Annotated in this window: 48 protein-coding genes and 1 pseudogene (2 of these 49 running past the window's edge); 28 read left to right on the top strand and 21 right to left on the bottom strand. The window is 60.7% G+C overall.

The window, feature by feature from the left end; all coding sequences use genetic code 11:
* Together O3675_RS05485 and O3675_RS05480 are read right to left on the bottom strand one after the other, a co-directional pair.
* A protein-coding gene (locus tag O3675_RS05485; protein WP_371571440.1) for a metallophosphoesterase crosses the window boundary here: on the bottom strand, nt 1–373 show its beginning. Its footprint begins 641 nt before the window's first position; the window shows 373 of its 1,014 coding nt (coding positions 1–373); the start codon lies at nt 371–373; the stop codon falls past the left edge of the window.
* A gap of 40 nt (nt 374–413) precedes the next feature.
* Nucleotides 414–2,558, bottom strand: a complete 2,145-nt coding sequence (locus tag O3675_RS05480; RefSeq protein ID WP_371571439.1) for a transglycosylase domain-containing protein — start codon at nt 2,556–2,558, stop codon at nt 414–416.
* Nucleotides 2,559–2,724: 166 nt separating this feature from the next.
* On the opposite strand from O3675_RS05480, the gene O3675_RS05475 reads away from it, so the two are divergent.
* The 3 genes from O3675_RS05475 to O3675_RS05465 all read left to right on the top strand — a co-directional run bounded on the left by O3675_RS05475 (nt 2,725) and on the right by O3675_RS05465 (nt 4,765).
* Entirely contained in the window at nt 2,725–2,928 is a 204-nt protein-coding gene (locus O3675_RS05475; RefSeq protein ID WP_005504647.1) for a hypothetical protein, read from the top strand.
* A gap of 186 nt (nt 2,929–3,114) precedes the next feature.
* A complete protein-coding gene (locus O3675_RS05470; RefSeq protein ID WP_005504649.1) occupies nt 3,115–3,597 on the top strand; it encodes a RidA family protein in 483 nt (160 codons plus the stop codon).
* Nucleotides 3,590–4,765, top strand: a complete 1,176-nt coding sequence (locus tag O3675_RS05465) for an NUDIX hydrolase (protein ID WP_371571437.1) — start codon at nt 3,590–3,592, stop codon at nt 4,763–4,765. The genes O3675_RS05470 and O3675_RS05465 overlap by 8 nt, the downstream gene beginning before the upstream one ends.
* A 146-nt stretch (nt 4,766–4,911) precedes the next feature.
* Here the strand turns inward: O3675_RS05465 and O3675_RS05460 are convergent, their stop codons facing one another.
* Nucleotides 4,912–5,589, bottom strand: a complete 678-nt coding sequence (locus O3675_RS05460) for a Crp/Fnr family transcriptional regulator (protein ID WP_005504653.1) — start codon at nt 5,587–5,589, stop codon at nt 4,912–4,914.
* Nucleotides 5,590–6,070: 481 nt separating this feature from the next.
* Here O3675_RS05460 and O3675_RS05455 point away from each other — a divergent pair, with 481 nt between their 5' ends.
* Nucleotides 6,071–7,249 carry a MarP family serine protease gene (locus O3675_RS05455; protein ID WP_297605533.1) on the top strand — a complete coding sequence of 393 codons (1,179 nt, stop codon included), beginning with the start codon at nt 6,071–6,073 and terminating at the stop codon, nt 7,247–7,249.
* A gap of 138 nt (nt 7,250–7,387) precedes the next feature.
* Here O3675_RS05455 and aroQ read toward each other — a convergent pair whose 3' ends face one another.
* The gene (gene aroQ / locus O3675_RS05450; protein ID WP_044150130.1) at nt 7,388–7,828 is read right to left on the bottom strand and encodes a type II 3-dehydroquinate dehydratase; all 441 of its coding nucleotides are present in this window, start codon (nt 7,826–7,828) and stop codon (nt 7,388–7,390) included.
* Between the two features lie 158 nt (nt 7,829–7,986).
* On the opposite strand from aroQ, the gene nth reads away from it, so the two are divergent.
* Nucleotides 7,987–8,892, top strand: coding sequence for an endonuclease III (gene nth / locus O3675_RS05445; RefSeq protein ID WP_371571435.1), 906 nt, complete (start codon nt 7,987–7,989; stop codon nt 8,890–8,892).
* A gap of 46 nt (nt 8,893–8,938) precedes the next feature.
* Nucleotides 8,939–9,754, top strand: coding sequence for a CoA pyrophosphatase (locus tag O3675_RS05440; RefSeq protein ID WP_371571433.1), 816 nt, complete (start codon nt 8,939–8,941; stop codon nt 9,752–9,754).
* A gap of 151 nt (nt 9,755–9,905) precedes the next feature.
* Here O3675_RS05440 and O3675_RS05435 read toward each other — a convergent pair whose 3' ends face one another.
* A complete protein-coding gene (locus O3675_RS05435) occupies nt 9,906–11,912 on the bottom strand; it encodes a bifunctional 3'-5' exonuclease/DNA polymerase (RefSeq protein WP_371571431.1) in 2,007 nt (668 codons plus the stop codon).
* 260 nt (nt 11,913–12,172) lie between these two features.
* On the opposite strand from O3675_RS05435, the gene O3675_RS05430 reads away from it, so the two are divergent.
* The 5 genes from O3675_RS05430 (at nt 12,173) to O3675_RS05410 (ending at nt 16,964) form a co-directional block, all read left to right on the top strand.
* Nucleotides 12,173–13,723, top strand: coding sequence for a CpaF family protein (locus O3675_RS05430; protein WP_371571428.1), 1,551 nt, complete (start codon nt 12,173–12,175; stop codon nt 13,721–13,723).
* Between the two features lie 43 nt (nt 13,724–13,766).
* Nucleotides 13,767–15,020 (top strand): type II secretion system F family protein, encoded by a 1,254-nt coding sequence (locus tag O3675_RS05425; RefSeq protein WP_371571426.1) that lies wholly within the window; start codon nt 13,767–13,769, stop codon nt 15,018–15,020.
* A gap of 129 nt (nt 15,021–15,149) precedes the next feature.
* Nucleotides 15,150–15,821: a DUF4244 domain-containing protein gene (locus O3675_RS05420; RefSeq protein WP_053087940.1), complete on the top strand. Its 672-nt coding sequence runs from the start codon at nt 15,150–15,152 to the stop codon at nt 15,819–15,821.
* A 188-nt stretch (nt 15,822–16,009) separates the two neighbouring features.
* Nucleotides 16,010–16,405, top strand: a complete 396-nt coding sequence (locus O3675_RS05415) for a TadE family type IV pilus minor pilin (RefSeq protein ID WP_371539939.1) — start codon at nt 16,010–16,012, stop codon at nt 16,403–16,405.
* A gap of 7 nt (nt 16,406–16,412) precedes the next feature.
* Entirely contained in the window at nt 16,413–16,964 is a 552-nt protein-coding gene (locus O3675_RS05410) for an Rv3654c family TadE-like protein (RefSeq protein ID WP_371571423.1), read from the top strand.
* 56 nt (nt 16,965–17,020) lie between these two features.
* On the opposite strand, the gene O3675_RS05405 is transcribed toward O3675_RS05410, so the two are convergent.
* Nucleotides 17,021–19,876, bottom strand: a complete 2,856-nt coding sequence (locus O3675_RS05405; protein WP_371571420.1) for a DEAD/DEAH box helicase — start codon at nt 19,874–19,876, stop codon at nt 17,021–17,023.
* Nucleotides 19,877–20,110: 234 nt separating this feature from the next.
* Between O3675_RS05405 and O3675_RS05400 the strand changes: the two genes are divergently transcribed.
* The 6 genes and pseudogenes from O3675_RS05400 to O3675_RS05375 all read left to right on the top strand — a co-directional run.
* Nucleotides 20,111–21,022, top strand: coding sequence for a rhodanese-related sulfurtransferase (locus tag O3675_RS05400; RefSeq protein ID WP_371571418.1), 912 nt, complete (start codon nt 20,111–20,113; stop codon nt 21,020–21,022).
* Nucleotides 21,022–21,519: a GyrI-like domain-containing protein gene (locus O3675_RS05395; protein WP_005508270.1), complete on the top strand. Its 498-nt coding sequence runs from the start codon at nt 21,022–21,024 to the stop codon at nt 21,517–21,519. Before O3675_RS05400 ends, O3675_RS05395 begins: the two co-directional genes overlap by 1 nt.
* A 298-nt stretch (nt 21,520–21,817) precedes the next feature.
* Complete coding sequence (locus O3675_RS05390) at nt 21,818–22,909, top strand: LLM class flavin-dependent oxidoreductase (protein ID WP_371571416.1); 1,092 nt, start codon at nt 21,818–21,820, stop codon at nt 22,907–22,909.
* A gap of 195 nt (nt 22,910–23,104) precedes the next feature.
* Complete coding sequence (locus O3675_RS05385) at nt 23,105–23,464, top strand: helix-turn-helix transcriptional regulator (protein ID WP_049327487.1); 360 nt, start codon at nt 23,105–23,107, stop codon at nt 23,462–23,464.
* Nucleotides 23,461–24,111 (top strand): cation diffusion facilitator family transporter, encoded by a 651-nt coding sequence (locus tag O3675_RS05380; protein WP_005508275.1) that lies wholly within the window; start codon nt 23,461–23,463, stop codon nt 24,109–24,111. Before O3675_RS05385 ends, O3675_RS05380 begins: the two co-directional genes overlap by 4 nt.
* A 38-nt stretch (nt 24,112–24,149) precedes the next feature.
* Nucleotides 24,150–24,236 (top strand): annotated as a pseudogene (locus O3675_RS05375) (luciferase); the annotation flags it as partial.
* Nucleotides 24,237–24,497: 261 nt separating this feature from the next.
* On the opposite strand, the gene O3675_RS05370 reads toward O3675_RS05375, so the two are convergent.
* Together O3675_RS05370 and O3675_RS05365 are read right to left on the bottom strand one after the other, a co-directional pair.
* Nucleotides 24,498–25,046 carry a pyrimidine dimer DNA glycosylase/endonuclease V gene (locus tag O3675_RS05370; protein ID WP_371571414.1) on the bottom strand — a complete coding sequence of 183 codons (549 nt, stop codon included), beginning with the start codon at nt 25,044–25,046 and terminating at the stop codon, nt 24,498–24,500.
* Nucleotides 25,047–25,048: 2 nt separating this feature from the next.
* A complete protein-coding gene (locus O3675_RS05365) occupies nt 25,049–26,815 on the bottom strand; it encodes a methyltransferase (protein WP_371571413.1) in 1,767 nt (588 codons plus the stop codon).
* 144 nt (nt 26,816–26,959) lie between these two features.
* Between O3675_RS05365 and O3675_RS05360 the strand changes: the two genes are divergently transcribed.
* The 5 genes from O3675_RS05360 to O3675_RS05340 all read left to right on the top strand — a co-directional run bounded on the left by O3675_RS05360 (nt 26,960) and on the right by O3675_RS05340 (nt 34,238).
* Complete coding sequence (locus O3675_RS05360; RefSeq protein WP_044145909.1) at nt 26,960–27,418, top strand: pyridoxamine 5'-phosphate oxidase family protein; 459 nt, start codon at nt 26,960–26,962, stop codon at nt 27,416–27,418.
* 339 nt (nt 27,419–27,757) lie between these two features.
* Entirely contained in the window at nt 27,758–30,574 is a 2,817-nt protein-coding gene (topA, locus tag O3675_RS05355) for a type I DNA topoisomerase (protein ID WP_371571410.1), read from the top strand.
* A 292-nt stretch (nt 30,575–30,866) separates the two neighbouring features.
* Nucleotides 30,867–31,838, top strand: coding sequence for an exopolyphosphatase (locus O3675_RS05350; RefSeq protein WP_005508285.1), 972 nt, complete (start codon nt 30,867–30,869; stop codon nt 31,836–31,838).
* Between the two features lie 111 nt (nt 31,839–31,949).
* Nucleotides 31,950–32,990, top strand: a complete 1,041-nt coding sequence (locus O3675_RS05345; RefSeq protein ID WP_371571408.1) for a hypothetical protein — start codon at nt 31,950–31,952, stop codon at nt 32,988–32,990.
* 15 nt (nt 32,991–33,005) lie between these two features.
* Complete coding sequence (locus O3675_RS05340) at nt 33,006–34,238, top strand: hypothetical protein (RefSeq protein WP_371571406.1); 1,233 nt, start codon at nt 33,006–33,008, stop codon at nt 34,236–34,238.
* A gap of 296 nt (nt 34,239–34,534) precedes the next feature.
* Here the strand turns inward: O3675_RS05340 and O3675_RS05335 are convergent, their stop codons facing one another.
* The 3 genes from O3675_RS05335 to O3675_RS05325 form a co-directional block, all read right to left on the bottom strand.
* The gene (locus O3675_RS05335; RefSeq protein ID WP_371571404.1) at nt 34,535–35,440 is read right to left on the bottom strand and encodes a hypothetical protein; all 906 of its coding nucleotides are present in this window, start codon (nt 35,438–35,440) and stop codon (nt 34,535–34,537) included.
* A gap of 298 nt (nt 35,441–35,738) precedes the next feature.
* A complete protein-coding gene (locus O3675_RS05330) occupies nt 35,739–36,449 on the bottom strand; it encodes a DUF6318 family protein (protein ID WP_371571402.1) in 711 nt (236 codons plus the stop codon).
* Between the two features lie 468 nt (nt 36,450–36,917).
* Nucleotides 36,918–38,327 (bottom strand): chloride channel protein, encoded by a 1,410-nt coding sequence (locus O3675_RS05325; RefSeq protein WP_371571400.1) that lies wholly within the window; start codon nt 38,325–38,327, stop codon nt 36,918–36,920.
* A gap of 354 nt (nt 38,328–38,681) precedes the next feature.
* Between O3675_RS05325 and proC the strand changes: the two genes are divergently transcribed.
* Nucleotides 38,682–39,527 carry a pyrroline-5-carboxylate reductase gene (gene proC / locus O3675_RS05320; protein WP_371571399.1) on the top strand — a complete coding sequence of 282 codons (846 nt, stop codon included), beginning with the start codon at nt 38,682–38,684 and terminating at the stop codon, nt 39,525–39,527.
* Between the two features lie 216 nt (nt 39,528–39,743).
* Here proC and O3675_RS05315 read toward each other — a convergent pair whose 3' ends face one another.
* On the bottom strand, nt 39,744–40,406 hold the full coding sequence (locus O3675_RS05315) for a TrkA family potassium uptake protein (RefSeq protein WP_005504725.1): 663 nt from the start codon (nt 40,404–40,406) through the stop codon (nt 39,744–39,746).
* Nucleotides 40,399–42,024 carry a TrkH family potassium uptake protein gene (locus tag O3675_RS05310; RefSeq protein ID WP_371571397.1) on the bottom strand — a complete coding sequence of 542 codons (1,626 nt, stop codon included), beginning with the start codon at nt 42,022–42,024 and terminating at the stop codon, nt 40,399–40,401. The genes O3675_RS05315 and O3675_RS05310 overlap by 8 nt, the downstream gene beginning before the upstream one ends.
* A 412-nt stretch (nt 42,025–42,436) precedes the next feature.
* Between O3675_RS05310 and O3675_RS05305 the strand changes: the two genes are divergently transcribed.
* The 4 genes from O3675_RS05305 to O3675_RS05290 all read left to right on the top strand — a co-directional run bounded on the left by O3675_RS05305 (nt 42,437) and on the right by O3675_RS05290 (nt 47,198).
* Nucleotides 42,437–43,765 carry a metalloregulator ArsR/SmtB family transcription factor gene (locus tag O3675_RS05305; RefSeq protein ID WP_371571396.1) on the top strand — a complete coding sequence of 443 codons (1,329 nt, stop codon included), beginning with the start codon at nt 42,437–42,439 and terminating at the stop codon, nt 43,763–43,765.
* A gap of 95 nt (nt 43,766–43,860) precedes the next feature.
* On the top strand, nt 43,861–45,975 hold the full coding sequence (locus tag O3675_RS05300; RefSeq protein WP_371571394.1) for a FadR/GntR family transcriptional regulator: 2,115 nt from the start codon (nt 43,861–43,863) through the stop codon (nt 45,973–45,975).
* Between the two features lie 262 nt (nt 45,976–46,237).
* The gene (locus O3675_RS05295; RefSeq protein WP_005504750.1) at nt 46,238–46,336 is read left to right on the top strand and encodes a 30S ribosomal protein bS22; all 99 of its coding nucleotides are present in this window, start codon (nt 46,238–46,240) and stop codon (nt 46,334–46,336) included.
* Between the two features lie 172 nt (nt 46,337–46,508).
* On the top strand, nt 46,509–47,198 hold the full coding sequence (locus tag O3675_RS05290) for a histidine phosphatase family protein (protein WP_371571392.1): 690 nt from the start codon (nt 46,509–46,511) through the stop codon (nt 47,196–47,198).
* A 134-nt stretch (nt 47,199–47,332) separates the two neighbouring features.
* Here O3675_RS05290 and O3675_RS05285 read toward each other — a convergent pair whose 3' ends face one another.
* The 6 genes from O3675_RS05285 to gluQRS all read right to left on the bottom strand — a co-directional run bounded on the left by O3675_RS05285 (nt 47,333) and on the right by gluQRS (nt 54,441).
* Nucleotides 47,333–47,761, bottom strand: a complete 429-nt coding sequence (locus O3675_RS05285; protein ID WP_005508294.1) for a PLD nuclease N-terminal domain-containing protein — start codon at nt 47,759–47,761, stop codon at nt 47,333–47,335.
* Nucleotides 47,762–47,863: 102 nt separating this feature from the next.
* Nucleotides 47,864–48,778 carry a 1,4-dihydroxy-2-naphthoate polyprenyltransferase gene (locus tag O3675_RS05280; protein WP_005504756.1) on the bottom strand — a complete coding sequence of 305 codons (915 nt, stop codon included), beginning with the start codon at nt 48,776–48,778 and terminating at the stop codon, nt 47,864–47,866.
* A 122-nt stretch (nt 48,779–48,900) separates the two neighbouring features.
* A complete protein-coding gene (locus tag O3675_RS05275; RefSeq protein ID WP_371571391.1) occupies nt 48,901–50,244 on the bottom strand; it encodes an AMP-binding protein in 1,344 nt (447 codons plus the stop codon).
* 184 nt (nt 50,245–50,428) lie between these two features.
* The gene (locus O3675_RS05270) at nt 50,429–51,382 is read right to left on the bottom strand and encodes a 1,4-dihydroxy-2-naphthoyl-CoA synthase (RefSeq protein ID WP_371571389.1); all 954 of its coding nucleotides are present in this window, start codon (nt 51,380–51,382) and stop codon (nt 50,429–50,431) included.
* A gap of 164 nt (nt 51,383–51,546) precedes the next feature.
* On the bottom strand, nt 51,547–53,034 hold the full coding sequence (gene putP, locus O3675_RS05265; protein WP_371571386.1) for a sodium/proline symporter PutP: 1,488 nt from the start codon (nt 53,032–53,034) through the stop codon (nt 51,547–51,549).
* A 381-nt stretch (nt 53,035–53,415) separates the two neighbouring features.
* Nucleotides 53,416–54,441, bottom strand: coding sequence for a tRNA glutamyl-Q(34) synthetase GluQRS (gene gluQRS, locus O3675_RS05260; RefSeq protein WP_371571383.1), 1,026 nt, complete (start codon nt 54,439–54,441; stop codon nt 53,416–53,418).
* A 255-nt stretch (nt 54,442–54,696) separates the two neighbouring features.
* Here gluQRS and O3675_RS05255 point away from each other — a divergent pair, with 255 nt between their 5' ends.
* Nucleotides 54,697–55,605, top strand: coding sequence for an MBL fold metallo-hydrolase (locus O3675_RS05255; protein ID WP_303937924.1), 909 nt, complete (start codon nt 54,697–54,699; stop codon nt 55,603–55,605).
* 124 nt (nt 55,606–55,729) lie between these two features.
* On the opposite strand, the gene O3675_RS05250 is transcribed toward O3675_RS05255, so the two are convergent.
* The gene (locus tag O3675_RS05250) at nt 55,730–56,749 is read right to left on the bottom strand and encodes a glycosyltransferase (protein WP_371571381.1); all 1,020 of its coding nucleotides are present in this window, start codon (nt 56,747–56,749) and stop codon (nt 55,730–55,732) included.
* 278 nt (nt 56,750–57,027) lie between these two features.
* Nucleotides 57,028–57,671: the 3' end of a 2-succinyl-5-enolpyruvyl-6-hydroxy-3-cyclohexene-1-carboxylic-acid synthase gene (gene menD, locus O3675_RS05245; protein ID WP_371571378.1), read on the bottom strand. 1,186 nt of this gene lie beyond the right edge of the window; the window shows 644 of its 1,830 coding nt (coding positions 1,187–1,830); its start codon lies off the right edge, out of view — the gene reads right to left on this strand; it ends in the stop codon at nt 57,028–57,030.

Below are 57,671 nucleotides of genomic sequence, written 5' to 3'. Positions count from 1 at the left end.
GCGGGTTGAGCGCCTCCAGTAGCGGGCCCATACCGTCCACGTGGGAAAGGTTATCGCCCGTATTCATCACCAAATCTGGCTCCAGTGCAGCCAGCGAGTGCATGAAGTCAATCTTCTTCTGCTGACCCGGAATCATGTGCATATCCGAAATATGCAGAATCCTAAAGTCAGGGCTACCGGCGGGCAACACCGGCAGGGACTCGGTGCGGAGCTGAAAATTATTCAGCTCAATAAAGTGCCCATACGCCGCCGTGGCGGCCCCCAAGGCTGCAGTGGCGGCTACCGCCCCCGCTACCTTCTTCAGGAGCGGGGAGGAGCCGCGTGCGCCGGGGACCGCCACGGGGACGCGGGCGTTGACTGCGTTTTCACACATTATCAATCGCCTTTCAGGCTTCAGCTGATGAGCTGTGATTCTAGCTGTACGACAGAATCTTATCGCTGGGGGTGGTGAAGTCCTTCGTGTTGTACTTCGGAGCTATCGTCTTCATGAACGACTGCCACTGTGCACCCGCGTAGGTTGCACCATCGACGTACTCGAGGACTCGACCGTTAATGCCCACACCGTTCAGGGAGCGGAAGCCGAGGTTGTTAGAACCAACCCAAGACGCGGTGGACAGGCCACGAGTGTAGCCAACCTGCCAGGTCTGGGAGGAGTTATCGTTCGTACCGGTCTTCGCAGCCGAACCGTTCGGCAGACCAATACCGCGCTGAGAAGCGGAACCGCCAGGCTGGATAACGCCCTTCAGAACCCAGCTGACACCGTTCGCGATGTCCGGATCCAGAACCTGCTCACACTGGTTCTGGTATTCCTTCATGGTTTCACCGTTGGTCTTGGTGATCTTCTCGATGGGGCGCGGGGTGCAGTACTTACCCTCAGAAGCGAAGATAGCGTACATGGATGCGCTGGTCAGCGGGGAGATACCGTACTTGGTACCACCAATGTTGGTACCCAGGTCGGGGATGCTGTGCAGCGGTTCGCCGGTACCGTCCAGGGCGTGCATCTTGATGGACAGGTCGTGCACATCGCACAGGTCAATCTGGGAGAGCATGCCGTACAGGTACGAGTTCAACGACTGGCGAATACCGTACGCAGCGGTACCGTAGGTCAGACCGCCGTTGACTGCGTTCTTGTAGGACCAGCCGTTCGGCTGACCGGTGTAGTAGTACTTACCGCCGTCGTAGCACTTGGCGTTCCAGCCGAAGCTGGTGGGCCAGAACAGCTGGGTACCGTTCACGGTAGCGTTAGCGCCGCGGCCGCTGATGAGCCACTGAGCCAGAATAATCGGCTTGAACGTTGAACCGGGCTGGAAGCCGCGGGTACCACCGTAGGCGCTATCAACGTTGTAGTTGTACTCGGTCTTGGAGTGGTCGTTTGCGTCAGCGGGGCTACCGAGCTCGGTGTTCTGTGCCATCGCGATGACGCGGCCGGTGCCGGGCTCAACACTGGTCAGCGCGGAGTTCACGTCGTTCCAGTTGGTTGCTGCCGGCTGGGTGGAGTCAACTGCCTGCTTTGCCGCGGTCTGAGCCTCGGGGTTCAGGGTGGTGATCACCTTCAGGCCGCCACGCTTGATGGCGGTGTTACGCAGCTCAGCGGTTGCGCCGAGGGACTCATCCTGCAGCAGGTAGTTGACCACGTAGCGGCAGAAGAACGCCTTGTCGCCTGCCAGGGAGCAACCCTGGGACTTGGTGTGGACGTTGAGCTTAATGTCGCTGGCGATAGCGTCGCTGTATTCCTTATCGGTAATCTTGCCGTCGCGGAGCATGGTGCCCAGAACGATGTCGCGGCGTTCACGGGCGAGTTCGGGGTTCACGGTCGGGTCGTACACGTTAGGTGCCTGCACCAGACCGGCAAGAAGCGCGGACTGCGCCACGTTCAGGTCCTTAGCGGAAATACCCCAGTAGTACTGTGCAGCAGCCTCAACACCGTAGTTAGAACCACCGAGGTTCACGATGTTCAGGTAGCCTTCAAGGATTTCGTCCTTGGACTTGTTCTGCTCCATAGAAATCGCAAGCTTCATCTCGCGAATCTTTGCGGCGTAGGTCTTGTTACCGTTCAGGGTTGCGGTTGCGTCCTCACCGCGAGCCACAGCGGAGTCAACAATGAGGTTGTTAACGTACTGCTGGGTCAGGGTAGATGCACCCTGACGGCGGCCGCTGTTGGAGTTAATGATGTTGTTCAGGAACGCACGACCAATACCGATAGCGGAGACAGCACCGTGGTTGTAGAAGTCACGGTCCTCCACCGAGACGATAGCGTTCTTCATGTGCTGAGAAATCTGATCCAGCTTGACCGGTTCACGGTTCTCTTCGAAGAAGGTCGCGATTTCGGTCTTGCCGTCAGCAGCGTAAATAGTAGAAGGACGGGAGGAGATGCCATCGGCAATGTCGTCAGGAAGGTCCTGGAACCATGACATCGACGCGTTCGTGACCATACCCAAGCTCACGGCAGGGGGTACGACAATGATTGCCGCGAGGAAACCGGCAATCACGCTGAACGCGAGGAACTGCAAAAAATCTCCCGGGCGGCGACGCGCACGGGTTTTCTTAGATGAAGCCATTCATTCAGTTTATCCCATGAAGCTGTGAGAGAAGGTCCGTCTCGCCACCCCATAGGGAGGTGGGCGCCTCAGCCCTGAGAATAAAGCCCCCAAAAGCGCCGGACATTGACCAAAACCATAGTGAATCCCTTTTACTTATTGAACACCGGGCGATAGGCTAGAGGGTATGAAGAAATGGGAATACGCAACTGTACCGCTGATGATCCACACGACCAAGGCAATCCTCGACAACTGGGGTGAAGACGGCTGGGAGCTCGTAACCGTTCTCCCCGGCGCATCCGCACCTGCTGGCGCAACCCCCGCGTCGAACATGGTCGCTCCGACTCAGGGCAACCCCATCGCCTACTTTAAGCGCGAGAAGGCTGACTAAGAGCAGCGTACCCGGCGGTCACCTCGCTATCCCGGCCCTCCTATTAACTAGGGGAGCGCGGGAATAGATGAGGAAGGCCGCCGGTTAGCCGTTTAACAGCTACCTGAATATCAGTAGCGTTTAGATTTACGGCATTTCCCCTATCACCGTTTGGGTGCCAGCACCCGCCATCCTTCTGGAGTAATCATGACTGAATCCCGTATTGAAGCACGTATCCGCGAACTCGGTTACGAACTGCCCGTAGCACCCGCCCCCGTTGCAGCCTACGTTCCGGCTGTTACCTCCGGCTCCTACGTGTACACCTCCGGTCAGCTGCCCTTCGTTGACGGCGCCCTGCCCGAAACCGGTAAGGTTTCCGACTCCGGCGCTGAAGGCTCCGTGACCCCCGAAAATGCGAAGAAGTACGCGGGTATCAGCCTGCTCAACGCCCTGGCAGCGGTCAAGTCCGTCATCGGCGACCTGGACCGCGTGCAGCGCGTCGTGAAGGTTGTTGGCTTCGTGGCATCCGAGGTGAACTTCACCGCTCAGCCCGCCGTCATTAACGGCGCCTCCGAACTGCTCGGCGAAATCTTCGGCGAGGCAGGCCAGCATGCCCGCTCCGCCGTGGGTGTTCCCGTTCTTCCCCTGGACTCGCCCGTAGAGGTCGAGATCATTGTTGAATATGTCTAATCTGTACACCGGCGCGCTGCCGCTGTCTGCTATTCGTGCTGCCCAGGCTCAGCGGGCAGCACAAAGTGGCACCCAAAAGACGGTGAACGGTATCGACGGTCACGGATCCGGCGAATCGCAGGATATCAAGACTCTACCCCAGCCGGTGCAGGAACGCCGCTTCGGCACCCCCACCCCGGCTGAAGGCGTGGAGCGCCCCCGCATGTTTACCGGCCGCCAGTCTGCGGCTAACCCGCGAACCTCCTGCATCCAGCGTCTCTACACTATTCCCGAGTTCATGCGCACCGCCGCCGAAAGTTGGCGTGAAGGCGGTAACGAAGGTGCGACCGGTTGCACGATGCGCCAGGCGGCATCCGTCATTTTTGTGCGCGATGGTGACAACGGCCTCGAAACGATTCTGACCTACCGCCCCGGCACCTCTCCGCTGGGTGTGGTGGCTTTCCCCGGTGGTACGGCTCTTCCCGGTGATGATGAGTCTGCATCCTGGGTCGGCCCCGGTGCCGAATACTGGGAAGAGCAGTTCCACTTCTCTGACGTAACTCAGGCACGCCGCAGCGTCATGGCTGCCGTGCGTGAGTCCTTCGAAGAGACCGGCATTCTGCTCGCTGGCGAGGACGATCAGGACGTGGTGGAACGCTCCAGCACCCCCGAGCTCATGGCGTGGCGTGAAGCGGTTGCCGAGCAGGACAAGAGCTTCTCTAACTTCTTGACCTCCAGTGGTCTGAGCGTGCGCGCCGACCTGTTGCGCCCGGTCGCGCGTTGGCAGTCGCCGGACTTCTTCCTCAAGCGCTACGATATCGCCTACTTCACCACGGCGTTGCCCGTCGGTCAGGACCCGAAGCTGCTGCTCGGTAAGGGCGTGTGGGGTGACTGGCTGAACGTGCGTGAACTGCTCGAAGCCAAGGACACCAGTGAACTGGGCGACCGCATCGGCCAGCCCAACACTGTGGGCCGTACCCTCGACCAGCTCATCACCCCCGGCGTGATGTGCCTGCTCGAATCCCTGGCAAAGGCCCAGACTTCCGTAGCCTGGCTGTCCAAGCGCCGCAATATTGAGGTGAAGAAGCCCGTGCTCGTCACTCACAACGGTGCGTGCATGCTCTCCTTCACCGAGGTGGTTCCGGCTACCACCGGTTCCATCTACACCGGCGTGATGGGTGCGCTCTAAGAGGGTAGTGCAGCCGCTCGCTCGTACGATGAAGCGTTAAAGAAATCAGGAGCCGTTTCCCCATGCAGAGGGAAACGGCTCCTGATCTATTTAAGCTGTGCGTCTTTCAGTGAGGGCATCCTAGAATGCCCTAACTCAAAGAGACCTTAGCGAGAACGCTGGCGCAGGCGGGGCAGGTCCAGAATGACAACTGCGCGTGCCTCCAAGCGAATCCAGCCGCGAGAAACGAACTCGGCAAGTGCCTTGTTCACGGTCTCGCGGGATGCGCCAACCAGCTGTGCCAGCTCTTCCTGAGTCAGCTCGTGAGCAACGAGCACACCGTCGGTTGCGGGGCGGCCGAAGCGGTCAGCCAGGTCCAGCAACGCCTTAGCGAGGCGGCCGGGAACGTCGGAGAAGACCAAATCAGCCAGTGCCTCGTTAGCGTGGCGCAGGCGGCGAGCCAGAGTCTTAATAACCTGATCGGAGATCGAAGGATCCAGCTGCTGTGCGCGCTTGAAGGACTCGTGCTTAATGGCAGCCAAGCGGGTCTCAGAAACAGCCACAGCGTTGGTCGAACGGGGCGAGGGGTCGAAGAGAGCCATCTCGCCGAAAACATCACCGGGACCCATAATCGCGACCATGTTCTCGCGGCCGTCAGCGGCGGTACGGCCCAGCTTGACCTTACCGGAGAGCACAGCGAAGAGCTGGTCGTCCTGGTCACCCTCGTAGAAAAGGACAGCGTTGCGGGAGAGGTCAATCTCCTGAATGTCATCGGTCAGCAGAGCGAAAGCTGCGTCGTCGAGGTTAGCAAAGAGAGGGGTACGACGGAGGATCTCGAGATCCATAAAGTTCTCCTAGATATGAGGTGATGAGCCGAAACTCGTAAATGTTCAGTGAGTGAGCCCGAACCGGTGCCATGCGTCTCAACATCTGAAATGTGAGAAGGCTCAAGCTAGTGTGACATATTCAACTGATATGAGCGTACCCTAAAAAAGCGCTTTATGCATTCCGATAGGGCGAGCTTTACAGCAAAAGTTATTTCTTCCGAGAAAATTCAAAGCTTACCCACAGGTTCAGCACCTAATATCAGGCATTCAGGTGTGTACTTTTTTCGGTACCAAGCACGCAGACACCCTCATGACAAGGAGGCACCCGCCTCCACACGCGGTACGATGCGACGAGGCAGAAACCCGGTCTCAACAACCCCGGAACCGCCCGTCACGCCCGCCGCAGGGTACAGCGTGCCACCACACTCATCGGGCACAGCCCGCACCAATCACATGGGCACACCGTGACCACTTCTACCCACCAAGGAGGCAATTAGTCGTGACGACCGGCATCAACCTGCTTGATATTGCTATCCCCATCATCCTGCTGCTCTACTTCCTCGCCGGAGTCCGCAGCGGATTCTTCACCACCCTCGGAACCTTCCTCGGTCTGGGCCTGGGCGTCTGCGCCGCAGCCTGGCTCGTGCCCCTCGCCGTCGCCTCCGTGGGGTCGCAGTGGAGCCTCATTACCGCCGTCGGTGTGCTCATCATCTGCCTGACCATCGGACAGTGGCTCGGCCTCATTGCCGGACGCACCATTCGCCGCGTCACCGACATCACCCCGCTCAAGGGCATTGAGCGCTTCTTCGGCGGTGTGCTGAACCTTGCCGCCTGCGCCCTGGTCATGGTCGTGCTGACCATCTCCATGCGCACCGTACCCATCCCGCAGCTCAACACCGCGCTCAGCGAATCCAAGACTCTCTCCTGGATGGTCGCCTCCACCCCCGAGGTCGTCAAGGACCGCATCAACACGGTACGCAATGACGTGCTCGCCTTCGGAACCATTCCGGAAGTCAGCCAGCTCATCGCCCCCGAAACCAGCGCCCCCACCCAGACCGTAGAATCCGCGGCACTGGACCAGGCGGCAGCCTCCGTGGTCGAGATCCTGGGCGCCGCAGAGCAGTGCGGCTACACCTCCACTGGCTCCGGATTCGTGGCGGATAACGGACTGGTCGTCACCAACGCCCACGTGGTCGCCGGCGTGACCTCCCCGGTCGTGCAGGACTCCCGCGGCCGCACCTGGCCCGGCACCGTCGTCTACATGGACACCGAACAGGACCTCGCCTTCATCAGCGTTCCCAAGCTGCCGCTCGCACCGCTGAACATCGGCTCCAACGCCACCGCAGGTAGCCTCGTAACCTTCATGGGCTACCCCAAGGGCGGCCCGTTCAAGGCACTGCCCGCGACCGTGCAGGGCATCGGCAACACCCAGACCATCGACGCCGATACCGGCCGAGCCAACGCCATGCGCCAGGTCTACCAGCTGGCAGCCGACGTGCAGCACGGCAACTCCGGCGGCCCCGTCCTCGACGAAAACGGCAACGTGATCGGCGTGATCTTCGGTAGGGCAACCACCGGCCAGACCGGCTACGCCATCACCGCAAGCACCCTCAAGCAGGCACTAGCCGAAGGCGGCGACAACACCGCCGCAGTCTCCACCGGCACCTGCCGCAAGTAACTAGCCGCTAAATAGCGATAAAAGTTCAGGCTCCCGCCCTCACACGAGGAACGGGAGCCTGAACTGTTTAACAAGGGGGGGTAGGCGGGGCTATTCCGCCAGATGGTGCACTGGGTTATTCAGCGAGGTGCTGCGCTGCTATTCCGCGAGGTGCTGCGCTAGGAAATCAACCGCCATGACGTAGCCGTACGCACCCGCGCCAGCAATCACCGCAGTAGCCTGCGGGGATACAAACGAATGATGACGGAACTCCTCGCGACGATGCACATTCGACAGGTGCACCTCAACCACCGGAAGCTCAGCCGCCTCCAGCGCATCGTGCAGCGCCACCGACGTGTGCGTGTACGCCGCCGGGTTGATAATAATCGCCGCGCCACGAGTACGAGCACGCTGAATCTCATCCACCAGCGCACCCTCATGATTCGACTGCATAAACTCAACATCAAAACCATGATCCGCTGCGCGCTCACGCACCATACGCTCAATATCGTGCAGAGTGGTGTAGCCGTACACCTCGGGGCGGCGCTGCCCAAGCAGGTTCAAATTCGGTCCATTAAGCACAAAAATCGTATCTGACATAAAACCAGTGTGGCACAGCGAACGCCCGCACAGCAGGAGCCGACGCGAACTGCCCAGAAAATGACGGGGAGGGGAAAGAAACAGGGGAGAGAAACGCCGCGCGCCAAGTACGGTGAACCTCGCTACCGCACACACCCAAAGCCCGGTAACCTCGCGCTATGACCGAGAACGCCACCCGCACCGAAGTAGAGAACACCGCGGCACAGAACAACGAATCGCTCCTGCAGATTCGCTTCGTCCCCGAATTCAAGGCAGCCGCCGCAGCCCGCCGCCTCAAGGCACGCGCACCCGAAAGCCACCTCGCCACCGTGCGCCGCGCCCGTAAGATTAACCGCATCCTCGGCGAAACCTACCCCTACGCCGTCGCAGAACTCGACTTCGACAACCCCTTCGAGCTGCTCATCGCCACCGTGCTCTCGGCGCAAACTACCGACGTGCGCGTCAACTCCGTCACCGGTGCGCTCTTCGCACGCTACCCCGACGCTGCCGCGCTCGCCTCCGCACGCCCCGAAGAAGTCGAACCCTACATTCAGTCCCTCGGCTTCTACCGCGCCAAGGCACGCTCCATCGTCACCCTCTCCCAGCAGCTCGTCGAACGCCACAACGGGCAGGTCCCCTCAACCCTCGAAGAGCTCGTAGAACTCGCCGGAGTCGGCCGCAAAACCGCGAACGTAGTCCTCGGAAACGCCTTCGACGTGCCCGGACTGACCGTAGACACCCACTTCGGCCGCCTCGCCCGCCGCATGGGATTCACCACCGCAGACGCCCCCGAGACGGTCGAAAAAGACGTCGCCAAACTCATCGAACGCAAAGACTGGACGCTCTTCTCACACCGTATGGTCTACCACGGCCGCCGCATCTGCCACGCCAAAAAGCCCGCCTGCGGCGTATGCCCCGTCGCCGACCTCTGCCCGTCCTATGGCGCCGGGGAGACGAACGAACAAGCAGCACGTAAACTCATGAAATACGAAATGGCACCCGGCCGAGAAGACCTGCACCTGCGATTCCTGCAGGGCGCAACCCGCCGCGAACTCATGGCAGAAGGCTACCCGCTCAGCGCCTAACGGTGACTGAACCGGAATGAAGCCTGCGCAGAAGAGAGGTACACAGATGAGCGCACCCGAGCAGTCGGTACAACCCGAACAGGTGCAATCCGAACAGGTGCAACCCGAACCGGCGGGGCAGGATGCACAGCACCCCGCCCAGCAGGCACTGGCGGCTCTCGCAGAGGGCGGCGTGGAATTCGACGTCCAAGCCCTACTGCGCAGCGCACCCGCCAGCCCCCTCAGCAAAGAAGCCGCCGTGCTGATCCTCTTCGGCGTGCTCGACAACTCGCCCTCCACTGGCGAATTTGACGGCTGCCCCGAAAACGTCAGCGCCGACCTGGATGTACTGCTCCTCGTACGTGCCGCAACCCTGCGCTCACACGCCGGTCAGCCCGCCTTCCCCGGCGGCAAAATCGACCCCGAAGACTACGCGCTCGCCGAAACCACCGGCGAACCCGTCGCCCACATCGCCGCCCTGCGCGAGGCGGTCGAAGAAACCGGGCTCGACCCCGCCGGCGTGCAGATCCTCGGCCAGCTGCACACCCTGCCGCTACCCATCAGCAACTTCATGGTCACCCCCGTCATCGGCTGGTGGAACAGCCCCGTGCCCGTCGAAGTCGTCGACCACAACGAGTCCGCGCTCATCGCCCGCGTGCCCGTGCGCGACCTGCTCAACCCCGCCAACCGGCACACCGCCTACGTCAAACGCGGCCGCACCTCACACCGCACCCCCGCCTTCGAGGTGCGTATGCCCGGCGGCGAAGAATTCACGGTGTGGGGATTCACCGCGATTCTGCTGGACCGGATCTTCGACTCGCTTGGCTGGACCGTGCCCTGGGATACAAAAAAGATGCGCCCGGCACCCGGCTACGAGGAGTAAAGCTTATCGCAGAATAAACGCCTGACCAGCGGATATAGGGAGCAGAATAGTGCGCAGATAGGGGCGGTAGGTAACTTGAATGAAGTTACCTGCCGCCCCTATTTTTTTATTGCACGGTGCCGCTTATGCGCAGCTGATTATTTACCGCAGATTATTTACCATCTGCGTAGTTGCGCACCCGCGCCACCGACACCGGAAAATCAACCGGCACCCGACCGAACAGCAGACGCGCCGCCTCCGCAGCGCCCTCACGCACAATACGCTCCACGCGATCCGCCTCCAGCTCGGGGCCGCACAGCAGAAGCTCATCGTGCAAAAAATACACAATGTGGGTGCGCATCGGCATACCAAAAATTCGCTCCGACAACAGGCGAGAACGCACCGCGCCCATCCAACACAGAGCCCACTCAGCTGCCGTACCCTGCACAATAAAATTGCGAGTCATACGCCCGTGTGCACGCGCAGTCGACACCGCACGCGACTCAGCCGCCGGCGAAGACCGATCAGCCACAATCTCACGGAAACGCTCATCCACCGGCGGGGACGTACGACCCAAAAAAGTCGTCACCTGCCCGCCTGCCTCACCAATGCGCGCGGCACGCTCCGTAAAGTCCATCGCCTGCGGAAAAAGCGCCGCCACATGCGGCAACAGGGCACCAATCTCACCGCTGCGGCCGCCATACATAATCGCCAGCATGCCCACCTTCGCGTGGGAACGTTCCGTCAAACCCACACCCTTCATGCGCGCCAGCTCGGCAATACCCGCATACAGGTCAGCGCCACGACCCGCCGAAGCGAGCACCTCATCACGGCTCAACGCCGCCAGAATACGCGGCTCAATCTGCGAGCCATCCGTCACCGTCAGCACCTGACCCTCCGGCGCCTGCACCGCCTGACGAATCTCCGCCGGAAGCTGCAACGCACCACCGCCGGAAGCGCCCCAACGCCCGGTCGCGGCGCCACCCACCTCAAGATGCGGGCGGAACGCACCCTCAGAAACCCACGTATCAGCCCACGTCCAGCCGTTAGCAGTCCAAATACGGTACAGCTTCTTATAGCGCAAAATCGGGTCAATCAGCGCCCAACGCTTCTCCCTTTGAGCCGGAATCGCATCCGCCCAACTCTTCAACTCCCACGAACGCGTAGACTTCACCGAAACCCCCGCAGACTGCAAAGCACGCAAAAGATCCTGCGGCGAATCCGGGTTCAACGACGGCATAAACAGCATGCGCTGAATCTGCTCCGCCAACTCCTGCATCTTCTGCGGACGCTCCCCAGGCACCGGCCGCGGACCCAACAACTCGCACAGATGCTCATGATGCGCCTGCACATTAAACGGGATGCCGTAATAACCAATCTCAGCCGCCACCAACGCACCGGCAGACTCAGCCGCCGCCAAAAGACGCAGCCGCTCCGGGTGCCTTGACGCGCTAATAGCGCGCGCCTGCGCCAACCACTCACGCATCAGCACACGCACCACCGGATGCTCCGGCAGCAGAGTCACCGGGCCCGCCGCCAACTGCGGGGCAAAAGGCTCATGAGGCGCCGCCTCCAGGAAATCCGAGGAGGAATCTGCAGAGGAATCGGCGGGTGCGGCGGAAGAGGTCGCGGGCGCACTCAAAAAATCAGTGCCGAACAGCTCCTCCTGGCCCTGAATCTGCCGCGCCACCGGCAGATACCCCTGAGGCTCCACCGCCTCACGCACATCAGACAGATCCAGCACCGGGCTATACTCCACAAAACCACTCGGATGCGTAGACGCAGTCACCAAAATCCGCTGCACCAGACGCAAATCATGGCACAGATGCACCCGCACCCCGCGGCGCAGAAGCAGCGGGTCAACGTGGCGGGTATCAGCCCAAATCCAGCGGGGAAAACGCGCCTGCGCCGAATCTGCCGCCTGCCGCTCCACCTCTCGCACATACGCCGGAAGATTCGCCGCGCTCACCCGATCCGCGCGCGTAATCCGCGGAATAAAGGTCGGGTCCTGCAACTGCTCAGCGGTCGGCGCCGAAAAATGAAAAGCACCCCACGAGGTCACCGGCTGAGCACCGCGCGGGGACGCACCCGCAGCAATAGCCGACGTGACCGGGTGCGCGGGGGTGCCGGTCTGGGCGGTAATACCCGCGCCGGTGGCAGGACTGAGCAGAACGTACATTCTTCCATTATCGGTGACCGGGTGCGAAGGCGCGTGGTTTGCGGTCGCGGGCGGGCGGTTTATGGAAGGGGTGGGGTCGGGGCGCGTGCGAAAAGTACGGCGGGGTGAACGCGTCGCGGTTTGTCATAAAAGCGCCGGATGCGTGCGTTTTGTTCGTTTGAGGTGCGTGCATCGTGGATATTTCGGGGTGCGGGCGGGGTTATCCACAGAATGCTCATTCTCTTAAAAATTCGGGGCGGGCGCAATGCTCTCCTAGAGCCATGACGAGCAACACCGCCAACCCTAACGGCTACCCGACCCGCACTGCGCAGAGTCCAACCACGTATGCGCCGGATACCCGCGCGCACTCACTGCCCGCCCTGCTCATTCCCGAAGACTATCGCGCCCGCGCCGTCGCCCTGCACGCCCGCGAGCTGATTCTGCGATCGCCGCAGATGAGCGCTATCGCCCTGGGCGGTTTTAGCGGCGGGTTCAGGGCCGGACCCAGTAACGGATTCAGCGCCGGGCTCGAGAAGACGGTCGAGAAAGCAGGGGAACGGCCGCCCGCAGGTGGCGCAACTGTTGCGGGCGGTGCAAACGCTGTGAGCGCCGCGGGCGGTGGGTTACTCCAAGAATCCCAGCCCCTCCGCGAGATTCTCGAAAACGCCGTGGATGAGGCAATCTGCGCCATCGACGGCGGACACCTGGGGAACACGAACGCAGAAGGAACGGGCGCAGAGGGAACTAGTGTGACGAAGCCCCGAAAATTCCGCACCAAAACGGTGCAACCCGCGCCCACCTCCTGGAGCTACCCCAGCGTGGAATACGTGCCCGTCAACCGGCAGACCGCGCTGCGCTACCTCGCCGCGGAACTCTACGGCCTCGGCGCCCTCGATCTGCTCCTTGACGAGGGGCAACGCGCCGGAACCATCACCGATATCTACGTGAACTCGCCCTGCGATATCTGGGTGGGCATCAACGGAACCACCCGCCCCGTGGCGCTGAGCCTCGGCAATGAGCGGCGCGTGCGTGACCTTGCCGAACGGCTCATCCGCAGGTACGGTGGGCAGCTGGATGCCGCGCATCCGGCGGCTGACATTAGCGACGAGCACGGCAGGCGCATCCACGCGATTATCCCGCCGCTGAGCGAACGCACCCGGCTCTCCGTGCGCCTACCCGCCCGCGAGCGCCCCACCCTGGGGCAGCTGCAGGCCGACGGGCTGTGTGACGAGGCGACCGCCGCCTACCTGCGCAGCATGATTGCTGAACGCCGCGGATTCCTCATTAGCGGGGGCACCGGCACCGGCAAAACCACCCTGCTCAACGCCCTGCTGGGGCTGTGTACGCCGCAGGAGCGCCTTATTTTGCTCGAAGACACCCCGGAACTCGCGCCACAGCATGAGCAGGTTATTGCCCTCAAAACCCGTGCTGCCAACTCCGAAGGCGCTGGCGAAATCGGGCTGGGTGAGCTCATTGTGCAGGCGCTGCGCATGGGCCCGGATCGGCTCGTGGTCGGTGAGTGCCGCGGCGCGGAGGTGGTGCACCTGCTGACCGCTATGAACACCGGCCACCGTGGCGCCGGAACGACCCTGCACGCCAATAGCGCGCAGGCGGTGCCCCTGCGTTTGTGTGCCCTGGGTGCGCTCGCCGGACTGGATAGTAGAACGGTTGCTCTACATACGGCGACGGCTTTTGAACGCATTATCCACCTGGAACACCGGGATGGTCGCCGCCGCATCGAGGGTATCTACAGTCTGCACCCCGCCACACAGGGGAGTGAAGAGTACCTGCAGGTCAGGCGTATTTCTACTGGCTCTGAAGTTGGGTACTAGCCACCCCGAAATGGGGAAGCAGAAAACGTGAAAGGAGGAAGTAATGCAGCAGAACGAGAAGAGCAACGGAAGCCTTCGCGAACGCTGGGCTGAGCGTCTAGCTGGGCGCATCGCCGGAGCAGCCAGCGCCGAGGAAATGCGCATGTGGCCGCTCATGCTACGCACCCTCGCCCTGAACCTACGCGCCGGTATCCCCCTGCAGGAGGCGGTGCACGCCGACCCGGGCTCCGGGCAGCTCGGTGAGTTCGGGCAGCTCGGGGAGAACGAGCTGGTGCCGAGTACGGGGAAACCGCGCGCAAAGAATAGCTCTCGGAAAAGCACACGCCACCGAGGGGCACGAGGCCTTTCGCCCCTTTCCGAAGAGTACGGACACAAGCGGTGCGCCGAAGATATCCGCCGCTTCACGCAGGCGCTCGCCACGGTCACCTCCTGGGGTGCCCCCGCGCACCTCGCCTGCGCGCAGCTACTCGAAAACAGTACCCGGATGCGCCCGCACAGCCGCGAGCGCCTGCACGACCTGCAACTGAGCCTGCGTATGAGCGAGAGCGCCGGTGCGCCGCTCGCCACGAGCCTGGAACGCGCCGCCGAACACGCCGAAGAACGCATCGACGCGCTCCTGGGCAGGCAGAGCGCCCTCGCCGCACCACGCGCCACCGGCAGGATCCTCTCCTGGCTACCGTTGCTCGGCCTCGGCTTGGGGGTGCTCATGGGAAGTGACCCCGTGGGTGTGCTGACCGGATCCGTTCTCGGAGCGCTTACCGGTTTGCTCGGACTGGGGCTCGCCTTCGCCGGGCGCCGCTGGACCGCCGCGCTCGTGCATCGGGCAGAGGTGGAGAGCGCGGCAAGTAATGGAGCTGAACAAACCTCGAATATGCCGCCCGTTGATACCGCCCTCGTGCTGGAACTACTCGCCGCGCAGTTGAGAGCCGGGCTCGCACCGCTCGCTGCACTGGGCACCCTCGCCGAGGCGCTTAACAGCCGACCGTTGCACACGGTCTGCCAGCGCCTACAGATGGGCAGCGGCTGGGGGAGTGCCTGGTCGGGGTCTGCGGCGGGAACCTTCGGTGAGCTGCGGGATGCACTCGCCCCCGCCTACACGGGCGGCGCACCCAGCACGGCGCTACTGCTCTCCCTCGCCGATGCGCACCGCCTCAGCGAACGCCGCGCGGCAGAACGCGCCGCCGGAAAGCTCTCCGTAGCGCTCGTAGTACCCCTCGGGTTGTGCTCGCTACCCGCCTTTATTTGCCTGGGCATTGTGCCCATCCTCATTTCGCTACTACCCACGCTGACCGGCTAGAGAACCAAGCCCATAAGCACTGTCGACAAGCCGAAATGCTGAAAAGTTTAGACCTTCGCCCATCTGCCAAGAACGCAGACGAGCACCCACTCCGCCCCGAATGTTCAGGGCACAACGAAAGGAAAACCAATGACGAACACCCTCTGCGAAGCAATCCGCCACGACCTGCACGCTGTCGGCGCTCCGGGCAACGCCCCGGTCGGTGCTCCGGGTGGCATTCCGAGCGAAATTCAGCCCGCCGCGCTCGGTGCCGTGCAGGGCGCTGAAACGCAGACCATTCTGGGCCCCGTGCCGCTGTCCGTTGCCATCGCAACCACCATGAAGCAGCTGCGTGAAGAATGCCCCGAGCTTTTCAGCGATACCGAGCTCTTCAGTGACGCTGAACTTTCCGCCTGCGCTGAGCAGAAGCATGCCGGCCCCAGGATTGACCCTCACGAAATGGAGATTGATATGAACACGGACCGTCTGAGCCCCGAGCAGGCGCTGACCATTGCCCGCGCGCTCGCCGAGGGCTGCACCCTGGACGAATGCGGCGCCACCTGCCGCAGCCTGGGTGAGCACGCGCCCGGCTGCACCGAATATGTACCCGCTGAGGGGCACGAAAAGGCGCTCGAAGACTACGCCCCCGCGGGTGACCCGGAGGAGGGCGCCTCCACCGCGGAGTACGGCATTGTGATGCTCGCGGCGGTCGGTTTCGCGGGCCTGCTGGTGCTGATTCTCAAGTCGGATGAGGTGCGTTCCATGCTCCTGGATATTGTGCGTAACGCCCTGTCGATTGCGGGCAATACGGGGCTGCTCTAGAACCTTTGGTGAACCCGCGTAGGGTTTGGTTCTAGGTATTGGAAGCCCTGGAAAATCAAGTCAGAAAGGAGGAATAAAGAATGAACGCTCATGTGAATTTGGGTGCTTTGCGGTGCGCTCGTCTCGCAGGAAAAGTCGGGGCGGAACCGGCACCCTCAACCCCGCGCAAGAGCCCAGCAGAAGAGGGTATGATTACCGCCGAATTTGCGGTGGCCCTACCCGCCGTGACGGTGGTGCTCGCCCTCTGCCTGGGTGCCGCCTCCACGGGGGTTGCGCAACTCAAAGTGGAGGAGTCTGCGCGAACGGCCGCACGAGCCGCCGCCCGCGGAGATTCTGAGGCGCAGATTCGCTCCGCCGTCAGCCGCATCGACCCGGCGCAGAGCGTGCAGATTTCCGTTTCTCCTGATGATGTAGCCGTGACAGAGGCGGGGCGCGCCCGGCAAGTGCACGTGCGGGTGAGCCGCCCCGCCCCCGGTGTGATCGGCTCGGCAACCGGCTGGGTGCTACGGGCGGATGCCCACGCCCGCGTTGAAGGCGGCGGCGAAAACGATGCTGAAAACGGTGCGGGGCATGGGGGTGAATAGAGCCGCTATGTGCCCCGCCCCGAAAGCAACCTCCAAGAATCGACGCCCCGAAGAGGGTAGCGGTACCGTCCTCGCCCTCACCATTATTGCCGCGCTGCTGGTGGTGACCGTGGTGATTGCCGGGCTCATCGGGGTGGTGTCCGCGAACCGCAGGGCTTCCGTAGCCGCCGATTTGAGTGCCCTCGCGGCGGCGGATGCCTACCGTGGGCTCACCGAGGGCGACCCGTGCGCGGTCGCGGCTGATCTTGCCAAACTCCACGGCGCGCAGCTGGAATCTTGCACGTTTCCGGATCGACCTGAAACGGTGGAGGTGACGGTCGCCGTCCCCGTCGCAGGGCCCATGGGGATGCTGGGCCCGGCGAGGGTGCGTGCCCGCGCCGGGGCTGAACACCCCGAAGAAGAGTACGCCGAAGAAGAGCATGACGCGGCGGGCAACGCGGAGGAGCTGAGCCCCGATGAGGTCGCCGAGCTGGAGGAGGAGCTGGAAGCTGGGCAGGACTCGGTATCCGATCCTCCCGAGCCGGAAAACCCAGACGAGCCAGAAAAACCCGCCGACTAGGTTACTTGCCCTCATTGGGAGTTGTCATCCCAGCACGCCCCGCACCCCAGCGCGTTCTACGCCTCCGCCATGCTCCGCAGCATTACCTGCAGTAGTGCCCGCGCGCCGTGCTTGCTGAGCGGCTCGTTGCGGTTGCCGCATTTGGGTGAGTGCACGCAGGAGGGGCAGCCGTTGTCGCATCCGCAGCTTTCGATGGCTTCGAGGGTGGCGCTCAGCCACTGCGCAACCGCGTTGAAGCCGCGCTCGCTAATGCCCGCGCCGCCGGGTGCGGCGTCGTAGACGAAAATGGTGGGCCTGCCGGTGTCCACGTGAAGCAGCGTGGAGAGCCCGCCCAAGTCCCAGCGGTCGCTGGTGGCGATGAGCGGCAGCAGCCCGATGGCGGCGTGCTCGGCGGCGTGCAGGGTGCCGGGGCCGTCCTCTTCGGTCACGCCCGCGCCGAACAGGTAGCTGGGCTCGAAGGTGAACCAGACCGCCTCGGTCATGAGCACTTCCGGCGGCATGGGTTGCGCCTCTTCGCCCAGGTATTCGCCGCCGTAGACGGAGAAGCGCCGGTAGCCGGTGACCTGGTCGGTGACCTGAACCTGCCCGCGGTGCATGGTGAGCGGAGCGAGCTGCTGCGCGTCGATTTCGGGCATAGAGATTCCGGGAACAGGCTCGCCAGGAGCAGACTCGGCGGGAGCAGTTACACCGGGAGCAGTCTCGCCGGGAACCGCTTCCCCAACAGCGTTTTGCGCACCGTAACTAACCCGCGCACGCTCCGCCAGAATACGCACCTCGGTGCTCTCAACGGCGCGCGTGTAGTAGTCCGGGTAGACGCGGCTGAGCAGAATCACGCGCTCGCCCTCGCTGAGGGACTCGACCACGTACTGCGCGCTCTGATGAATGTAGATTGCGCCCGGGTGCCCCTGGCTCATGGCGTGCGCGGCGTCCATGGTGCCAACCAGGGTGCCGTCTTCGGCGTCGATGAGCTGGTAGGGTCCGCCGCCGGTGCCGCGGATATCGACCAGGTCGGCGGCTGATTCGGCGTGCGTCCAGTACCAGCCGTCCGGGCGGCGACGCAGGTACCCCTGCTGCACCAGCCGATCCAGCAGGGCAGCGGTATGCGGCCCGAAGAGGCTCAGTTCTTCGGCGCGGATGGGTGCCTCCTGCGCTGCGGCGCACAGCTGCGGTGAGAGCACATACGGGTTCGTCGGGTCGAATACGGTTGCCTCAACCTCCTGCCCGAAAATCGCCTCCGGGTGGTGCACCAGGTAGGTGTCGAGTGGGTTGTCGTCGGCAATGAGCACGGCGAGCGCGTCCTGACCGCTTCGACCTGCGCGGCCCACGCGCTGCATGAAGGAGGCGCGGGTACCCGGCCAGCCCGCCACGAGTACGGCGTCCAGTCCGGAGATGTCGATGCCCAGCTCCAGTGCGGAGGTGCTCGCCAGGCCGAGCAGTTCGCCGTTGCGGAGTTTGCGTTCGAGTTCGCGGCGCTCTTCGGGGGTGTACCCGGCGCGGTATGCGGCGACGCGGTGGGAGAGGCCCGCCTCCACCTCGTCGAGGTAGCGTTGGGTCTTCTGCGAGAGGATTTCTACGCTGCGGCGCGAACCGGCGAAAACCAGGGAGCGGGTGCGGGAAAGCACCAGGTCGGTGAGCATTTGCGCGCCCTGCTCCACGGGGGAGACGCGGCGCGGCGCCTCCTGCTCAGCCTTCGACTGGACCGCCTGCTGCTGGGTGCTGCGGGCACCCTTGGCGAGCTGATCGTGCGCCTTGGGCGGCATGAATTCGGGCTCCCAGAGTGCGACGGTGGTTTCACCGCGTGCGGAGGTGGACTCGGTAATGGCGGTGACCGCCTGCTGCGGCACGCCGATGAGCTTGGAGAAAGACTCGACCGGGTTGGAGCTGGTCGCGGAGGCGCCGTAGAACACGGGCACGGTGCGGTAGAGCGCGCAGACGCGGCGCAGGCGGCGCAGCAGGTTGGCGATGTGCGCGCCGAAAACGCCGCGGTAGCTGTGTGCCTCGTCGAGCACCACGTAGCGCAGCCCGCGCAGGAAGGATGACCACTGCCGGTGGTTGCTCAGGATTGAGTAGTTGAGCATGTCCGGGGTGGTGAGGATGAAGTTGGCGTGTTCGCGGATCCAGCGGCGTTCGCCGGTTGGGGTGTCGCCGTCGTAGCTTGCCGCGTGGAGTCCGGGCAGGTTGTAGGAGGTGAGGGCGGTGAGCTGGTCGGCGGAGAGTGCTTTCGCCGGGGAAATGTAGAGAACGTTCGCTCTATTATTGAGGTTTTCTGCCCCGGAATACGCGGAAGTTGAGCTCACCGGCTCGCCGCACGATGCACGATAAATAGCGTCCAGGGTGGGCATCAGGTAGCTCAGGGTCTTGCCCGAGGCGGTACCAGTCGCCACAATCACGTGCCCGCCGCTGCCGGCACTCTTCGCGCCTTCGGCATGCGCGGGAGTCGGTGCTTCAATGCGCCCAGCCTCATGACGCTCAGCTTCAACCCGCTCGGCCTCAATCCGCCCCGCCTGCCAGCCGTAGCGTGCTGCACTCGCCGCCAGCGCCGCATCAAGACCCGCGTGGGCGGCGTCTGCCGCCTGCACCTGGTGGGCGTAGGGCTCGGCAATACCGAGCGATTCAAAGGCCTCCACCACGCGCGGATGCAACCACTGCGGCCACGGCGCGTAGCTCGCCTCCCTGGCAGCAATGGTGTGAATATGGGTCACCTGCTCGGGCAGGGTTCCGGTGCGTTCTGCCTCCGGCAACAGGGATGCCAGCACCTGCTGTGCGCTCGCGGGCAGCTCGCGGTAGCGTAGTGTTTTTGGGCGCGCCGCAGACTGCCCCTGCTCGTGCTGGTGTGCGGACTGGTGCGTGGGCTGCTGTTCGCGGTGCTGGTTGGCATTCTGCGAGGAGGTGCTGTGCGGCATGGGTTCCATTGTAGAGTGGCGGGCTAAAACCCGACCTGCCGCCGGTCATACGCTACCCTGAACGCCGGCTTCGAACTCGCTCGGATCCTGCCCCGACCCTGAGCCTAGCCCCTAACCTAACCCCGCCCTAATCCTGTCCCAGAACCGCCCCCAGCACCGCTTCTGCGCCGCCAACCCCTTAGTCAGTGCGCACATATCAAAAAATTTGCATGCTTTAGACGTATATGACGATAAAATAGTTTCGTGGCTCAAAATAAGATTATTCTGTATTACCAGTTCGCCCCCATCGCCGACCCGCAGGCGGTCATGCTCTGGCAGCGTGCCCTCTGTGAGAAGTTCGGCCTGCGCGGGCGCATCCTCATTTCCAAGCACGGTATTAACGGCACCCTCGGCGGCGAAATCAACGCGGTCAAGGCGTACACCAAGGAAACCCGCAAGTACCCCGGCTTCAAGAACATGGAGTTCAAGTGGTCCGAGGGTGGCGCGGAGGACTTCCCCCGCCTATCCGTGAAGGCACGCGACGAGATTGTGGCTTTCGGCGCTCCCGACGAGCTGCAGGTGGACGAGAACGGCGTCGTTGGCGGCGGCGTGCACCTGAAGCCTGAAGAGGTCAACAAGCTTGTTGAAGAGCGCGGCGACGAAGTGGTCTTCTTCGACGGCCGTAACGCATTCGAGGCGAAGATTGGCAAGTTCAAGAACGCTATCGTTCCCGACGTGCGCACCACCCACGACTTCATCCGCGAGATCGAGTCCGGCAAGTACGACCACATTAAGGACAAGCCGGTCGTCACCTACTGCACCGGCGGTATTCGCTGTGAGATTCTCTCCGCGCTGATGAAGAACCGCGGCTTCAAGGAGATCTACCAGATCGACGGCGGCATCGTGCGTTACGGCGAGAAGTACGGCGATAAGGAACTGTGGGAAGGCTCGCTCTATGTCTTCGACAAGCGCATGCACATGGAATTCACCCCGGACACCGTCACCATCGGCAAGTGCGAACAGTGCGGCGCCCCCTCGAACAAGTTCGAGAACTGCTCCAACGATTCCTGCCGCGAGCTGGTTCTGCTTTGCCCCGAGTGCGCAGCTGATGACGCGAAGCGCCACTGCGTGCCCGAGTGCTCGGTGGACCGCGAAGCAGCTGAGGCGAACGCCTAATGGCAGCCGCTAAGGGCGGCGCGGTTCAGATTTCTGAACCTCGCATTGAGGAGCACCCGGCGATGGTCGTTGCCGGCGTTTCGCAGGTGTTCCCCCTGGATGGCGACTTCTCCTCGCTGTGGGATGAGCTGAATCAGAAGGCGTCCCCGGCGATGCTGGATGTTCTGAAGGTGACCCAGTACCTGGGCGTGTGCACTCAGCCGAACCCGAAGGGGCAGGTCCGCTACACGGCGGGCTTCCTTGTGTCGGAGCCGGCGAGCGCGGCGAAGCTTGGTCTGGGCGTGCTGGAGTTGCCTGCGAGCACCTACGCGGTGGTTGAGGTGACCGGCCCGATTTCGGAGTCCATTCCGGCTGGCTTTGCGAGCTTTGAGGAGGCGTTCTTCGCGAAGAATCCGCAGTACCGCCCGGTGGGTGGCCTTGAGGTGTACGGTCGCGGCGATATGCAGGCGGCTGATTACCGTATGGAGCTGTGGGTTCCGCTGGTAAAGCGTTCCTAGGGCAGTTTTAGCTGTTGAATAGAAGGGCCCGGTGGTGCGATGTGTTCGTGCCGCCGGGCTTTTTTGTGCCCTTTTTCGACTGTATTTTGTGCCAGCATTTTGTGGCGGTATGTGTGCGCCGGGTGGGTGGGGCGTGCGGGCGGATGAGGCGTGCGGGTGGTGTGTGCGGCGAAGGGGAGCGGTGCTCTGTGTGTAATACTCCGAAACAAAATACTTGAAATGTAAAGTATTTGGGTTTAGATTTAAACCACCAGCCCGGCACTACACGAGCCCGGGCGCAACCCATCAAGGAAAAACAATGAGCACCCCCACTAACCCCAGCACCCCGCAGCTCGACGAGTCTATCCGCATCAGTCACCTCGAACCCATGCGCGGTGAGGAGAAGAAGCTCGGCTTCCTCTCCTTCGGCCACTGGGCTGAGGTTCCCGGCTCCCGCGTACCCTCCGCCGCAGAATCTCTGCACCAGGCAATCGACCTTGCCGTAGGTGCCGAAGACATCGGGCTGGACGGCGCGTTCTTCCGCGTGCACCACTTCGACCAGCAGCAGGCAACCCCCTACCCGCTACTCTCCGCAATCGCCGCCAAGACCGAACGCATCGAGCTCGGCACCGGCGTGATTGACATGCGCTACGAAAACCCGCTCTACATGGCAGAACTTGCCGCCATGGCAGACCTCATTGCGGCGGGTCGACTGCAGCTTGGTGTCTCCCGCGGCTCGCCCGAATCCGTTATCCGCGGCTTTGAGAGCTTCGGCTACTACCCGGCAGAAGGTGAAAACGAGAGCGATATGGCGCGCCGTCACCTCGACATTTTCCTCAAGGCAATCGAGGGTGAGGGTATGGCACCCAGCGCTCGCGTTCCCGGCAAGTACGCCCCCGTCCAGCCGCAGTCGCCGGGTCTGCGTGAGCGCATCTGGTGGGGTGCAGGCACCGACAGTACCGCCGTGTGGACCGCGCAGAAGGGTCTGAACCTCATGTCCTCAACCCTGATGCTGGAAGATAAGGGCATTCCGTTCGATCAGCAGCAGGCGCAGCAGATTCGCCTCTTCCGCTCCGAGTGGGTGAAGACAGGCAATTCGGGTGTTCCGCGTGTTTCGGTGTCCCGCTCGGTGTTGCCCGTTATCGATGAAACCTCGGCACGCTACTTCGGTCGCCGCGCAGCGGAGGACTCGCAGGATTACACCGGCATTATTGACAACAGCTTCTCCCGCTTTGGCCGTAGCTACATTGGCGACCCGGCGGATATTGCCGAAGAGCTCGCCCGTGACGAGGCAGTCCAGGTGGCGGACACCGTGCTGCTGACAATCCCGAACCAGCTGGGTGTGGACTTTAACCTGAAGATGCTTGAGGCAATCGTGAAGGAGATCAAGCCCGCGCTGACCACCAAGTAAAGACCCTGAGGTGAAGACCCCGCAGAACCTTCTGCGCTAGCAGGGTTTCACGCCAGCGTGCCGCTGTCGCTTCCGTGATGGGCGGTGGTCGCTGATGAGCGCGAACTCTGCCGCCTCCCGAGGGCAAGGGCGCGGAGCACGTGCGGCAGCCCGCACAAGTGGACAATTGGTCAGTTATCACTGTATAGTCATCGTATGCTGACTATTGCTTCACACCTCGACGTCATGAACCGGCTCGGCCGCGCCATGGCCGACCCGACACGTTCCCGGATTCTGATGACCCTCCTCGGCGGCCCGAGCTATCCAGCCGTGCTCTCGCGCGAGCTGGAGCTGACCCGCTCGAACGTGTCCAACCACCTGACCTGCCTGCGCGATTGCGGAATCGTCGTCGCCGAGCCCGAGGGCCGCCAGACGCGCTACGAGATCGCCAACCCGCACCTCGCCGCGGCACTGACGTCCCTGATCGACGTCACGCTCGCGGTGGACGAGGCCGCGCCGTGCATCGACCCGGCATGCTCGGTGTCGGGCTGCTGTGGAACGGCGGCGGGAGCATGAGCGAGACCCTGACCACCGCACGCCGCGCGATGCTGCACCGGCGCGTCCGCTTCATCGTCGGCTTCACGATCACGTACAACGTAATCGAGGCAATCGTCGCAGTCTGGGCAGGCGTCCTCGCCTCGTCCGCGGCGCTCATTGGCTTCGGGCTCGACTCGGTTGTCGAGGTACTCTCGGCCGCGGCCGTCACCTGGCAGTTCACCCGCAAGGACCCTGAGCGGTGGGAAACGGTCACCGTCAAGGCCATCGGCATCGCGTTCTTCGCGCTGGCGGCCTACGTCTCGATCGACGCGGTGCTGGCCCTGGTCGGCCAGGAGGGCCCTGACCGCAGCCCGCTGGGTCTCGGTATCACCGCGCTGAGCCTGGTCGTCATGCCTCTGCTGGCGTGGATTGAGGTCCGCACCGGGCGGGAGCTGGGCTCCAAGAGCGTGATGGCCGACGCCAAGCAGCTCATCCTGTGTATCTACCTCTCCGGTGCAGTGTTCATCGGCCTCGTCCTCGACAGCCTGTTCGGCTGGTGGTGGGCTGACTCGGTCGCGGCGCTGGTCGTGGCGGTGCTCGCGGTGCGCGAAGGCCTGGAGGCCTGGCGCGGCGACGTCGAGTCGCCGTTCGAAGTGCTAGAGGACCTCGAAGACGAGGACGACTGACCCGTCACCCGACGATGAAGAGCCAGTGCTGCAACCCAGACATGCGCTACGAAAACCCGCTCTACATGGCTGAACTTGCCGCCATGGCCGATCTCATTGCGGCGGGTCGACTGCAGCTGGGTGTGGACTTCAACCTGAAGATGCTCGCCGCAATCGTGAAGGAAATTAAGCCCGCGCTGACCACCAAGTAAAGGTCCTGAGGTGAAGGTCCTTGGACAAAGGTCCTGGGGTAAAGACCCCGTGCCAAGCTGTTTCCAGCACTCTGTAATGCGCTGAGATGTTTGTTCCCATACAGCTTGAGCCATACATACAGCGATGCCCCGGCAGGCACCCGCAAGGGTTCTGCCGGGGCATTACTATGCTCACGTTCTTAGAAATCCCTCTGTCTAAAAGTCCTTCGTCTTTTCCCAGGGCTCAATAGCGCCCGGAACCACCTCAAACAGCGGATGCGCACACGCAGCCAGCCCGCCGCGCGCCGCCAGGCGCTCGCTCAACCGATGCTCCCACTCGGGGTCGCGCCCCGCCACCTTGTGCTGCAGAAAGGCGAGCTCGTACTCCAACTGACCCAGAGGAACGGGAATATGCGCGACCGAAGCGTACGGGTTTCCTGCCTTGTCAGCGCAGTTTTTATCGGTACCGTTTTTGCCTACGCTATTTTCGTTTGTGCTATCTTTGCCCGCATCATCTTCGCCCGCACCAATCAGTGCGCGGTTGAACGAGTAGCCGCGGGCATCCGCCTCATCCGCCAGCCCGGACAGGTAGGCGGCAACCGCCTCCAGCGGCTGCGGATGCGCGCGAAAACGAATCAGCTGCGGATGGTTCGTGTACCCGCGAGTCAGACCCCGCAGCACCTTCTGCGCCAGCAGGGTTTCACGCCAGCAGGCGACCAGGGCGCGCCGATCGAGCAGACAGGGGTGAAGGGACCAAATACGCACACCTAACCCTGCGCTTCTGCCGCATGTACCTCAGCGGTATTTTCGTCAGCCGATGCTGCGCCCGCGTGCTCGTCGCTAAAGTGCAGGAAGCTCTTGAGTACCAGCTCGCGCACCGCGTGCAACAGGGTGTCGCGCGGATGCTGCTCCTGCGTACCGCGTGCCGCGGCTGCCGCCTCGTCGTATTCGGGCCAGGACAGAAGCATGGCAAGAGCCGCCACAATCTGACCCACGGCAAGCTCACCATCGCTCGCCGACGCAAAACCAGCCGTCTCGGTGGAGAGCAGCTGGGTGCGGCACAGACCCGAACCGGCACGCAACAAAATGACGCTGGGATGCTCGGCGCCGGGGCGGCCGTGGCGTTCCTCGGTGACATCCTCGGCAACCTCCAGGTGCGCGGTAAGGATCGCCTCATCGTCCATGGCGGCGAGGCGGTCGTAGCGGCGCACGGACTCGGTGAGGGCGCGGGCGATGGGCTGCTGAATCGGGTAGGTGATCTCCTCGAAACGCTGCAGGGGCTCGGTCACCCCTGCCGCGGTCGCCTCGGTCGGGCGGCGCAGCCAAATCATGCCGAAACCAATAGAATGAACGTTCCGGGAAGCGAAGTCGTTCAGGTACGCCACGTAGGTCTGCTCGTAGTGGCTGCGGTCGCGGTTCTCGCTCGCGTCCTTCAACCAGGTCTCCGCGTAGGAGGCGGGGGTCAGCGCCTCACGCTGAATAAACCACGCCTCCGCGCCGCCGTCGGCAACCCAGGCACGCGGGCGCTCATCCCATGGACGCGGTGCTTCCGGGTCTGCCGAATCGCGAATAATTTCCCAGTTGCCCAGCATCTGCGCGCGACCACCGGGCACCAGCACCGACGGCAGCTGACGCACCATCGTGCTCACAATTTCGTCACCGGGCAGGCCGCCGTCACGGTAGGTGAACTGCTCCTCGGCGCTCTCACCGGCAACGCGCGGGGTAATCACGAACGGCGGGTTCGACACCACCAGGTCGAAAAGCTCACCGGCGACCGGCTCCAGCAGGGAACCCTCACGCAGGCTCACGCGCGCCTGCGGGTTCTGCGGATCAATATTGAGCGCCTGCGCGTTCAGCAGCAGGTTAAAACGGGTGAACGCCAGGGCACGCTCCGAAATGTCGGTGGCGGTCACGTGCTCAGCGTGGGCGAGCAGGTGGAAGGTCTGAATACCGCAGCCGGTGCCCACATCCAGGGCGCGCCTGACGGGGGTGCGCTCGGTAATCTGCGCCAGAGTCAGGGAGGCGTGACCAATGCCGAGCACGTGATCCTTACGGAGCACGCCGGGGCGCTGATGCGCACCCAGATCGGCGGCAACAAAGATTTCGGTGCCGTCATCGGCGGCGTGCGGGCGCAAATCAACGCTCGCGGACCAGCGGGTAGAATCCGCAGCGTCGCGCTCAATCAGCGCGGCATTCTCGAAGTCAACCAGGGCATCGCCGAAAACCTCGGCTGCCTCAGCCTCAGTGAGCGGACGAGCCAGCAAGAAAAACGCCAGCAGACGCGCCAGGTTCTTCTCACCCGCGCTGTAACCGCCGCGCAGAATATGCTCCACACGCCACAAGCCCGGAACCACCTGGTCGCGAGCCATCGCCTCAGCCGCCTCAACACCGAGCAAATCCTGCACAGCGTCATAGCTGTAGTTCAACGCCAACAGGCGTTCACGGATGCGGGTCAGGCGGGCGTAATCATCGCTGCGAGGAGCATCCGCAACGGCGGCGTACTCGGGAGCGAAAGAGGCAGCAGAAATAGTCATGCACACCATTCTACGCACCCGCCGCATCTGCCCGGGCGCGCCCACCGCGTATAGGCGGCAGCGCAATGACACAGCCCCGACCCACCCACTGACCAAAACCGTCATCTGCGCAAGAGCACCCACCCCATCGCATACACTGAAGCCATGAGTAACCTGTACCCCGATGAAAGTATCAGCGTCGACAAGTGCTGGGAGCGTCTGCACGCGAACACTCTCGGCCGCCTCATCCTCACTGACGGACAGCACGTCGATGTGCTGCCCGTGCTCTATGCCGTCGCCAGCCAAGACGACAAGCAAGAAATCTACATCCGCACCACCCGCGGCAACAAGTTCTCCTCCGTGGTGGTCAGCCGCCGCGTCGCCTTCGAAATCGACGAAACCCTCGAAGACGGCATCCGCTCCGTCATCGTGGTCGGTATCGCCCACTGGCTGCCGCCGGAAATGACCCCGCAGATTGTGCGCACTTTCGACCTGCCCGACTCCGAAACCCACGAAATGCAGTGGGTACGCATTGCGCCGCAGACCGTGTACGGCCGCGAATACCCGCTACTGCCCGCATACCTGGACGGCACCCACCCCGACTCTGACACCCTCACCAGCTAGAAACGCAGGTGAGCGAGTGCGGTGCGCCCCAGCACCCGCACACACCACCGTGCACACACCACCGCTCCGGTACCGTATGATGTACCGAGTACCCTGCGCACTCATGCAAGCTTCAACACGCCCGGTCCACATCAACTAGAACCGTGCCAGCTCGCCTCGCGCCGGGCCACCGCGCGCTCGCCGCATGAAACGCACCGAGCGCACCACATCAACCCAACATAAACTACACCCCCACCGATCACCTCACCCCGCGTACACCACACCCTGTCGGCGCCCACAAGCGCCAGCGTAGGTTATGGTTGAATACGTAGCTTTTCAACACACAGATAGAGGAGTGCCGTGCCCGCTCAGGCAAAGACCGGAAAAGCCCTGCTGATTGTGGAGTCTCCCTCCAAGGTCAAAACCATTAGCAGCTACCTCGGCGAGGACTACCTTGTCGACTCATCCATGGGCCATATCCGCGACCTTCCGCAGCCCTCCGAACTGCCCGAAAACCTCAAAAAGAGCCCCGTCGGTAAGTTCGCTGTCAACGTTGAAGAGAACTTCGAACCCTACTACGTGGTCAACCCCGACAAGAAGAAAAAGGTCGCCGAACTCAAGCGCAAGCTCAAAGAAGTAGACGCGCTCTACCTGGCAACCGATGGTGACCGCGAAGGTGAAGCCATCGCATGGCACCTGAAGGAAGTCCTCAAGCCTAAGGTACCCGTCTACCGCATGACCTTCCCCGAAATCACCCGGGAAGCCATTCAGCGTGCCTTCGGCGAACTGCGCGATATCGACCTGCACCTGGTCGACGCGCAGGAAACCCGCCGCATCCTCGACCGCATCTACGGTTACGAAATTTCCCCCGTACTCTGGCGCAAGGTCGGCCGCGGCCTCTCCGCAGGTCGCGTGCAGTCCGTCGCAACCCGCCTCGTGGTTGAGCGAGAACGCGAACGCATGGCATTCGTCGCCGCCAACTACTGGGACCTGACCGGACGCTTCCTGACCGTAGCCTCCGAAGGCTTCGACGCCAAGCTGGTCGCCGTAGACGGCAACCGTGTCGCAACCGGCAAGGACTTCGCCGACAACGGCACCCTCAACACCTCCAAGGTCACCCATCTGAACGAGGAAGCCGCCCGCGCGCTCGCCGTAGCCCTGCAGTCCGCCGCGTTCTCGGTACGCTCCGTTGAGACCAAGCCGTACAAGCGCCGCCCGGCAGCGCCGTTCACCACCTCCACCCTGCAGCAGGAAGCCGCACGTAAGCTGCGTTTCTCCTCCCGCGTGACCATGCAGGTGGCGCAGCGCCTCTACGAAAACGGTTACATCACCTACATGCGTACCGACTCGGTGGCACTGAGCGAGCAGGCAATCTCCGCCGCACGTCGCCAGGCATCCGAGCTGTACGGCGCAGAATTCGTGCCCTCCGCACCGCGCGTGTACACCTCCAAGAGCAAGAACGCACAGGAAGCCCACGAAGCAATCCGCCCCGCGGGTGACACCTTCCGCACCCCGGACGCCGTGCGCGGCTCTCTGTCCAACGACGAGTTCCGCCTCTACGAGCTGATTTGGAAGCGTACCGTCGCCTCCCAGATGGCTGACGCGACCGGTTCCACCGCCTCCGTGCGCCTGGGCGCCGTGGCATCTAACGGCCAGGACGCCGAGTTCGCTGCATCCGGTACCGTCATCACCTTCCGCGGCTTCCTCGCGGCCTACGAGGAGGGCGTTGACGCATCCCGCGTGGCCGAGCGTGAGGCGAAGGATGCCGAGAAGCGCCTGCCGAACCTGACCACCGGCGAGGCACTGACCGCCGAGGCGATTGAACCCGCCGGCCACGAGACCCTGCCGCCCCCGCGCTACACCGAGGCGTCCCTCGTGAAGACCCTGGACGAGCTGGGCATTGGCCGCCCGTCCACCTACGCGGCGGTTATTTCGACCATCATGGACCGCGGATACGTGAACGTTCGTTCTGGTTCGCTGATTCCGTCCTGGATCGCGTTCTCCGTGGTGCGCCTGCTCGAATCCAGCTTCGGCCCCTACGTAAACTACGAGTTCACCGCGCAGATGGAAGAAGACCTCGACCGCATCGCACGCGGCGAAGAATCCCGCGTCGAATGGCTGGGCGAGTTCTACTTCGGCGGCGGCTCCAAGCGCGGCCTGAAGCCCATCGTCGACAACCTCGGCGAGATTGACGCCCGCAGCATCAACTCCATCCCGATTGCGGACGGCATTGTGCTGCGCGTGGGCAAGTTCGGCCCCTACCTGGAAGCCGAAGGCACCCTCGACACCGAGACCGGCGAACTGACCGAACCGATTCGCGCGAACGTACCCGCCGACCTGGCACCGGACGAACTGACCGAAGAGAAGGCACGCGAACTGCTCGAACAGGGCAAGTCCGACGGCCGTGTGCTCGGCGTGGACCCGGTCTCCGGCAACCAGATCGTGGCACGCGACGGCCGCTACGGCCCCTACGTCACCGAGGTGATCGAGGAGATGACCGAGGAGCAGATTCAGGCGTACCTGGACGCGCAGCCGACCGAATACTACAAGAACGGCAAGCCCAAGCCGAAGAAGAAGCCGAAGCCCGCCAAGCCGCGCACCGCGTCCCTGTTCAAGTCCATGGACCTGGCGACCGTGACCCTTGAGCAGGCACTGCAGCTGATGAGCCTGCCGCGCGTGCTCGGTACCGACGCTGAGGGCGTGGAAATCACCGTGCAGAACGGCCGCTTTGGCCCGTACCTGAAGAAGGGCACGGACTCCCGCTCGATTGGCAGCGAGGACGAAATCTTCACGATTACGCTGGAGCAGGCCCTGGAGATTTACTCCCAGCCGAAGCAGCGCGGTCGTGCGGCGGCTAAGCCTCCGCTGGCTGAGCTGGGCGTGGACCCGGTCAGCGAGAAGAAGATCGTGGTGAAGGACGGCCGCTTTGGCCCGTACATCACCGACGGTATTACGAACATTACGGTTCCGCGTGCGGAGTCGGTCGAGTCGCTGACCCACGAGCGTGCGGTGCAGCTGCTGGCTGACAAGCGCGCGAAGGGCCCGGTCAAGCGTAAGACCGCCGCGAAGAAGACCACTACCGCCAAGAAGACTACTGCTAAGAAGACGACCGCAAAGTCTACTACCGCGAAGAAGACGACCACTCGTAAGACCGCGGCGAAGAAGACCGCCGAGTAATCTGCCGCGTCGTCAGCCGAGTAGCGTTTCTACTTGAAGGCGCAGGATGCGTCCCGAACCCCTTAGCGGGGTGGGGCGCCTCCTGCGCCTTTCGCGTGCTCGGGAGAGTACATGCCCTGCGCATTTTTTTTGCCCGCGCTGCGTTTCTTAGGCTTGCGCTGTGCTGATGCTGGGCATCCGCCCGGATTGTTTGCGGAGTGAGCCGCGCCTCTGACAGACTGGAAGAGGCGCCGCACCTGCGGTACCGCACACAGACAATATCCCGCCGCGGGGCGGGGGAGGGGAGCGCATCGTGCGCCTGGGAGTTCTGGATGTCGGGTCGAATACGGTCCACCTGCTACTGATTGACGGCAGCCCTGGAGCGCGCCCCGAACCCTACGCGTCCCATAAGATTCCGCTGCAGCTCGTGCAGTACCTCGACGCTGAGGGCAATATTTCGCAGGAGGGCGCGGACGCGCTGACCCGCTTCGTGACCAGCGCCCGCGACTTCGCGATCGAGAATGAGGCGGAGGACCTGCTTGCGTTCTCCACGAGCGCTATCCGTGAGGCGGGTAATGGTGCGGCGGTGCTGCATCAGGTGCGTGAGCAGACCGGCGTGAGCCTGAACGGTATTTCGGGTGATCAGGAGGCGGCGATTACGTACTTTGCGGTGCGCCGCTGGCAGGGCTGGGGTGCGGGACGCATCCTTGATTTTGATATTGGTGGCGGCTCGTTTGAGTTTTCGACGGGTACGAATGCGTTGCCGGATGCGGCGATGAGCGTGCCGTTGGGTGCGGGCCGTCTGACGCGTGAGTTTTTTGATGAGCAGCCGCCGAAGCCGAAGCAGGTGAAGCGTCTGCGTAAGTATGTGCGTGAGCAGATTGCCCCGGTGGCGGAGAACCTGTTGCGTTATGGTGCGCCGGATATGACGGTTGGTACGTCGAAGACGTTCCGTTCGTTGGCGCGTATTTGTGGTGCGGCGCCGTATTCGGCGGGCCCGCATGTGAAGCGTGAGATGCATTTGCAGGATTTGCGCCTGTGGACTCGTCGTATGGAGGCGATGACGGTGTCTGAGCGTAGCGATTTGCCGGGTGTTTCGAAGGCGCGTGCGGAGCAGATGCTGGCGGGCGCTATTGCGGCGGAGGCGGCGATGGAGGCGTTCGGGGTTGAGACGATGCGTGTGTGCCCGTGGGCGCTGCGTGAGGGCCTGATCCTGAAGCGTATTGAGCACCTGGCGGAGGGCACGGGCACACCGGTCAACCCGAAGACCCTCCTGGGTGAGTAGAACATGATGATGAACCCCGCAGGCTGGTGCGTAATGGGAACCGGCCTGCGGGGTCACCGCATATAACGTGTATATCCCGCCGACAAAGATGTAGGAAAGGAACAATCACCGATGACGAACCAACTACTGTTAGCGCAGGTGCTAGCTGAAGGAATTGATGCTACTCAAACTTTTAATGCTCTCCCGTGGGCGGGATGGATACCTGCTGTAATTGGTCTTCTAGGGTCAATTATTGTCGCGTGGTGGAGCGGTCGAAAGATTGACAAGCAGATGGAGCTGTCGAAACAAGCTACTCCACCGGAGCTAACTCGTTATAAGACGTGGGTTGAAGTATCTGAAAAATATAAAGAGCTCATGGAATTTGAGAGAGCTAATAGTTTCGAAGGTGCTGAAAAAGAATATCAAGAAATTAGAGCATCTCGAAAAGCGGCTCTTGATCGTGCCGTTTGGGAGCGTAAAGTTTTTGCTACTTGCCCTAACTTGGCTGTTCAGAAATTGTTGATGCAGATTAGCCCTTCGAAGATTTTCCGAATTGTTAACACCAAGGATGGTGAATCAATAACAAGTTCAGATGCATATATTCATCCAAGGTTTACACCCTATTTTATATCGTTTTTAATTTGGGCTCTTCTTCTTGCTTCTCTCTTTGCTTCTCTTGTATTGTCTGCGCTTAACGGTGACCGGCGTGATTTTTGGGCATCATTGGTGGCTATAGTATGTGCGTCAATCATGGTGCCTTTCGTCTGTGCATTTGTACCTGATGGACTGAGTGGGGCTGCTGAATCTACCTATTATTTTCGTAAAATATTAATATCTCACGGGTGGGGATTTGAAGTGAATTTAGATTTGGAAGCGAGTATGATGGCGAGGCAATTAAGGTACTCTATTTTCGTTCCCGATTATCTAGAGGTTATTTACTCTCCATGGGAGAGTAAGAATAGAATAATTGCTTTATTTATGAAAACTGTGACATATTTTAAGCCTGGTTATTATGTTCGAAAAGGTTTTAAAAATCAGGATAGTGTTTTGTGGGGATCCTACAAAGAAGAGCTGTTGAATGGTGATTTGAAGGAAAAATTGGGGCGTAAAGATACTCAATCACAGGACTCTGACACATCAGAAAAATCCCAACCTACGCATCCGCAGGGGTAAAAGCGGAGAAGCCACATGTGGTTCGAACAGTCACGTCATAAGTGGCTTCTGGAAACACATGTGGCTTCTCGCTATGGGGCTGTAGCCCGTACAGAAGATGTGCTAAAAAGCGGCCCCGAACACTTCCGTATCCAGGGCCGCCTGCTAGGAAAGGAACAATCACCGATGATGAACCAACTACTGTTAGCGCAGGTGCTAGCTGAAGGAACCGAGAATGTGCTTACACTAAATAACTTATGGCCCGTATTTGTCGGTCCTCTGGTTACCTTTGCAAGCCCATATCTTGTTGCGTGGTGGAATGGCCGTAAAGCTGATAAGCAGATGGATTTTTCCAAGCGCTCTAAACCACCTGAATTAGCTCGGTATAAGGAACTTTTAGAAATTTCTAAGACTTATAAAGACCTTGTTAATTTTGAGAATGTAGATGCGCTGGCAATCGCTTCACCAGAGTATAGAGAGATTGAAAAGTGTCGCAAAATTGCTTTAGAGCGTTTATCTTGGGAACACAAGGTGCTCTCTGAGTGTCGTGATATTCAGGCCCGGAAGAGGTTGTTGAAAATTCCTGAATCTTATATTACGGGGCAATGGATGGGAGACATAAGGTCACTGCCGAATTTTAAAAATTTTGCATCCTTGTTGGCGGAGTTTATTCTATGTATTTTTTTGGTTTTTGTATCAATAAAATATATCATATATTACATTGATCTTGTAAATGTTTCATTCTCGCTTATTCAAGATCCGGGGAGTGTTCCTTCTGATTCACAGTATTTAGTTTTATTTTTCCCTGTTGTTACCCTGGTTTTATCCTTGTTGTCGGTTGTTTTGGTTCGCGTCACGTACGTTATCTCCAGATCTTTCGGAAATGTTATTAGCTGGGAAGAAATAACTCGATATGAGTATCTTAAAATATCAAATAAATACGCCCCTAAAAATGTTCGTGAACAGTTAAATAAATTAATTTCTTCCCGTGCTAGAAATGTAGCGCGAATGAGATATTCGATGGTGGATGAAGAATATGCTGCTTTAGTTAATGTCCCTAAAATATGGAGAAGGGATAAATGGTATATTCCTCCTGTGAAGATTCTAATGGCTGCAGTTCCATATATTCTTCTTGAAAAGTTTAATAAGAGTGGAAAGCCCTACGGTTCTTATTTTGAGGGGGCATTTGAAGTTGATGCTAAGAACCCTGTAGGCGAAGAATCGCTTGCTCAGGATAGAGCAGTTTCAGATAAGAAAGACAAGAACTGATTTGCTCTAGATAACCTCTGACTCCCCGAGGGCAAACATTGAGAAGCCACATGTGTTTCGAACAGCCACATCATAAGTGGCTTCTGGAAACACATGTGGCTTCTCGCTATGGGGCTGTAACACGTACAGAATTCGTGCCATGGTTTAGTGTCTTCTGCCATGGCTTTTAACTACGACCAAAGACACTAATCTATGGCACAACTTTCAGCGCAGTACCGCAAAACAAGAACGGCCCCGAATGCACACGCATCCGGGGCCGCCTGCTGCGGTTATCTATATATTGGGTCAGAACTGGTTTACATATCGGGCCAGTCACGGTGCAACGAATACTCCGTGTCCCCATCACCACTATCATTCAGATGCCAGCGTTGGCCGGTACGGATATCAGCCTTGCGCAGACGCGGATTTGGGTTATCCTTCTTACCCATGGTGGGGTCGTTCTTGCAGCCCCAACGAGTGTCGTCTTCATCGCAGGTGCCGCCGACGCGTCCCACGTCAACCCACCACACACGAATCAGCAGCGGGTCGACAGTTTCCTTCGTCAACACGACATCCAGGGCCTGCCAGTCGCCACCGTTCACACGGAAACGACCAGAATAAGACACCGTTGCGTAAGCGTGGAAGTTACCCGAACGCTTATACACATAACTGGTCGCGGTCTTGCGTGACTCTTCACCACGTGCCCTGCTAACCGGCTTACCCATCGTGTAGAAGCTACCCTCATCACCGTTGCCATACTGGATGGTCATCTGAGTAGGATAGGACTCCATCTCCACATGGCCAATCATCAGGTCACCTTCCCAACGTGCGGTGGGCGCGTCAACGTAGAAGTTGACTGCCTGATTCTTGTAAACGTTGGGGTTGTCGTTACCCTGACCAGAGCCAAGGTTGTAGGACTGCTTCAAAACAGGAGCTTGGATATCGGTTTTAGCGAATTGGTCCTCAACTTCTTGGAGCATTTCTTCAGGAGAAGGACCCTTGGGCTGCGCGGGGTCATTCGAGGTGAAGGTTTTGGTGTCGTCGGGTACGCAGTAACGGCCGCCAACATGGTTGGGGATTTTGTTGGCGTTATCTCCCTGAGGTAGAGGCCCTATGGTGTAATGCCCCGGACGTCGGTCTACTTTCGTGTAACATTCTGCATCTCCGGCTTTTCGAGCTTCGGGTACAGTTCCGTAGACTGTTTGATTAGTGCCATCACGCATTGGGATGTGGTTATCCTCCCAACTCTTGCGTGCTGCTTCTACCGAGGCACCAGAAGATGATCCCTCACTTGGAATATCTGTTCCGTTAGATTGGTCGTGAGAAGGTGATTTTTTTGAATGAGTATCCTTTTTAGGTTGATTATCCCGCTGAACCTTTACACAATGTCCATTAGAATTTTTCTGCGTACATTCACTGGCCATAGAAGTAGAAAAACCAGAGATTGAATTTATAGCAAGGATAGATGCGGATAGGAGGATATAAATTTTTTTAGAAGTAGATTTTGACGGTGTCATAATGCTATCCTCCAAAATCAGATCCGGAAATTTTCCAGTATCCGTCAGAGTACGTATACAAGAAGTAGAAAGAATCATTGGTGGTATCTGTATTGGCCTCCATTTCAAGATGGCCGTCAGGATTTACATACGTAACAGTCGACCATAGAATGCTGAACTTCATTCGATAATTCTTTTTCTGGTCATCGTAAATCAGAGAGCTTTCAGCCTGGTAAGACTCCAAACCTCCGATAATCCATCCTCCACGTTCGTAGAGCGATTCCGTATAGTTATATGAATTATATTCATCGGTATCTTTCATGACATATTTGAAAGCATACGAACAATCGCCAGTCTGAATTCCATAATTGTGTGCAACCAGCCAGTCCTGCATCATCTTCATGAGGCCTTCTTCGGTCTCAGGGTACTGAGCGGGCTCATTACGAGGCTTGGGGACGTTCTGTGCGGGTCCATAGCCATCGGCCTTACGGTATTCACCGTCGGGAGCTTTGGATTGTCCTGAATATCCGCGAGTGACTCGCGGGCTCGGAGTAGCGGAAGCAGAAGCAGCATCAGATGCCGCCGCAGATGCCGAAGTGGTCTCGCTCGGCGTTGCAGTCGAGGTGGCTGCCGCCTCATTATCAGCCTGCTGGCCACACGCCGCAAGCAGGGCCCCCAGGCCCACAAGTGCGCCGCCGCCCAGCAGGGTGCGGCGGTTGAAAATGGTCGAATCCATAGAAGATACGCTCCTATCGTCGGTGACGGTGTGATATATGTGCATGTCGGGCCGCTTTTCACAGGTCAAACTGACCACCGGAAGGAAAACAACCCCGTAGCGCACCCAACAAACGCATCAATGCGTTATGGAGCACTACAGTTACCACCCTACCGCATGTTTGCGGTCGTTTGCATTCTTTTGAGGGTTGTGGCGGTGGTTGATCATTATTCGGGCTTCTCAATGTTTTATGTATCAAATATCTCTGTGCCCGCGGAGGTGCTGCTTCTGCAGAATTTGTGCCATGGTTTAGCTTTTTCGGTAATGGGTTAGTGACTTTGGGCTGGAGTTTTAACCATTACCAAAGACGCTAAGTCATGACTGAAATTGCTAAGTCATTACCAAATTTCCACCTCCGCCGAGCAACCCAAACGCAGCAGGCGGCCCCGGACGCACACACGCATCCGGGGCCGCCCCTATTTCTGAAAGCTACTTCTTAGTGCCGAACGCCCTCATCCACGCCCAGCGCGTCAGCACCGCCGTGCCCACCGCAACCGCCATCGGCAGCCACGCACTCGCACCCTGACCCGTAAAACCAATCAACAGAGTCAGCGCAGACAGCGGCGCATTCATCGACACGCCCAAAAACGCCGCCGTACCCGTCAACGCCGCCGCATACAACACCATCGACGCGCCACCCGGTACCCCGCCCAAACCCGGGAACGCCCACAGTACCAGCGCCGCCACGCTAAACGCAGCCGCCGCACCCAACGCCAAACCCGGCGTCAACGTACCGCCATAAGAACCGAAACGCAGACTCAACACCACCACGGCAGCCTTCGCCACGCACAGAGCCACCACATACCAGGCCGCCGCCGCGGACAAGCCGCCCGCCGCCGCATCCAACGACACATTAAACGTGTGCTGAGTCAGCAGACGACCATTACCCAGAATCTCCGGAAGCCACAGCGAAACCACCGCGACCAGCGCAAACGCCACAGGAATACGCCACAGAAGAGAACGATCCTTCGCCTTCAACTTCTCCGCACGCTGCGACAACGCCCTAAAACCCAACGCCAATGGAGTCAACACCACACCCGTCAGCGCCGCCACTGTCAGCGTCGTCGCATCCAACGGAAGCTGCGGCACCGGGTACGTCGGCTCATTGACAATCACCAGATTTGCCGTGACCGTCGCCGTCCACACCGTCACCGCACCCACATACAGCGACCGCAGGCTCAAACCAACAGCCATCGCCTCCACAAGGTACACCACGCCACCAATCGGCACCTGATACACCGCCGCCAAACCAGACGCCGCACCCGCCGCCACCAGCAGACTACGCTCACGAACACCCAACAGCGGGGCACCATCAGCGCCCACAAAACCAAGACGCTCCAACAGGTTCGCGGTACGGCCAGCCGCCAAAGCACCCAGCTCACGAGGCGCGACCTCCTTACCCACAGGAGAGCCCGCACCCACAGCAACAATCTGAATCACCGAATGCGAAATCTGCCGCCACAGCGACGGGGTACGGTTCTCCTCGGTAGCACCGGCAATCTGCGACTTCACGCCGACCACACGCCGCCCACCGGACTGCAGGTAGTACCACACCAGCGCCACGAACGGACCCAGCGCCGCCAAAACCAGGGCACGACGCGCCGGATCGGCACCGTCAGTCACCATCGGGTGATGCCCCTCAGCCTGACCGAAAGTTAGCTCCTGCATAAAGTCCAGAACATAATGCAGAGCAATCGCGCCCAAGCCGCTGAACACGCCCGTGACCAGCGCGGCAAGGGTCAGCCCCAGCAGGAGGCGAAACGAAAAAGAACGGAAACCCGCAGGATTCTGCGGGCTATTCGAGGAAGATTTCGAGGAAGAACCAGTATGAGAAGACATAGAAAAAGGGGTTTGTGTGTTGCGTGCTGTGTGGTTTGAAGGCTTCATGCCCGGCGCAAACTGCCGCGGGTGAAGCTGTTTTCATTCTACGCCCGCAGAATTACGCCCTCCCCGGCATGCCAGAACGTGAGAAGCGGAGCCCCGCGCATTGGGTCGCGGAGCATGAGGTGAAGCCGCTGCCCAGAAAACGCGGAAGAAACACGAGCCAGGTCATATGCCCGTAGCCGCACCCGCTATGCTGGAAGGGTACGCCTCCACGCGCCCGCCGCGCACCGAACACTAGCCCCCGGAACACACCGGCGGCACATACCTTGCCGGCACCCGGCGCAGGCGCCCCCTTAGGAAGGATCAACGATGACCGCAACTATTGCTTTTCTCGGCACCGGCTCCATGAACGGCTCCATTGCCGCGGGTCTGCTCGCCGCAGGCCACGACCCCGCCCATATCCGCGCTACCGTGCGTAGCGAAGAATCTCGTGCCGCCCTCGCCCAGCGCCTCGGCGACAAGGTAGATATCATCACCACCGGCGGCGAAGCTGACGGTAACCACAAGGCAACCGCCCACGCAGACGTCGTGCTGCTCGGCGTGAAGCCCTACGGCATCGTTGAGCTTGCCCGCGATATCGCACCCGCCCTTGCGCCTAATGCTGTTGTGGTGTCCGTTGCTGCTGGCGTGACCCTCGAAACCCTCGCCGCGTGCCTTCCCGCAGGTCAGCCCATTGTTCGCTGCATGCCGAACACCCCCTCTTCCGTGGGCAAGGGCGTGCTCGCCATCTCCACCACCGACACCGTGAAGGACGAGCAGAAGAAGCTCGTCGAAGAGGTCCTGGGCACCGTTGGTCTGGTTGTTGAGGTCCGCGAAGATCAGATGGATGCGGTCACCGCCGTCTCCGGTTCCGGCCCGGCATACGCGTTCCTGCTTGCGGAGGCGATGGCAGCCGCCGGTGAGAAGCTCGGCCTGGACGCAGACACCGCCCTCAAGCTTGCCAGCGCAACCGTTGCCGGTGCGGGCTTCCTGCTCGACACCAACCCGGATGCGCCTGCCCTGCGCCGCGCCGTGACCAGCCCGAACGGCACCACCGAGCGTGCGCTGAACACCTTCGTGGACGGTGGCCTCTTCCAGCTGACCGAGGATGCGATGCGCGCCTGTGCGGCACGTTCGGCGGAAATGAGCCAGCTGTACACCGCTGACGAGGACTAATCGGCGGGGACTAACCAGCGGAGACTAATACCGTCCGGTAGCATCCCCCTGACTAGGTGAAACTATAGAAAAACAGCCTCCTCCCGGCAGAACGGGAAGAGGCTGTTTTTCTATGTCTATTTGCTTTTCTATGTCTAATCACGGGCTCCTCAAACGCAGGTTCCTCAAAACCAGCAGAGCTGGGGAAGATAACCCCCGCAGTGAGGAAAAACGCGCTTAGGGTCGCGCCGCGAAACGCTCAATCAGGTCCACCTGACCGGACACAATCAGAATGTCACGCGAATGAATGCGGGTGGTGGCGTCCGCGTAAGTGAAGTCCTCACCGGGCGACTTAATACCGACCACGGACACGCCGTACTTGGAGCGGATATCCGACTCGGCGAGGGTAAAGCCGTGGGTTTCCTTCGGCGGGCGCATCTTCGCAATCGCAAAGTCGTCATCAAACTCAATGTAATCCAGCAGACGACCCGAAACCAGGTGCGCGGCGCGGCGGCCAGCGTCCGCCTCCGGGTAGACCACGTGGTGCGCGCCGATACGCTCCAGAATCTTGCCGTGCGCGGGGGTAATAGCCTTCGCCCAGATGCGCTCCACACCAATGTCTACGAGGTTCGCGGTAATCAGCACGGACGCCTCCACGGAGGTGCCCACACCCACCACGGCGGAGCCGAAATCGTCCGCACCCAACTGGTGCAGGGTGTCGATATCGGTCGCGTCGGCGGAGACCACGTGCGTCAGCACGCCGGACCACTTCTGCACCAGCTCGGGGTCCTTCTCAATAGCAAGGACCTCCTTGTTCTGCAGGCGCAGCTGGGCCGCCACCGCGGAGCCGAAGCGTCCCAGACCAATCACGAGGACGGGGGCGTTATGTGCACTAGCCAATGGTGGGCCTTTCTTCGGGGAACTTGTAGAGGCGGCGGCGTGAACGCAGCGCCAGGCCGGTCGCGGCGGTTGTGGTGCCCACACGGCCAATGAGCATCAGGCCGCTGAGCACGTAGATACCCGCCGGCGGCAGGCTGGAGGAGAGACCATTCGAGAGGCCGCAGGTCGCGAAGGCGGAGATGACCTCGAAAATGACTTCCTTGAGGTCCGCGCCGCTAATAATCAGAATCGACGCGGCGCCGACACCTACCACGGTAGCACCCATAACAATCACGGAGATAGCAATACGCAGGGAGGACTCGGGGATGGTGCGGTTGAACGCGACAACCTTCTGATCGCCTCGCGCCTCAGCAAGGATAGACAGGGCAATCACGGCGATGGTCGTGACCTTCACGCCACCCGCGGTCGAGCCGGAGCCGCCGCCAATGAACATGAGCATGTCCGTCAGGAGCGTGGAGACGGGGGTAATGCTGCTCATGTCGACCAGATTGAAGCCGCCCGAACGCATCATTACAGAAGCAAAAATGGCGTTCAGAACCTTGTCGCCTGCGGAGTAGCCGCCGATGGTGGCGGGGTTGTTCCACTCGAAGAGACCCCAGAAGAACGCGCCAAAAGCAAAGAAAAACAGGGTCGTCACGGTGGTCAGCTTCGCGGTGAGCGACCAGTGGCGGGGGCGGAAAGGATGATGCTGAATCGCAATGAAAACAGGGAAACCGAGCGAGCCCAGGAACACGGCAATGCAGATGGGCACGAGCAGGAAGAGATCATGGCCGTAGGGCACGATGCCGTCTGAGTGCGGGGTGAAGCCTGCATTGTTGAAAGCTGAAATAGCGTAGAAGATGCTGTGCCAGATGGCTTGGAACGGGTCTTCGCCGAGGGTCAGGAAACGAGGAATCAGCACAAGCGCAATGATTGCCTCGATGGAGAATGAAGCATAGGAGACGCTCTTGATGATGCCACCGACCTCGCCAAGACGGCTGATGTTCAGGTCTTCCTGTGCGATGAGCTTGGTGCGCAGACCCATCTTACGGCCGATAGCCAGCGCCAGCAGGGAGGTAATGGTTAGAGTGCCCAAACCACCGACCTGACAAGCCACAAGAATCATTGCCTGACCGAAGGTGGACCACTGCTCGGCGGTGGAGACGGTAGTCAGGCCGGTCACCGTCACCGCGCTGGTAGAGGTAAAAAATGCGTGGTGGAAAGGCGCGGGCTGCCCATCATTGGAGGAGATGGGCAGTAGCAAGGTGAGCGTAAAGAAGATGATGACCAGCAGAAACGCAGTGATTGCGGTGCGCGAAGGCGAGGCAAGAACGGTCACGTCAATAAAGTCACGGAACCGTTCGAGGGTCTGCAGATTGAACCCCATGGGGGCGCGCTTACGCTGAACCTCGGAGGTTTCGCTCACGTGGTCGCGTAGGGCAAGCAGACGATCGAGGTCAATACCGGGCACACTCGTGAGGATGCTAAGGTTTTCGGCCTCGAGACGGTCGCGTCGACTACGGTGAACCTGCTGCTTTTGAGACACGGATGTGGTGCCGCTGAGGGTGTCCCAGCGGCGGTTGAGCTGGCCCTGGGGGTGGTGGTGTCGGCGCCGGGTGCGGCGGATGATGCGTCCCATGCGCCTCCTTCAGCGGGTGTCTGGGTGTTGGTGTGTTGGGTGGCGGATATGTGCCTGTTTTGACGCCTTCTAGTGTATCGCGCCGGGTGCCTACTGAGGGGGTTGAGGCTCTGGTGGTTTGGGGGTAAATATGTGAGCTTGGAGAAGGCGTGCGGTTGGTTTTGTGGGTGGAACCACGAAAACTATATATTCTGAATTAGCTATATAAGTATTGAGGGTCTGGGTGGCTCGCATATGCCTAGGATGAGATACAGGAAATCTCCACGAGATGTGATAGGCACTTCATGCTTTTCTCCCCTTCAGTGCTTCATATTGAGGTAGCATTCAGCGGTCTTTCAGAATTTTTGAAGGTAATTTCCGTATCAGCCTCATTCTAAGCTTGAGGCGTCACTTTATATGTCATAATCGCTATATGCATTCTGATGTTTTTTCTGTCATCGCGGATCCGACTCGCCGCCGAATTGTGCGTATTCTCGCTGAGCAAACCCACACGGTGGGTGCAGTGGTTGAAAAGCTGGGCATGAGCCAGCCGACCATTTCGAAGCACCTGAAAGTCCTTCGCGATGCAGATGTGGTCTCCGTGACCGTGGAGGGGCAGCGTCGCCTCTACTCCCTGAACCCGGATGTATTCGCCACCGTGACCGAGTGGATTAACGAGACCGTTCAGATTGCACGCCAGTCCAATGAGGCGCACGCACCCGTGGCACTGCCCGGTGGCGTGACTGCATCTGCCTCCGACAAGACGGCAGCTGAGAAGCCGGTCGAGAAGACCTCCGAAAAGAGTGCTCCGAAGCCCGAGGCGACCGACTCCGAAACTCTCACCGTTGAGGCACCCACCTCCGAGGAAATCGAGCAGGCCCGCATTCAACGCGCCCGCGCACAGCACCTGACCCCCAGCGCGCGCATTTACTCGCGCCCCGCGGAGCAGGTTGCTGATAGTGCCGCTTCCGAACCTGTTGCTGAGAAGGCAGGAGCTGCTGAGCCCATCTCGCAGGAAGAGACAGTGGATAGCACCCCGATGCGCCCCTTCACTCCCGCATCCTACGGTTACGACGCTGGGGTGACCCCCGCGGCGTCGGCATCCCCCGCTCAGCCCGCTACCCCTGCGGCACCTGCTGAGGTGAAGCCCGCTGAGACCACCAAGACCACTGAGGCTAAGCCTGTCGTAGCGCATAAGCCGGTGGTATTCCCTCAGCCTGCGGCTGTAGTGTCTTATGGCACCGACCCCGCTGCGGTTGTGGGTGGTTCGATTCAGCCTATCGCTGTGATCCCCGAGGCTGTTGCGCTTGAAAAGGCCGCCGACGAAAAGGTTGCTGTTGAGAAGCCTGTTGCACCCGCTGAATCCGTCACGGAAGAAGCAACCGGCAAGGATTTTGCAGCTGAGGAATCTGCATCTGAGGATTCTGCATCTGAAAAGTCTGTGATTGAGAAGAACGTAGTGGATGAAGCCTCGGCAGAAGAGCCGGTGAAGGCTGATTCTGCTGAGGAAGCAGCTTCGCCCGCAGAAGCTACTGAAAAGGATGAGCTCGCTAAGGGCGAGCCTGCCAATGATGAGCTCACCAAAGATGAGCCTGTCGAGGGTGAGCCTGCTAAGGCTGAAACCTCCGCTGAGGAGCCCGAGTACCAGACCATGCCCTCCTACGATTCGGTGTACCGCCCCAGCACTGAGACGAACAGCGCTGAGGCGAAGGATAACCACCGCGGTGGCCTCTTCGGCTTCCTGCGTGGCCGCCGCCGCTAAAACGGGCGGCTAGGGTCTGCCCTGCCGATCACTTCCGGCATTAACTCTCTGTAAAACACACACTCACTCACTTTTTGACCGAAAGACGCATTCACGTGGCTATTCATCGTAAAATTCTGCGCTGGCTCGAGAACGAACTGTTCGAGGGCAACATTCAGCTGGGCCAGGACCTGCCCAGCGATAGCGAAATTGCGCGCGCTATTGGTGTGAGTCGTTCCCGCACCCGCGAGGCTCTACGCACCCTGGAAGATATGGATCTGGTGCAGCTATACAACGGTCGCGGCAAGGAAATGCTGGTGCACCTGAGCGATGAGCCTGCCGCTGCCGCCAGCGCTGCTCTGCGCCTGCACATGTCCAGCTCGCGTTACCCGACTCGTGACTTGGTGCAGACCCGTATTCTGCTGGAAAGCTGGGCGATTGCGCGTATTGACCCGAAGACCACCTCCTTCGCGGAGATGGACGAGGTCCTGGAGCAGATGGAAGATTTCGATCTGTCGATTCGTGACTTCCTGGAGCTTCTGTTGACGTTCCACCACCAGGTGATGCGTTGTGCGGGTAATGAGCTGCTGGTGGGTCTGCTCGCGTCGGTGCGTCAGCCGAGCTTTGAGTCGATGCTGTCGCTGGTGGGTCGTATGCCGCTGTGGAGTAGTGCTGTGGAGCGTCTGCGTGCTGAGAGCCGCGCTATTGCGGAGGCTCTGAAGGCTGGCGACGCTGCGACGGCTCGTTCCATGGTGATTGGTCAGCTGCGCGGCATGTATTCCGACGCCGGTATTGATCTGGAGCAGGAGGCGACCTCTGCGAACGGTCTGCCGGGTGAGCCGATTGCTTCTGAATTTGCGCCGGTTGATGTGGATGAGTTTGCCGCTGATGACTTTGACGATTTGATGCAGGATGACCCGTCCTTCGCTGATGCGGAGGCTCTGCCCGCCGCAGATGCACCCGTTGCGGCACCCGCTTCTGTGGAGCCTGCGGCTGAGCCTGCCCAGGCTTCTGCTCCGTCTTCTGTCGTGGAGTATACGGTGCCTGAGGGCGATATTGTCTACATTGAGGAGACCGCTTCTGCGGCTCCTGTGGAGCGCGTTTCGGCGGCTGAGCCTGCCGAGGCCATCCCTGACTCTAATGCTTCTGACAAGGTAGAACAGCCTGTTTCCGCCGCGTCTCAGCCCGCACCTGCTGCAGCTCCTGCTGCTCCCGCGCAGCCTACCGCTCATTCGGTGAGCGCGGATGTGCCGCTGAGCTTCGGCACCCCGCGCCGTAGCACCTCGGTATCGCAGGTTACCCCGGCTGCTTCTGCGGCTCCGGTTGCTTCTGTAGCGGCTAGCTCCCAGACTCTCGCTTCCCAGCCCCTCAGCTCGCAGACGCTCAGTTCCCAGACTCCCAGCGGTCAGTTGCCGAGTGTTCCTGCCGCGTACGCGCAGGAAGAGGCTGCGGGTCCCGCGAAGGTTCTGCGCGCCTCCACGGCGGCTCCGCGTCGTCGTAGCGGTCAGATTATTTCTCCGGTGCGTGCAACCATCATTAAGCCTGTGGATCGTAGCAAGGTGCTGACTGCGCCTGCCCGTACCGCCCGTCCTGCGGCTGTTGTGACTGCCGCGGCGCCTGCGGAGTCTGAGTCGGCTGAGAAGGTTCTGCGTGCCCCTGCGCGCCAGGAGGCGCCCGCTACTGAGCCTGCTGAGCCTACCCGCCTTGAGGCGGCAGCGACCATCCACGACACCTACGAGAAGCTTCCGCATGATGAGCCGGTGCAGGAGCGCGGCGGCATCTTCTCGAAGATGAAGCGTTTCTTTGGCGTGGATGTCTACGAGCCTGAGCATGACGAAGCGCAGGAGAGCGCTGAGAAGGATCAGGCAGTGAAGGAGCAGGCTCTGAAGGCTGAAACGAAGTCCGAGCCCCAGCATGAGCTCCAGCCTGAGCCCCAGCCCGTCATTGATGAGGAGGCGCTGGCTCGTGCCGAGGCCGAGCGTGCTGAGCGTCTGAAGGCGTTGCACGCGGCGGCTGAACAAGAAGCTGCTGAGAAAGAGGTAGCTGAGGAAAGCGCCGTTGAAGAACCCGCTGAGGCTTCTGACCCCGCGCAGGAATCGGCTGCGGAATCGGTAGAGGCTGCCTCCTCGGCTGAGGAGAGCACTCCTGATGCTGCTGTAGCTTCTTCCGGTTCGGTGCTCTCTCATGGCCGCGCTAAGGGCTCGAAGAAGTCGAAGAAGAAGCGCCGTTAGGGCTACCGAATCCCATTTTTGCCCCGAGATACCCCGGATATACCCGCGGGAAAAGCGGAAATTCAGGGAAAAACTCCTGAAAAGCCGCTCTCGAATGGTGAAAATGGGGGTAAACCTAGTACTCTAGGTAGGTAGCGCTCTAAAACGCAAGGGTATTTCTGTGCCTAAAATGCGTTTTGGATCGGTTATACCGGTATAAATATCCCCGGGTAGCTACCGAGTCGAATGGCTCGGCCGGGTACGAGTAAAGTGAGGAAATCCTATGGGTTCCGTTATCAAGAAGCGCCGCAAGCGTATGTCCAAGAAGAAGCACCGCAAGCTGCTTCGTAAGACCCGCCACCAGCGCCGCAACAAGAAGTAAATAGACTTCTTTCACCCCGCCCTCCGTTTGGAGAGGCGGGGTTTTTGCGTTCCTACAGTTTTTGCGGGCCGGGTTTTGTACGCCAGGTTTTGTACGCCGGGTTTTGTATTTGTAGAGGGTATGTGCGGGTCACCTGTTTGGGGTGCGGCGCGCTATCTGAGAGACTGGACCCATGACTGAAACTTCCACCATTAAAGTTCACCTCATGCGTCACGGCGAGGTGCACAACCCCGAGCGTATCGTGTACGGCCGTCTGCCCGGCTACCGTCTGTCCGATAAGGGCCAGCAGATGGTGCATCTGAGCGCTGAGGAGTTCGCGGCTCGTGCTGAGCGAGGCGCCCGTTTCGTGCACCTGGTCTGCTCGCCGTTGCAGCGTACCCGTGAGTCTGCCGCCCCGGTTGAGGAACTGCTGGGTCTGACCGCGCAGCCGGATGAGCGCGTCATTGAGGCGGATAACTACTTTGAGGGTCTGCACGTGAACGCGCAGGAGCTGCTGAGGAACCCGCGTCACTGGACGAAGCTGTACAACCCGGCGCGCCCCTCCTGGGGTGAGTCGTATCTGGATCAGATTCGCCGTATGGCTGCAGCTGTTCAGGATGCGGCGCGTACCGCCTACGAGCGTGGCGGCGAGGGTGCGGAGGCGATTATTGTGTCGCACCAGCTGCCGATTTGGATTACTCGCCTGGGCGTTGAGGGCCGCATGCTGCAGCATGACCCGCGTGCCCGTGAGTGCAACCTGGCATCGATTACGACTCTGGCGTTTAGCACCACTGATTTTGAGCATGAGATGCCGCATTTTGTGGGGTATTCGGAGCCTGCGGCGCCGCTGTACGGTGGCGTGATTCAGCTGCCCGGTAGCTAAAACATCCGGTAGCTAGTTCCTGAAGCTGTTTTTGAGCATAGTAAGAGGCCGTGAGCCCATCCGTTACGGATGCGCTCACAGCCTCTTACTGTAAACCTTGAGGGGCGCACGAGCTGCAAACCTAGCTGTCCTGACTAGTTCTGCCCGTTATCCTGATTCGGTGTGCCGTCCTCGGGGTTCTTAAGCTCGGGGTCCTTATGATCAGAATCCTGCTTGTTGTTCGAATCTGCTTCGCGGCTGCGGCGTTCGCGTTCTGCTTTTGCCTTGAGCCAGCGCAGGTACTCTTCATCGTCGTCGGGGGAAGACACCGAGGGCGCCGGGGTGCCGCGTCGCTGACCGAAGCCGGGGCGAGGACCACCTGCTGCGGGCTGTGCCTTGGGGCGGCCCAGGATAAGCCACATGAGCGGGCCCACCACGGGGAAGAGCAAGGTAACGAGAACCCACAGCCACTTGGGCAGGGTTCGCGCCTCGTGTGCGGGGGTGCGGACGGCGTCCAAGAGGGTGTAGAGGGTCAGCCCCACGATGAGGGCGGCGCCGCCAATAATCAGCATGGCTCGAATCATAAGCACTACTATGACATACCGCCGCGTTATTGCGGAACTGTGAACCGGGTGCCCGCTAGCGGCGTAATGGCGCGGCAATCCGGCGCAGAATCGTACGTCGGCTTAGTAGCCGGTGAACACCTGAACCTCGTGGCTAATAATGTCCAGCGAGCCCAGCCACACGGCGAGGGCAAGAATCACGGAGTACACGAGCGCCACAATACCCGCCTGCTTGAGCACGGGAATCAGGTCGCGGCCGCCGCGCGTCCACACGGTCACGCAGGAGTGGATGGTCGGGCCGACCAGCAGGAAGATCAGCAGGAACCAGGGGTTCTCGTCGAGCAGGAGCACGCCCAGGCCCAGTGCCAGCGCCATCTCCACGATGTAGGTGATGCGTGACCAGCGTTCGCCCAGGCGGACCGCCATGGTCAGCTTGCCCGCCTCAATGTCGGTGGGAATGTCACGTACGTTATTCGCCATGAGCAGCGCACAGGAAATCAGACCAATGCCGATAGCACCAACCCAGCCGAGCAGGGTCAGGGTGTGCGCCTGCGTGTAGAGGGTGCCCAGGGTCGCAACCAGACCAAAGTAGACGAAGACGAACACGTCGCCCAGGCCCATGTAGCCGTATGGGTGCTTGCCGCCGGTGTAGCCCCACGCCGCGAAGACGCTGGAGGCGCCAATCGCCAGGAACCACCACTGGTTCGCCAGAGCCACCAGGGCAAGACCCGCAAGCATCGCTAGACCGAAGCAGGCGAAGGCGGCGTACTTGACGGAGCGGGGGCTTGCCACGCCGGAACCGACGAGGCGTAGCGGACCCACGCGGTCTTCGTCGGTGCCTTTGATGCCGTCGGAGTAGTCGTTGGCGTAGTTCACGCCGACCTGCAGGAAGAACGCGACGAGGAACGCCAAGAACGCGTAGAGCGGCTTGAATTCGTTGATCTCGTAGGCGGCAGCTGAGCCGGCAATAATGGGGGCGACGGCGAGCGGCAGGGTGCGCAGGCGAGCGCCTTCAATCCATTGGGCGGCAGTTGCCACGGGGGTTCCTTCCGGGTTTAAGTGCGTATGATGCGTGGGTTTTGTGATGAGACGGGTTGTGACGGTGACGGTCAGGGCGTGCGGCTGCGTGTGCGGGGTGAAAACCCGCGGATGAGCCTGCTTTAGCCCTGACGGTAGTCTCTGTCCAGGATACTGTATATTTCTGCGCGGTCCGGCTTGCCGGTGCTGGTGAGCGGGAAATCCGGCAGGATGCTCAGCTGCTTGGGTGCGGCGGGGGCGCCGAGCTTTTCGGCGCAGCGGGCACGCAGTAGGGCGCAGAGTTCTTCGTTCAGGGCGGGGCGATTCTCGGTAGATGTAGCCGCGGCACCGGCAGAAGGTACGAGCGTGACCGCGGCGGCAATGGCGGTGCCCCAGCGGGCATCGGGCAGGCCGACTACGCAGGCTTCGCGTACGGCGGGGTGCTCTTCGAGGACGGTCGCCACGGCGCGGGCAGAGATTTTTACGCCTCCGCTGATGAGCACGTCATCGCTACGGCCGAGTACCTGTAGGCGCTGCTCGTTGCCGCGGGCAGTGCTGTCGGGGTTATTTGCGGGGCTGAGCAGACCGTAGTCGTCGGTGCGGTACCAGCGGGTGCCGTCCGCGGCGGTGAAGAAGTGCTCGGCGGTGCGGGCGGCGTCGCCAATGTAGCCGCTGGCGAGGTGCGCGCCGCTGATCCAAATACGACCCACCTGTGCGGGTTTCCCACCGGTATCCGGCACGGCGGGCATGCCTTCTTCGGGTACGAGCTCCACCCGCACGCCGGGCAGTACGGAGCCGGAGTAGACGCATCCGCCGGCGGTTTCGGCACTGCCGTAGGTGGTCACCGTGTTCAGCCCCAGTGTGCTGGCGGCGGCGAGCAGGTCGGCGCTGGCGGGGGCGCCTCCGAGCAGGATGCCGGTGAAGGAGCCGAGCGCCTCATGAATTTCAGCGCCCAGGTGCGGGTTGGCGTCCGCGCTTTCGAGCAGCTTATGGAGCTGGGTGGGCACCAGGGAGATAAACCGGCGTGCCGAGCTCATATGCTCAACCGCCTGCAGAAAAACCTCGGGAGTGAAATGCACCGGCTCGGTCACAGAGCGGGCAATGACCGGGGCGGTACCGGCGAGCACGGAGCGGGCGAGTACCTGCGCGCCGGCAATATAGTGCGCCGGAAGAGCCAGGAGCCACTGCGATGCCGCATCGGAGTTTGAGCCGAAGAAGTCCTCGGTGGCTGCCGCACTGGCGGCAAGAGCTCGCGCGGTCAGTGCGGTGCGTTTGGGGGTTCCGGTGGATCCGGAGGTACCCACCACCAGGGCGATAGGTTCCGCACCCGCACCCGCCGCGTACCCGCCCAGTAGCTGCTCAAAGGCACTCAGCATGGCGTGAGGGTCGGCGGGCTGATCGGCACGCACCTGTACCGCCTGCGGGTGCAGGGCAGCCTCCTGCGGGGCGGGGGAGGGCATGAGCCCGGGTACGGGGGTGTTCATCATGGCTCTAAATCCTTAGCGGCTGTTTGTAGCGGCTGCGTGCTGTTATGCGCCGGTGTCATATACCGGTGTCATATGCCGGTGCGGCATCAAATGCGCCGGAGCCGGATTCTTAGCTGAGGTTCTCAGGGTTGAATCCGGCTCCGAGCCTATGCATCTGAAACTACTTCTGTAGAAGGGCTGTCTCTTAGAAGTAGTAGGGGTAGTTGGACCAGTCCGGGTCACGCTTCTGCAAGAACGCGTCGCGGCCTTCCACGGCCTCGTCGGTCATGTATGCCATACGGGTTGCCTCGCCGGCGAAGACCTGCTGGCCGAGCATGCCGTCGTCGGGCAGGTTGAAGGCGTACTTGAGCATGCGGATTGCCTGCGGGGACTGGCGGGCAATGTGCGCCGCGTATTCCAGGCCCTTGTTTTCGAGCTCTGCGTGGGGGACTACATCGTTGACTGCGCCCATTTCGTACATGCGCCGTGCGTCGTATTCCTTGGCGAGGAAGAAGATTTCGCGGGCGAACTTCTGACCCACCTGGCGTGCGAGCAGCGCCGAACCGTAGCCTGCGTCGAAGGAGCCGACGGTTGCGTCGGTCTGCTTGAACTTGCCGTACTCTTCGGAGGCGATGGTCAGGTCAGCAACTACGTGCAGGGAGTGGCCGCCGCCTGCTGCCCAGCCGGAGACGAGGGCGATAACGACCTTGGGCATGGTGCGGATGAGGCGCTGCACTTCCAGGATGTGCAGTCGGCCTGCGCGTGCCGGGTCGATGCTTTCTGCGGTGTCGCCGCTGGCGTAGTGGTAGCCGTCGCGGCCGCGGATGCGCTGGTCGCCGCCGGAGCAGAATGCCCAGCCGCCGTCCTTGGCGGAGGGGCCGTTGCCGGTGAGCAGCACGGTGCCTACGTTGGAGGTCATGCGGGCGTGGTCGAGGGCGCGGTAGAGTTCGTCCACGGTGTGCGGGCGGAATGCGTTGCGGACCTCGGGGCGGTCGAATGCGATGCGCACGGTGGGCAGATCGCGTAGGATTTCGCCGTTTTCGTTGCGCTCAACCTGGCGGTGGTAGGTGATGTCGGTGAAGTCTTCGAAGCCTTCGACGACGCGCCAGTCGGCGGGGTTGAAGATGTCCGAGACCTTTTCGGGAAGTTGTGCAGTCATAGACCCTATTCTACGTTGCCCGGGTGCTGTCTGAGGCTGTGAACCTGGTTGCCGAGCATAGCGAATCAGGTTGCCGAGCATATAGAAAGGCCCGGACCGCGTGTGTGCGGCCCGGGCCTTAGAGATTGGGTAATGAACCTTACCCGGTCTTGGTTACCTAGGGGCTACTTGACCTTTGCGAGCTCTACCGCGCGGTCAAACTCTTCGTCAATGACCTGATTCTTCTTGTAGGTGACCAGGGAGACGATAATTGCGACAAGCAGCGCCGAAGCGAAGCCGGGAACCATTTCGTAGAGCACGGACTTCATGGGGCTCTGGCCCCATGCGAATGCCACAACGGCACCGGTAATCATGGAGGCCAGTGCACCCTGGGTGGTCAGCTTACGCCAGTAGAGGGAGAGCAGAACGGTCGGGCCGAATGCCGAACCGAAGCCAGCCCAAGCGAATGCGACCAGCTGCAGAATGGAGCTGTTGGGGTTCCATGCCAGGGCACCGGCGACCAGCGCCACGATTGCCACGCCTGCACGGCCGAGCCACAGGGACTTGCCGGCGCTGAGCTTCTTCGAGGAGAAGATGCCGTAGAGGTCCTCCACCAGAGCGGAGGAGCATACAATCAGCTGCGAGGAGAGGGTGGACATAATTGCCGCCAGAACCGCAGCCAGAATCAGACCGGCGATGAAGGGGTGGAAGAGGATCTGCGAGAGGTCCAGGAACACGGACTCTGCGGTTTCGGGGTTGGTGAGGGAGGCTTCGGGGTGGCGTGCAAAGTACGCGATGCCCATGAATGCGCCGCTGAGTGCACCGAACACGGTCAGAACCATCCAGCTGATGCCGATGCGGCGGCCGGACTTTGCGTCGGCGGGGGTGCGCATTGCCATGAAGCGCACGATGATGTGCGGCTGGCCGAAGTATCCCAGACCCCAGGCGAGGGATGAAATAATACCGGCGAAGGTGGTGCCCGCGAAGATGCTGAGGGCGTCGGGGCGAACCTGGCTGATGGATTCAACCACCGGGCCTACACCGCCAAGATCGATGATGGTGATGACCGGCACGGCGATGAGTGCTGCAAGCATGAGCAGACCCTGAACCATGTCGGTGTAGGAGGCGCCCATGAAGCCGCCGAAGAGGGTGTAGAACACGGTGATGCCCGCCAGCAGGAGCATGCCGGTGTGGTATTCCTGGCCGAAGGAGGACTTGAAGAACAGGCCGCCGGACACCATGCCGGAGGAGACGTAGAAGGTGAAGAACACCAGAATCACGACGCCGGAGACGATGCGCAGCACGCGCTTGGTGTCATGGAGGCGGTTGCTCAGGAAGACGGGGACGGTCACGGCGTCGCCAGCTACTTCGGTGTAGCTACGCAGTCGCGGTGCCACGAACTTCCAGTTGCACCATGCGCCGATGGTCAGACCGACGGCGAGCCATGCCTGGGAGAGGCCGCTGAGGTAGACGGCGCCGGGCAGACCCATGAGGAGCCAACCGGACATATCGGAGGCACCCGCTGAGAGAGCGGCGACGGTGGGGGAGAGCTGTCGCCCGCCCAGCACATAGTCGTCAAGACTGTTGTTTTTGCTATTTGCCCATAGGCCGATTGCGATCATGGCAACAAAATAAATCGCCAGCGCGATGACCTGGTATGTACTCGCGGCCATAATGTTCCTTCTCTCCTGGTGATAGTGCGTGCCTGTGTGTATTTATGCGCTACCCCATAACTTTATGAGTGGCATAGGATACAGTCTAGGCTTTGAGGGGCTGAAAATAAAGTCTATTTGACGTCTAGGAATGAGAAGCTGTGGAATAAATATGTATTTGCTGTGTAAATTCCATGGTCGTACACGTGGGGCGATGTGGGAGCGTGTGCGAAAAAGTGCCCGAAAAACCCCTGAAATTCAGGGTTTCGGGCACTTGAGTGAAAGATATGTAGTTGAAAAGCAACGCAAACGCTCAATGGCATATGCATCTAAAACGAATTAAACGAAAAATTTAAAAGCCGTTCGGAGTGTTGAACTGTTACACAACAATGTCACAGAGGCTTAGAGATTCCTCACGACCCACGGTTCAGAAGCCATACGAGCCGGGTCAAAACGCTCCAATATCGCCGCCGCATTGGGCACCGGAACATCCGCGGAATGGGCGCAGCCATCAGCGTTATACACCGGAATAGACGCGGCAATCCAACCCAAAATCGTCGGAATCTCGACACCCGCCTCACGTAGCTGCGGCAGGGTTACCGCCCCGTCACGCTTCGCCAGGCGCTTACCCTCCTCGTTAAGCGCCAGCGGCACGTGAGCGTAACGCGGCTGCGTCAAACCCAAAAGCTGCGCCAAATACGACTGGCGAGGTGCCGAAGGGAGCAGGTCATCACCGCGCACAATCTGCTCAACCCCCACAAATGCATCGTCCACCACCGAGGTCAGGTTATAGGCGTAGGTGCCGTCATTGCGCACCAGCACAAAATCATCCACTAGGCCGATGTAGGCGCCGTAAAAATCATCCTGCACCGTGTAGCTCGTGCACTCGGCACGCAGACGCAGAGCCGGTGGACGCTGGGTGCGGCGCTCCTCCCGCTGTGCCTTGCTCAGCTCACGGCAGGTACCCGGGTATGCACCCGGCGCACCGTGTGGGGCACTTGACGCCTCCTGAATTTCGCGGCGGGTACAGAAACACTCATAGACGAGGTTTGCCTCGCGCAGCTGTGCAACCGCCTGCTCATAGGCGGCAAGGCGCGTGCTCTGGTACAGTACGCCTGCTTCCTTGCCCTCGGTGCTTTCGCTACCCTCAACGCGCTCCGCCGCAGCGCCGGGGCTTGCATTCCAATCCAGACCCAGTGCCGCCAAATCAGCAATCTGACGCTCCGCAGCACCCGGGCGCACGCGATCCAAATCCTCCACGCGCAGATAGAAGGGTTTGCCACTGCGGCGAGCCATCGCCCACGCCAAAATAGCGGTACGCAGATTACCCAGATGCAAATCCCCCGAGGGGGAGGGGGCGTAGCGTCCGGTACCGCTGGGGAAAGGCTGGTTCGAAGGGGTGGAAGACGAGGTCGGGGAAGAAGTCATACTTCTATCCTATAGGGCGCGAATTTTTGGTTCGTGCCTAGAACCTCGTTGGAGGCGGGGTAGCTAGGGGAATGCGCTACCCTGCTAATCAATCTGCAGGGGTTGTCAAGCATCACGTGCCACCTGCCCGTGGAGGCGGAATTATGCGGAATGATGCACTTTTGTGCCCTTGGTGATGTGCACTGGTGCAAAAATATGTTCTCCAGAAGCCCGAATAGCCCCGCAAGTACCAAAAATTACAGTAGGGTTGTATCTATGGCTCGTACTATTGAACTCGCAGACGGCGTGTACCGCATTGCGACCGACAACTACCGACTGAACACCGGACTGGTCCTCGGACTGGAACGGGCACTTGTCGTGGATACCGGCGCAGGTCCCCGTCAGGCAACCGAAATCTATGATGAGGTTCGCCGTCTCACGCGCCTTCCTATCACCGTCGTAAACACTCATGGACACTATGAGCGTTTCTTCGGTAACGATGTTTTCGCGGCAATGGGTGCCGAAGAATTCTGGGCGCATCCTCGCGCCGCGCGCGCAATTCGTAAATACGGTGAGGCGCAGCGTCCCTACGTCGAGACGCTCGAACCGGAAATGGCGCACCATCAGGGTGCCGCCACCAACATTATTGTCCCCAACCGTCTGGTCGCCAATAGCGGTGACGGCATTACCTTCACCCCCATTGATCTGGGTGAGCGTAGCGCAACCCTCATGTACATGGGTCCCGGCCACACCGATGGTGACATTCTGGTCGGTATTGAAGACGTGCTCTTCATGGGTGGTCTGATTGAAGAGGGTACCGATCCCTATTTCGAGGATTCCTTCCCCGACCGTTGGATTGACACTCTCGGTGCCGTGCTCGAATTTGACCGTTACCGCGTGTATGTGCCCGGTAACGGTGAGCCGGTAGACCGCACCTTCGTGGAGCGTGAGCGTAACACCATGGTGACCGCTATTGAGTCGATTCGTTCCTCCACTTTAAATCGTGATGACGAGGCGACGACCGCGGCAATGTATAAGCTGCCGTATGCGCCGGGTGCTACTCGCTTCCTGCTGGATCGTTTGGCTCAGCTTGAAGGCGCACCGGTAGCGGCGTACCTCGATGCGGAGCATCCGGACACCAGTGGTTTCACGGGTCCGATTACGCTGGGTCAGGCTTCGTACTAAAACCCCGTATGCAATATGCCTTATGAGGCATAAATGCAGGTGAGGGCTGGTTTCTATGGTAGAAACCAGCCCTCACCTTTTATATACCCTCAGCTGCTAGATGCCTTCAGCAGAGGTGATGTTTTTAGTGTTGAACGTACTGGGCGCGCATTGCCTCGCAATCAGCCTTCAAAGAAGCCGGGACTTCACCCATCGCCTTGCAAAGCTCCACGAAACGGTGACGCCAATCCAGGTGCTGCAGAGCCTGACGAATCTGCTGCTCACCCTGTGCGGGGGTCCAACGGGAGACCGCATCGGCAACCTGCGCGAGGCCCGCGCGTGCATCCGCATGGTCGATGTCGATGGTTGCGCTATCCCAAAGAATTTCACGCACGGTGGTGGTGTTCGGAACCTTGCCGACCACGGTCACACCCGAAGCCAGGGCATCGGTCCAACGGCCGGTAATGTACTCCTTGGTCGGGTGAGTGTACGGCGCCGGGCTGACCGAAGTGGAGAACGCCAGCAGGAACTTCGCGCGGTTCAGAGAATTCTGCAGGTGCTGAGCCGACTCGTGGTCATTTGCGCCGAAAGGCGGGCGGCCCTCAAAGCTCAGGCCCAGCTCAGCGGCAAGAGCGGCGGTCGCCTCGTCATCTTCGTAGGCTGCAGGCTGACGGCCCACACGCAGCAGGTCGGTGCTCTTCGAGCCCAGCGCCGCCAGACGGTCGGTGAAGTTGCTCCACACATCAGCGCCCCAGGGCAGAACGCCGGGGGTCTTCACGCCCGCAGCAGTCCAGGGCTGAACGTCGTCAACGTCCGCAACGAAAATACGGTCGTAGGTGGAGGACTTCGCAACGGCGGGGATACGGTCATCCCAGAAGCTATCAATCACCCAGCCGTAAATCGCACCGTAGCGGCGGAACGCGAAGGAACGCTGCGAAATGGCGTAAAGCTGACCGGGATCAGAAGCAATAACCAGGCAACGCTTGGAACCGCCCTTGATGCGAGGCAGGCGCGCCAGAAGCTTGGTCTCCTTGCTGAGGGATGCGCCCACATCCACGGTGTGTACGGTGCCGCCGGTGTAGCGTGCGAGAAGCTCCGCCATGGCGTGCACGGGAACCCAACCGGCTCCGGAGGGGACGGCAACAATAATATCGAGTGAGCTCATGAGAATCCTTGGGAGCGACGTCCGCCGCATGCACCGGGCTCGCCGGGGTAAAACCTCGGGTCGCGGGCGGTGTGCATCAGCGGCGAGAGCGTGAATGTCAATAAAATGATAGATAGGGTGCCTTACGTCAGCAGGCGCGCAAAAAATGCGAATGCAGCGGTGAGTGAAACCGCTACGACCGGCTAGCTTTCAGCCACGGAAGGCTATGGCACAGGTAATTTTCAGTATATCGTTCAACCCTGCGCACGGGGCTTAGCCTGCAACCTTTAGAAACGGCTTTAGGGTGTGTGAATGCGCACCTCAATGCCCGATTCGGTCCCAAAACCGGCAGCCATGCGCGCCAAATCAGTGTTCGGGGCGGCAGCCACCGTGAAGAAACGATCCACAGCGGCGGTGAACTGCTCCTGACGAGCCATATCACCGTGTTCAAGGGTCGTGAAAATACCGCCGCCGGCATCGTCAAAGACCTCAACGCGCAGTTTGGGCAGAAGTTCCGTATTCGGCAGGTTCAGCGAGGACACATCGTGTTGGAAGGTCAGGTCACCGCACAGCAGGGTCACCGGCAGGGCGGTGCCGCCAATGACCGGGCGGGAGTTCTCATCCACACCGGCGGGGTAGTAGCCCGACAGAGACACACCAATAGCGGTCGCAATCGTCCCGTCAATACCGGCAAGACCGCGATTAGCAAACACGCGCGCGGGGGCGGGCTCACCCAGAGCGGGGGCTGCCGCATCCAAATCACGCACCAGGTTTGAAGAACCCAGCACCATGAGGCGGCGCTGAGCCACCGCATCCTGCCAGACGCGGCGGGAGTAGGAGCGGCCGGCGGTGCGGTTGCGGTAATCGGTGTAGTCAACCGAGCTCTCAGCACCCGGGTGTTCGTAGGCGGCAATGGCGCGCAGGCACTCATCCTGCAGCTCGC

Source organism: Rothia sp. 27098_8_27, assembly GCF_041432805.1.
GTDB lineage: Bacteria > Actinomycetota > Actinomycetes > Actinomycetales > Micrococcaceae > Rothia > Rothia mucilaginosa.
The sequence above is the reverse complement of the archived record's forward strand: the minus strand, read 5'-3'. Positions and strand labels throughout refer to the sequence as shown.

What these genes read in the sequence shown, in the direction of transcription:
- O3675_RS05250 (WP_371571381.1), bottom strand. Translation starts at nt 56,749, where the DNA reads ATGAGCTCACTCGATATTATTGTTGCCGTCCCCTCCGGAGCCGGTTGG.
- O3675_RS05305 (WP_371571396.1), top strand. Translation starts at nt 42,437, where the DNA reads ATGCATTCTGATGTTTTTTCTGTCATCGCGGATCCGACTCGCCGCCGA.
- O3675_RS05410 (WP_371571423.1), top strand. Translation starts at nt 16,413, where the DNA reads ATGTGCCCCGCCCCGAAAGCAACCTCCAAGAATCGACGCCCCGAAGAG.
- putP (WP_371571386.1), bottom strand. Translation starts at nt 53,034, where the DNA reads ATGGCCGCGAGTACATACCAGGTCATCGCGCTGGCGATTTATTTTGTT.
- proC (WP_371571399.1), top strand. Translation starts at nt 38,682, where the DNA reads ATGACCGCAACTATTGCTTTTCTCGGCACCGGCTCCATGAACGGCTCC.
- O3675_RS05440 (WP_371571433.1), top strand. Translation starts at nt 8,939, where the DNA reads ATGAGCGCACCCGAGCAGTCGGTACAACCCGAACAGGTGCAATCCGAA.
- O3675_RS05345 (WP_371571408.1), top strand. Translation starts at nt 31,950, where the DNA reads ATGACGAACCAACTACTGTTAGCGCAGGTGCTAGCTGAAGGAATTGAT.
- O3675_RS05285 (WP_005508294.1), bottom strand. Translation starts at nt 47,761, where the DNA reads ATGATTCGAGCCATGCTGATTATTGGCGGCGCCGCCCTCATCGTGGGG.
- O3675_RS05460 (WP_005504653.1), bottom strand. Translation starts at nt 5,589, where the DNA reads ATGGATCTCGAGATCCTCCGTCGTACCCCTCTCTTTGCTAACCTCGAC.
- O3675_RS05405 (WP_371571420.1), bottom strand. Translation starts at nt 19,876, where the DNA reads ATGGAACCCATGCCGCACAGCACCTCCTCGCAGAATGCCAACCAGCAC.
- O3675_RS05275 (WP_371571391.1), bottom strand. Translation starts at nt 50,244, where the DNA reads ATGATGAACACCCCCGTACCCGGGCTCATGCCCTCCCCCGCCCCGCAG.
- aroQ (WP_044150130.1), bottom strand. Translation starts at nt 7,828, where the DNA reads ATGTCAGATACGATTTTTGTGCTTAATGGACCGAATTTGAACCTGCTT.
- O3675_RS05295 (WP_005504750.1), top strand. Translation starts at nt 46,238, where the DNA reads ATGGGTTCCGTTATCAAGAAGCGCCGCAAGCGTATGTCCAAGAAGAAG.
- O3675_RS05415 (WP_371539939.1), top strand. Translation starts at nt 16,010, where the DNA reads ATGATTACCGCCGAATTTGCGGTGGCCCTACCCGCCGTGACGGTGGTG.
- O3675_RS05325 (WP_371571400.1), bottom strand. Translation starts at nt 38,327, where the DNA reads ATGTCTTCTCATACTGGTTCTTCCTCGAAATCTTCCTCGAATAGCCCG.
- O3675_RS05435 (WP_371571431.1), bottom strand. Translation starts at nt 11,912, where the DNA reads ATGTACGTTCTGCTCAGTCCTGCCACCGGCGCGGGTATTACCGCCCAG.
- O3675_RS05425 (WP_371571426.1), top strand. Translation starts at nt 13,767, where the DNA reads ATGCAGCAGAACGAGAAGAGCAACGGAAGCCTTCGCGAACGCTGGGCT.
- O3675_RS05310 (WP_371571397.1), bottom strand. Translation starts at nt 42,024, where the DNA reads ATGGGACGCATCATCCGCCGCACCCGGCGCCGACACCACCACCCCCAG.
- gluQRS (WP_371571383.1), bottom strand. Translation starts at nt 54,441, where the DNA reads ATGACTTCTTCCCCGACCTCGTCTTCCACCCCTTCGAACCAGCCTTTC.
- O3675_RS05395 (WP_005508270.1), top strand. Translation starts at nt 21,022, where the DNA reads ATGGCAGCCGCTAAGGGCGGCGCGGTTCAGATTTCTGAACCTCGCATT.
- O3675_RS05390 (WP_371571416.1), top strand. Translation starts at nt 21,818, where the DNA reads ATGAGCACCCCCACTAACCCCAGCACCCCGCAGCTCGACGAGTCTATC.
- O3675_RS05330 (WP_371571402.1), bottom strand. Translation starts at nt 36,449, where the DNA reads ATGGATTCGACCATTTTCAACCGCCGCACCCTGCTGGGCGGCGGCGCA.
- O3675_RS05470 (WP_005504649.1), top strand. Translation starts at nt 3,115, where the DNA reads ATGACTGAATCCCGTATTGAAGCACGTATCCGCGAACTCGGTTACGAA.
- O3675_RS05340 (WP_371571406.1), top strand. Translation starts at nt 33,006, where the DNA reads ATGTGGTTCGAACAGTCACGTCATAAGTGGCTTCTGGAAACACATGTG.
- O3675_RS05360 (WP_044145909.1), top strand. Translation starts at nt 26,960, where the DNA reads ATGAGTAACCTGTACCCCGATGAAAGTATCAGCGTCGACAAGTGCTGG.
- O3675_RS05290 (WP_371571392.1), top strand. Translation starts at nt 46,509, where the DNA reads ATGACTGAAACTTCCACCATTAAAGTTCACCTCATGCGTCACGGCGAG.
- O3675_RS05270 (WP_371571389.1), bottom strand. Translation starts at nt 51,382, where the DNA reads ATGACTGCACAACTTCCCGAAAAGGTCTCGGACATCTTCAACCCCGCC.
- nth (WP_371571435.1), top strand. Translation starts at nt 7,987, where the DNA reads ATGACCGAGAACGCCACCCGCACCGAAGTAGAGAACACCGCGGCACAG.
- O3675_RS05430 (WP_371571428.1), top strand. Translation starts at nt 12,173, where the DNA reads ATGACGAGCAACACCGCCAACCCTAACGGCTACCCGACCCGCACTGCG.
- O3675_RS05465 (WP_371571437.1), top strand. Translation starts at nt 3,590, where the DNA reads ATGTCTAATCTGTACACCGGCGCGCTGCCGCTGTCTGCTATTCGTGCT.
- O3675_RS05480 (WP_371571439.1), bottom strand. Translation starts at nt 2,558, where the DNA reads ATGGCTTCATCTAAGAAAACCCGTGCGCGTCGCCGCCCGGGAGATTTT.
- O3675_RS05475 (WP_005504647.1), top strand. Translation starts at nt 2,725, where the DNA reads ATGAAGAAATGGGAATACGCAACTGTACCGCTGATGATCCACACGACC.
- O3675_RS05255 (WP_303937924.1), top strand. Translation starts at nt 54,697, where the DNA reads ATGGCTCGTACTATTGAACTCGCAGACGGCGTGTACCGCATTGCGACC.
- O3675_RS05365 (WP_371571413.1), bottom strand. Translation starts at nt 26,815, where the DNA reads ATGACTATTTCTGCTGCCTCTTTCGCTCCCGAGTACGCCGCCGTTGCG.
- O3675_RS05335 (WP_371571404.1), bottom strand. Translation starts at nt 35,440, where the DNA reads ATGCGTGATGGCACTAATCAAACAGTCTACGGAACTGTACCCGAAGCT.
- O3675_RS05385 (WP_049327487.1), top strand. Translation starts at nt 23,105, where the DNA reads ATGCTGACTATTGCTTCACACCTCGACGTCATGAACCGGCTCGGCCGC.
- O3675_RS05380 (WP_005508275.1), top strand. Translation starts at nt 23,461, where the DNA reads ATGAGCGAGACCCTGACCACCGCACGCCGCGCGATGCTGCACCGGCGC.
- O3675_RS05420 (WP_053087940.1), top strand. Translation starts at nt 15,150, where the DNA reads ATGACGAACACCCTCTGCGAAGCAATCCGCCACGACCTGCACGCTGTC.